Annotated in this window: 41 protein-coding genes and 2 pseudogenes; 27 read left to right on the top strand and 16 right to left on the bottom strand. The window is 56.0% G+C overall.

The annotated features are described in order from the left end of the window. Positions 1-248: 248 nt before the first annotated feature. Both HMPREF1556_RS05720 and HMPREF1556_RS05715 read left to right on the top strand, forming a co-directional pair. Positions 249-1,142, top strand: a complete 894-nt coding sequence (locus tag HMPREF1556_RS05720; RefSeq protein WP_021667396.1) for a GLPGLI family protein — start codon at positions 249-251, stop codon at positions 1,140-1,142. Between the two features lie 38 nt (positions 1,143-1,180). After that, positions 1,181-3,799, top strand: coding sequence for a carboxypeptidase regulatory-like domain-containing protein (locus HMPREF1556_RS05715; protein WP_021667395.1), 2,619 nt, complete (start codon positions 1,181-1,183; stop codon positions 3,797-3,799). 148 nt (positions 3,800-3,947) lie between these two features. On the opposite strand, the gene HMPREF1556_RS05710 is transcribed toward HMPREF1556_RS05715, so the two are convergent. Both HMPREF1556_RS05710 and nhaA read right to left on the bottom strand, forming a co-directional pair. Next, complete coding sequence (locus HMPREF1556_RS05710; RefSeq protein ID WP_021667394.1) at positions 3,948-4,487, bottom strand: hypothetical protein; 540 nt, start codon at positions 4,485-4,487, stop codon at positions 3,948-3,950. Positions 4,488-4,627: 140 nt separating this feature from the next. Continuing rightward, positions 4,628-5,971, bottom strand: coding sequence for a Na+/H+ antiporter NhaA (gene nhaA / locus HMPREF1556_RS05705; RefSeq protein WP_021667393.1), 1,344 nt, complete (start codon positions 5,969-5,971; stop codon positions 4,628-4,630). A gap of 650 nt (positions 5,972-6,621) precedes the next feature. On the opposite strand from nhaA, the gene HMPREF1556_RS05700 reads away from it, so the two are divergent. The 25 genes from HMPREF1556_RS05700 (at position 6,622) to rpsN (ending at position 30,448) form a co-directional block, all read left to right on the top strand. Next, the gene (locus HMPREF1556_RS05700) at positions 6,622-9,693 is read left to right on the top strand and encodes a SusC/RagA family TonB-linked outer membrane protein (protein ID WP_044125295.1); all 3,072 of its coding nucleotides are present in this window, start codon (positions 6,622-6,624) and stop codon (positions 9,691-9,693) included. Positions 9,694-9,715: 22 nt separating this feature from the next. After that, a complete protein-coding gene (locus HMPREF1556_RS05695; protein ID WP_021667391.1) occupies positions 9,716-11,167 on the top strand; it encodes a RagB/SusD family nutrient uptake outer membrane protein in 1,452 nt (483 codons plus the stop codon). Positions 11,168-11,179: 12 nt separating this feature from the next. After that, a complete protein-coding gene (locus HMPREF1556_RS05690) occupies positions 11,180-12,022 on the top strand; it encodes a DUF4843 domain-containing protein (RefSeq protein ID WP_021667390.1) in 843 nt (280 codons plus the stop codon). A gap of 21 nt (positions 12,023-12,043) precedes the next feature. Continuing rightward, positions 12,044-13,537 carry a hypothetical protein gene (locus tag HMPREF1556_RS05685; RefSeq protein WP_157047520.1) on the top strand — a complete coding sequence of 498 codons (1,494 nt, stop codon included), beginning with the start codon at positions 12,044-12,046 and terminating at the stop codon, positions 13,535-13,537. Between the two features lie 260 nt (positions 13,538-13,797). Next, entirely contained in the window at positions 13,798-16,404 is a 2,607-nt protein-coding gene (locus tag HMPREF1556_RS05680; RefSeq protein WP_021667388.1) for a zinc-dependent metalloprotease, read from the top strand. Between the two features lie 14 nt (positions 16,405-16,418). Continuing rightward, positions 16,419-19,109, top strand: coding sequence for a zinc-dependent metalloprotease (locus HMPREF1556_RS05675; protein WP_021667387.1), 2,691 nt, complete (start codon positions 16,419-16,421; stop codon positions 19,107-19,109). 96 nt (positions 19,110-19,205) lie between these two features. Next, positions 19,206-19,889: a hypothetical protein gene (locus HMPREF1556_RS05670; protein WP_021667386.1), complete on the top strand. Its 684-nt coding sequence runs from the start codon at positions 19,206-19,208 to the stop codon at positions 19,887-19,889. Positions 19,890-20,472: 583 nt separating this feature from the next. Next, positions 20,473-20,877: a 30S ribosomal protein S12 gene (rpsL, locus tag HMPREF1556_RS05665; protein ID WP_044125294.1), complete on the top strand. Its 405-nt coding sequence runs from the start codon at positions 20,473-20,475 to the stop codon at positions 20,875-20,877. Positions 20,878-21,110: 233 nt separating this feature from the next. Beyond that, the gene (rpsG, locus tag HMPREF1556_RS05660; RefSeq protein WP_021667383.1) at positions 21,111-21,587 is read left to right on the top strand and encodes a 30S ribosomal protein S7; all 477 of its coding nucleotides are present in this window, start codon (positions 21,111-21,113) and stop codon (positions 21,585-21,587) included. 21 nt (positions 21,588-21,608) lie between these two features. Continuing rightward, the gene (gene fusA, locus HMPREF1556_RS05655; protein WP_021667382.1) at positions 21,609-23,732 is read left to right on the top strand and encodes an elongation factor G; all 2,124 of its coding nucleotides are present in this window, start codon (positions 21,609-21,611) and stop codon (positions 23,730-23,732) included. Positions 23,733-23,752: 20 nt separating this feature from the next. After that, entirely contained in the window at positions 23,753-24,058 is a 306-nt protein-coding gene (gene rpsJ / locus HMPREF1556_RS05650; protein ID WP_005468099.1) for a 30S ribosomal protein S10, read from the top strand. A 21-nt stretch (positions 24,059-24,079) separates the two neighbouring features. After that, entirely contained in the window at positions 24,080-24,700 is a 621-nt protein-coding gene (gene rplC, locus HMPREF1556_RS05645) for a 50S ribosomal protein L3 (protein WP_021667381.1), read from the top strand. Continuing rightward, positions 24,701-25,330, top strand: coding sequence for a 50S ribosomal protein L4 (gene rplD / locus HMPREF1556_RS05640; RefSeq protein ID WP_021667380.1), 630 nt, complete (start codon positions 24,701-24,703; stop codon positions 25,328-25,330). It begins immediately after the preceding gene. Between the two features lie 19 nt (positions 25,331-25,349). Further along, positions 25,350-25,643 carry a 50S ribosomal protein L23 gene (gene rplW / locus HMPREF1556_RS05635; RefSeq protein ID WP_021667379.1) on the top strand — a complete coding sequence of 98 codons (294 nt, stop codon included), beginning with the start codon at positions 25,350-25,352 and terminating at the stop codon, positions 25,641-25,643. An 8-nt stretch (positions 25,644-25,651) separates the two neighbouring features. Next, entirely contained in the window at positions 25,652-26,476 is an 825-nt protein-coding gene (gene rplB / locus HMPREF1556_RS05630; RefSeq protein WP_021667378.1) for a 50S ribosomal protein L2, read from the top strand. Positions 26,477-26,496: 20 nt separating this feature from the next. Further along, a complete protein-coding gene (rpsS, locus tag HMPREF1556_RS05625; protein ID WP_009432244.1) occupies positions 26,497-26,766 on the top strand; it encodes a 30S ribosomal protein S19 in 270 nt (89 codons plus the stop codon). 43 nt (positions 26,767-26,809) lie between these two features. Further along, positions 26,810-27,214 carry a 50S ribosomal protein L22 gene (gene rplV, locus HMPREF1556_RS05620; RefSeq protein WP_021667377.1) on the top strand — a complete coding sequence of 135 codons (405 nt, stop codon included), beginning with the start codon at positions 26,810-26,812 and terminating at the stop codon, positions 27,212-27,214. Between the two features lie 5 nt (positions 27,215-27,219). Further along, positions 27,220-27,969, top strand: a complete 750-nt coding sequence (gene rpsC, locus HMPREF1556_RS05615; protein ID WP_021667376.1) for a 30S ribosomal protein S3 — start codon at positions 27,220-27,222, stop codon at positions 27,967-27,969. Between the two features lie 22 nt (positions 27,970-27,991). Next, complete coding sequence (rplP, locus tag HMPREF1556_RS05610; protein WP_005468109.1) at positions 27,992-28,426, top strand: 50S ribosomal protein L16; 435 nt, start codon at positions 27,992-27,994, stop codon at positions 28,424-28,426. A gap of 8 nt (positions 28,427-28,434) precedes the next feature. Continuing rightward, positions 28,435-28,632: a 50S ribosomal protein L29 gene (gene rpmC, locus HMPREF1556_RS05605; protein WP_021667375.1), complete on the top strand. Its 198-nt coding sequence runs from the start codon at positions 28,435-28,437 to the stop codon at positions 28,630-28,632. Between the two features lie 12 nt (positions 28,633-28,644). Continuing rightward, positions 28,645-28,902 carry a 30S ribosomal protein S17 gene (gene rpsQ, locus HMPREF1556_RS05600; RefSeq protein ID WP_044114910.1) on the top strand — a complete coding sequence of 86 codons (258 nt, stop codon included), beginning with the start codon at positions 28,645-28,647 and terminating at the stop codon, positions 28,900-28,902. A gap of 3 nt (positions 28,903-28,905) precedes the next feature. After that, positions 28,906-29,271: a 50S ribosomal protein L14 gene (gene rplN / locus HMPREF1556_RS05595; RefSeq protein ID WP_005468112.1), complete on the top strand. Its 366-nt coding sequence runs from the start codon at positions 28,906-28,908 to the stop codon at positions 29,269-29,271. Positions 29,272-29,292: 21 nt separating this feature from the next. Beyond that, a complete protein-coding gene (gene rplX / locus HMPREF1556_RS05590) occupies positions 29,293-29,613 on the top strand; it encodes a 50S ribosomal protein L24 (protein WP_021667374.1) in 321 nt (106 codons plus the stop codon). Beyond that, on the top strand, positions 29,613-30,173 hold the full coding sequence (gene rplE / locus HMPREF1556_RS05585) for a 50S ribosomal protein L5 (protein WP_021667373.1): 561 nt from the start codon (positions 29,613-29,615) through the stop codon (positions 30,171-30,173). The genes rplX and rplE overlap by 1 nt, the downstream gene beginning before the upstream one ends. 5 nt (positions 30,174-30,178) lie before the next feature. Continuing rightward, positions 30,179-30,448 (top strand): 30S ribosomal protein S14, encoded by a 270-nt coding sequence (rpsN, locus tag HMPREF1556_RS05580; RefSeq protein WP_021667372.1) that lies wholly within the window; start codon positions 30,179-30,181, stop codon positions 30,446-30,448. Positions 30,449-31,209: 761 nt separating this feature from the next. Here rpsN and dnaA read toward each other — a convergent pair. From dnaA to dapA, 14 genes and pseudogenes are all read right to left on the bottom strand, one after another. Continuing rightward, complete coding sequence (gene dnaA / locus HMPREF1556_RS05575) at positions 31,210-32,577, bottom strand: chromosomal replication initiator protein DnaA (protein WP_044125293.1); 1,368 nt, start codon at positions 32,575-32,577, stop codon at positions 31,210-31,212. Between the two features lie 797 nt (positions 32,578-33,374). Further along, positions 33,375-33,572, bottom strand: coding sequence for a hypothetical protein (locus tag HMPREF1556_RS05570; protein ID WP_021667369.1), 198 nt, complete (start codon positions 33,570-33,572; stop codon positions 33,375-33,377). Further along, the gene (locus HMPREF1556_RS05565) at positions 33,562-34,044 is read right to left on the bottom strand and encodes an N-acetylmuramoyl-L-alanine amidase (RefSeq protein WP_021667368.1); all 483 of its coding nucleotides are present in this window, start codon (positions 34,042-34,044) and stop codon (positions 33,562-33,564) included. The genes HMPREF1556_RS05570 and HMPREF1556_RS05565 overlap by 11 nt, the downstream gene beginning before the upstream one ends. Then, on the bottom strand, positions 34,041-34,529 hold the full coding sequence (locus HMPREF1556_RS05560; protein WP_157047519.1) for a hypothetical protein: 489 nt from the start codon (positions 34,527-34,529) through the stop codon (positions 34,041-34,043). Before HMPREF1556_RS05560 ends, HMPREF1556_RS05565 begins: the two co-directional genes overlap by 4 nt. Positions 34,530-35,015: 486 nt before the next feature. Further along, entirely contained in the window at positions 35,016-36,881 is a 1,866-nt protein-coding gene (locus HMPREF1556_RS05555) for an HMGL-like protein (protein ID WP_021667364.1), read from the bottom strand. A gap of 25 nt (positions 36,882-36,906) precedes the next feature. Beyond that, entirely contained in the window at positions 36,907-37,665 is a 759-nt protein-coding gene (locus tag HMPREF1556_RS05550; RefSeq protein ID WP_021667363.1) for a 16S rRNA (uracil(1498)-N(3))-methyltransferase, read from the bottom strand. Positions 37,666-38,836: 1,171 nt separating this feature from the next. Next, positions 38,837-39,226 (bottom strand): annotated as a pseudogene (locus HMPREF1556_RS08855) (DUF2721 domain-containing protein); the annotation flags it as partial. Between the two features lie 48 nt (positions 39,227-39,274). Next, positions 39,275-40,003, bottom strand: a complete 729-nt coding sequence (lipB, locus tag HMPREF1556_RS08955; RefSeq protein WP_044125311.1) for a lipoyl(octanoyl) transferase LipB — start codon at positions 40,001-40,003, stop codon at positions 39,275-39,277. Between the two features lie 99 nt (positions 40,004-40,102). After that, positions 40,103-40,774: pseudogene (locus HMPREF1556_RS08950) on the bottom strand (MBL fold metallo-hydrolase); the annotation flags it as partial. 388 nt (positions 40,775-41,162) lie between these two features. Then, positions 41,163-42,182 carry a UDP-N-acetylmuramate dehydrogenase gene (murB, locus tag HMPREF1556_RS05535; RefSeq protein WP_021667360.1) on the bottom strand — a complete coding sequence of 340 codons (1,020 nt, stop codon included), beginning with the start codon at positions 42,180-42,182 and terminating at the stop codon, positions 41,163-41,165. A gap of 37 nt (positions 42,183-42,219) precedes the next feature. Next, a complete protein-coding gene (locus HMPREF1556_RS05530; protein ID WP_021667359.1) occupies positions 42,220-42,708 on the bottom strand; it encodes an SPOR domain-containing protein in 489 nt (162 codons plus the stop codon). Between the two features lie 65 nt (positions 42,709-42,773). Continuing rightward, complete coding sequence (locus HMPREF1556_RS05525) at positions 42,774-44,294, bottom strand: lipopolysaccharide biosynthesis protein (protein WP_021667358.1); 1,521 nt, start codon at positions 44,292-44,294, stop codon at positions 42,774-42,776. Continuing rightward, positions 44,284-44,937, bottom strand: a complete 654-nt coding sequence (locus HMPREF1556_RS05520; RefSeq protein ID WP_021667357.1) for a YigZ family protein — start codon at positions 44,935-44,937, stop codon at positions 44,284-44,286. Before HMPREF1556_RS05520 ends, HMPREF1556_RS05525 begins: the two co-directional genes overlap by 11 nt. Positions 44,938-44,948: 11 nt before the next feature. Beyond that, positions 44,949-45,866, bottom strand: coding sequence for a 4-hydroxy-tetrahydrodipicolinate synthase (dapA, locus tag HMPREF1556_RS05515; protein WP_044125289.1), 918 nt, complete (start codon positions 45,864-45,866; stop codon positions 44,949-44,951). Positions 45,867-46,011: the final 145 nt, after the last annotated feature.

Genomic DNA, 46,011 nt, shown 5'->3' with positions numbered 1-46,011 from the left:
TTCGACGACCTACCGTAGGTCGTTTTTTAGGGGTATAAGTAGAGGTGTAGAAAGGGGGATATTCGCTCCGTAGAAACCCCTCCGTTTTCCCCGCCTCGGTTCAAGGGGCCTGTGTACCCGCTTTTTACCCTCGGGAGGAGGGGGCTCTCAGGGGGGCTTCGCTTGGGATTCTCGAGAATCCTTTGTACACTTGCATAGAAGAAGCTAAGGGATCTCCTCTTAGCTCATTACTCCACTTCACCGAACGTATGGATACAGCTATTCGCTTGCGACACTTAGTCCTCCTTCTCTCTGTCTTCTCCTTCGGCATGCTGAGGGTGGAGGCACAGGCTCAGACCTCGAGCACGATCCTCGGGAGCATGATCCAGGCAGCCAAGACCATGAAGACCGACACCATCGCTAAGGCGGTCATCGAGCCCTGCCTCTACCGAGTGTACTACAGCATCGAGTATCATCCCCTAGCCAAGACGCCCAGCCCCTCGCATGAGTGGATACAGCTCCTGCAGGTCGGAGAGACCACGCAGCGCTACCTAGACTATGGGAGCTGGCAGGCGGACTCGATCCTAGACCATGGGGTGAAGGCAGGTCTGCGCCCCGAGGACTTCATCCCTGCCTACTACTCGGCTGGCAAGAGGTCGCTCTCGGGGAATCATCTACTCTTTCGGCAGACGGAGGGGAAGGTGGAAGGCTTCGATCGTATCGTGCTGGATTACTTTACCTACGAGGAGCCTATCCCTCACCAGCAGTGGGAGCTCGTCCCTGGGGATAGTGTCATCGCAGGCTACGTGTGCCACCGAGCTCAGACGCACTACCGTGGGCGTGACTACACAGCTTGGTACACGGAGGAGATCCCCCTGAGCTACGGGCCGTACAAGTTCAGAGGTCTACCTGGACTCATCGCCTGTATATATGACCGAGATCGGGACTATGTCTTCACCTTACAGGGCTTCGAGCGAGCTCCAGCGGGAGAGATGATCTATCGGAAGGAAAAGGAGTACTTCAAGACGACGAGGGAGCGCCTACAGGAGGCGAACCGTCGGTATATGGCTAACCCCGGAGGCTACTCCTCCCCACAGATCGCCGTCCAGGGGAAGAAACCCGTGCGTCCTCCGAAGCCCTACAACCCGATCGAACTAGAGTAGCACCTCCCACCCATCCGCCCCGTACCGCTCTCCCCCGCATGAGAAAGCCCGTCCGTCCTGCCCGACAGCTCTGGTGGCTCCTGCCCCTCCTCTTCCTCCTTCCCCTAGGGTCGGTGGCGTGGGGGCAGACCGAGGGACGTCGTGTGACAGCCCGTATCGTGAGCGCCGAGACGGGTAAGCCCATCGGCGATGTCCTATGCTCCGTCTGGGACGGCGAAGGACGGCGCACGGCCTTCACGCAGAGCGACGCTCGGGGAGAAGCTCGCTTCAGCCTCTCGCCCCGAGACGTACGCCTCACCTTCGCCCTGCTGGGCTATACGAAGCAGGAGCTACGTATCACCGAACTCCCAGGAGACACCTGCACCATCCGCCTCCAGCCCTCGACGACACCCATACGGGAGGTGCGTATCAAGGCCCGCCCGATCAACGTACGGGGCGATACCCTCCTCTACCGTGTCAAGGCCTTTGCTGGCAAGCAGGATCGCTACCTCGAGGATGTGATCAAGAGGCTCCCCGGTATCGAGGTCAAGGAGAACGGGCGTATAGAGTATCAGGGCAAGGCGATCAATAAGTTCTACATCGAGGGACAAGACCCTCTGGGGAGCAACTATACTCAGGCCTCACGCAACATCCCTGTGGAGGCCGTCGACCAGGTAGAGGTCATCGAGCACAATCAGCACAAGCGTATCCTACAGGGACTCGTCGTGAGTGATCAGGCTGCACTCAATATCCGCCTGAGCAAGGGCTCCCGCTTCAGACCCTTCGGAGAACTCATGGCGGGGGCAGGTGTGTGCCCGCCCCTCTGGGAGGGGAAGAGCTTCCTGATGCAGGCGGGACGCACCAATCAACTCATCACGACCCTCAAGGGGAATACTACCGGGGTGGACCTCTCGGGGGACTTCGTCCAGCAGATGGATGCTTCGAGTTCGCTCCCACAGGTCGCCCTGCCCTCTACCGTGCTGGAGACCTCTGCGCCTAAGAGCCCTCCGCTCGATATCCATCGCTATCTCGATGATCGAGGCGTCAACTGGGGCTTCAACGACCTACAGAAGCTCACCCCCTACAGCGACCTTCGGCTCAATGTCTCTGGCTACCATGATCGCCGACGTCTTCACTCGGGGAGCGAGCACCATTACCTCGGTACCACGCCCCTAGACCTCTATGAGACCTCCCAGCTCACCCAGAGGCCGAACTACTACAATGCCTCCCTTCGCTACGAACTCAATGCTCCCAAGCGCTACCTCCTCGGTGAACTGACCTTCGGCGGTAGACGCTCCGATGAGCAGGAGGGGCTGAGCTCCAATAGCCGTCGCTACGCCCTACAGCTCCGCCAAGAGCCCCTCTGGCTACAGGCTTCGCTCCAGACGACCCTGAGCCTCGGCGGGACACTACTGGACTTCGTCTCCTCGACCCGTGGCTACACCGCTGGGGAGACCCTCCGCGGGGAATGGACGGAGGGCACGAAACCTCGCCAGCCGCTTTATGAGGGGAGGCGCCTCACCCAGCTCCATTCGACGCATCGGGCTTCGACGACCTTTCACCTCGGGCGCTCTACATCCCTCAGCACGGGGCTCAGCGCTACGGCAGACCTGAGGAGCTACGACGCTCCCCAAGTCAGCCTATCAAGCACCTCGACCTATCGTGACCTAGCCCTTGGGCTGGATGCTACCTTCACCTACCGCACCGGAGGACTCTACCTCTCGGCGGGCGCACCCATGACCCTAGAGCGGGAGGCACTGCACGTCGGGGCTGTCCATGACGAGGCGACCCGCCTGACGGTATCACCCTTCATCAGCCTGAGGAAGGGTATAGGCCAGCGGGGAGAGCTGTGGCTACGTGGGAGCTATGCACAGCGCCCCGACCTCGACAGCTACTACAGCCCGAGCCCGATACGTAGGGGCTATCGGCTCTACTACCAGAGTCTCGAGCGACTCTACACTCAGGAGCGTCTCTCGGGCTCGCTACGGCTCTCCTACCGAGATCCCTTGGAGCTCTTCTTCGCTTACCTACAGCTGAGCTACCTCCAGACGACCCGTGGCTACTATCGGGACTATACCTTTAGTGCGGATCGGGCGGAGAGTATCCCCATCGACAGCACCCACCACAGGCGCACCTTCTCCGTAGCAGGGGCGGTCGACGGGACGAGATCGTCCCTCGGTCTCAGCCTGCATGCTGAGCTCAAGTACAGCCATACCAGCTACCTCAGCGCACAGGCACGGCGCACCTATCCCATCCAGAGCGACCTCGTCCAGCCGAGCCTCACGATGACGTGCAATAGGTTCGCACCGCTGGAGCTGGCCTACACCTTCGAGCTAAGCAGTATGTGGCTACATCACCCTCTGAGGAGACTTGACCCTGTCCTTTCCCTGCGAGAGAGCGTGGAGGCTGCCCTGCCCCTAGGTGGAGCTTGGCTCCTCAGTATGCAGGTCGTCCACTCGATGAATGAGACCAGCCCACGGTACTACAAGCATAGTTTCTTCGGCGATCTAGATGCCCGATGGACCGTGAGTAAGCGGCTCAAGCTCTCGGCACGGATAGCGAACCTCTGGGGACAGACAGCCTACCGAGTGACCCATCTCTCCGCTACGGAGGTGTCGAGCTTCACCGTGCCTCTTCGTCCCCGAGAGCTAGTCGTCACGGCCTCTTTCCGTATCTAGCTCCGAGCTCTTCCTAGAGTACACTTCTCTCCATCCCCACGGTGGGGGAGGAAGGAAAAAGACAGACGCCGTCGTCTCCGAACGAGGAGACGACGGCGTCCGTCTTATCTAAGAGTAGATGGGTTTACTCTCGTGTGGGCTGAGCTTCTTAGAGCTTGAAGGTAACACCGAGGTTCAGGTTGTAGAAGCCGTAGCCGAGTTCAGCGAAGGCACCGATCTTCTCCGTGAAGAAGTAGCGGCCACCGAGGAAGAGAGTCCAGTTGATGCCGCTGGTAGCAACAGATGCACCTGCATAGTCTAAGTTAGAGGATACCGATGCGATATCGTAAGAGACCATCAGACCAGCGTAGGTGTCGAGCTTGGGGGCAAACTGATAGTGGAAAGCACCACGACCACCGAGGGCGATGTAAGAGAATGAGCTCTTATAGGTGCCATAGGTCTGGCTGCCTCCAGTGTAACCTGCGAAGCCCCCGATAGAGATCGACCCGTTGTTGCCGTTGATCAGGTTGTCTACGATACCGTAGTCAAGGCTTACAGAGAGGGGGGGGATAGAGAGGCCTGAGTAGTAAGAGCCGATACCGACACCTGCGTTGATAGCAGTGGTACCCTTCTGGAATACTTCCTGAGCGTTAGCGATGCTGGCGCTACCTACGATAGCGAGTACAGCAAGGAATACTTTCTTGAGCATGTGAAAAATAATGATATGAGGTGAGATAAATGAGTGTAAGGAGTCAAAGTCCCCCACTCAGTTGCTAACAAAGGTAAAACTTTTCGGTAAGGAGCACAACTAAGTCTTGCTGAGCCCTCCCACCGAAGCTCACGGAGGCGCTATGCCTTGGCGTGGGGGAGGAACTTCCTCAGGAGTAGGTAGCCGACCACCCCAGAGCCGATCGTCCCTGCGAAGATACCGAGCTTAGCTTCGTTAAGGAGCTGTGCGAGCTCGGGGCTATCATAGGATAGGTTGGCTATGAAGAGGGAGACGGTGAAGCCGATACCGCCCAGAGCAGCGAGACTGACTAGGCGGATGAGGTTCATCCCTTCGGGCCAAGGGCAGAGCTTGACACGGATGGCCAGCCAGGTGAAGAGGCTGATGCCGACGGTCTTCCCTGCGAAGAGGCCGAGGAAGATAGCTAGGGGCAGGCCGAGGAGCATGTCTGCTGAGACGCCCCCGAGAGATACGCCAGCATTGACGAAGGCGAAGAGGGGGAGGATGAAGTAATTCACTAGCGGAGCCAGAGCGTGCTCTAGGGTCTGTACGGGGCTGATGGCCTTACCTGCGGTGGAGCGGATCTCGGTGATTCGCTCCAGCTGCTCATGGGAGAGGATGAGCGCACGATCGGCTTCACGAGCGTCGGTAGAGAGGTGGCTCGTCTCGTCGTGGAGCTTCTGTGCGAGTTCGCGGATATGGACCTTCGTCCCTGCAGGGATACAGAGAGCGACCAGGACACCTGCGATCGTGGGGTGGATACCCGACTGGAGGAAGAGCGCCCAGACGGCTATAGCGAGGATGATGTAGGGCTCGAGGGTATGGATGCGCATACGACCCAGCAGGAGGACGACGCCCACCAGTGCTAGACCGATACCCAGTGGCAGGAGGGCGACCTCGGAGCTGTAGAAGAGGGCGATGACGATGATCCCGCCGATGTCATCGGCTACAGCGAGGGTAGCGAGGAAGACACGGAGGCTCTTCGGTACTCGGTCGCCTAGTGAAGCTAGGACGGCCAGTGCAAAGGCGATGTCGGTAGCCATAGGGATAGCAGCGCCGATGCTCTCGGGGTGCTCGGGAGAGACAGTCAGGAAGAAGAGCACGGGGAAGATCATACCCCCCAGAGCGGCGATCACGGGTAGGAGTGCCTTCTTCGGTGAGGCTAGTTCGCCTACCAGCAGTTCCTGCTTGATCTCCAGACCCACTAGGAAGAAGAAGATAGCCATCAGGGCATCATTCACCACCTGACTGATGGTCATGGTGTGGCCGAGGTGGCGGAAGAGTTCGATGCCTCCGACGATGACTTGCACGGGGTACTGTAGGAAGTGCTCGTAGCTCTCCCTCCAGGGGGAGTTGGCGATGCACACGGCGACGATCGTCGCCAGGAAGAGGAGTACCGTGGGGTTGGGGCGCAGGGCGGTGAGGCGCTGCAGTAGAGAAGTCTTTCGCGGAGGGTTAGTGCTCATTGCTAAGTGATGGGGCGTGATATTGGTCGGCTTGGTGCCATGGTGCGTCCTCGCTGTCGCATGCAGAGGCGAGGGGTATCTACGAGTAGATCTCCCTATCCTCCATCTTGGTACAAAGTTAGTGATAATTGTGTGAAAACGTCAGAGGATGGGCGATTCTCTGGGGGAAGTGACCATCGTCGGGGAGGTGGAATTACCCTCCGAAAAAGTGGGGATTCAGAGACCCGCTTGTGGAGCGGGTTTGGAAGGGGTCGTTAGGACCCTACCGTGGGTCGCCCCAGGTAGGTTTTGATGACGACCTACCGTAGGTCCCTTTTTGGGGGGACGAAGGAGGGGCCGGAGAAGGGGTGTGGAGTAGGGGGCCTTCCCTCCCCAGCTTCCCTCAAAGAGGGGCAGTGGAACCTAAACAAAAGGCAAAATGTTAAATAATCGTTATTATCTATCCCAGAATGACTATCTTTGCTACATCCGATAGGTTGCTAGAATTGGTAGCAGGACAAGGTCTTAGCGGTCAGTCACCGCTTGCATCTTCCCCGAGAAGAGTAGATCCGATATGCTCGGCGTAGGTCGTGGTGTGTGTAGCGAGTATGCAGCCCAGGCTAGTACGAGAGCTGGTAGTCTATGGGTCGAACTTAATCCATTGAGGTCGAATGAGAATTATTACAACACTATTAGTGGGGGGCTGTATCCTAGGGTCAACGCTCTCCGCCCAGGCCACTTCTCCCAGCCTGGTCACATCATCGGGAGGTAATACGACACAGCAGAGCGAGCCTCGATCGACGATCCATGTCTACAGTGGCACGGTCTACGATGAGAATGGGGATCCGATGCCCCTGGTGACGGTGCAGGTCCTCGGTCAGACGGGAGGCTTCATCACCGATGGGAAGGGACACTTTGAGTTCCGCTCCAAGAACCCCAGTGAGCGTGTACGCATCACCTTCATCGGCTATAAGTCCAAGGCACTCACCCTGCAGGGGGGCAAGCCTCTACGTATCGACCTCGAGCCCGATAGTCAGTCGATCGAGTCGGTAGTCGTCACGGGCTTCACAAAGAAGGATAAGAAGAGCTACACTGGGTCACAGACGACGATCAAGTCCGAACAGCTCCTATCTGTCGGGACTAAGAATCTCCTACAGGGGCTTGAAGCCTTCGTACCCGGTCTGCAGGTCGTCCACCAGAATGACCTGGGCTCTGACCCTAATGCTCGCCCTGACCTCAACCTGCGTGGTCGTGCGACCTTCTCCGGTGCAGCTAACCTCCCACTCTTCGTCGTCGACGGAGCGATCGTAGATGTCGACTACATCTATGACATGGATATGAATACCATCGAGAGTGTCACGGTGCTCAAGGACGCCTCTGCCTCGGCTCTCTACGGAGCTAAAGCTGCTGCTGGGGTCATCGTCATCACGACGAAGCCCATCAACGAAGGGGCGATCCGAGTGAACTATAGCGGTACGCTCCGCCTCTCGATGCCTGATCTGACGGACTACCACCTCCTGACGCCTCAGCAGAAGCTGCAGTACGAGGATTTGGCTGGTCTGTACAATGCTTATACCCCTGGTCAGACGAGCTCCTTCGACCTGCAGCACTTCAACGATCTTCGCCGTGACCGTGTCGTACGCATGATCCAGAGCGGTACGAATACCGACTGGCTCGCTAAGCCTCTGCGCACCGGTGTCTCGCACTCCCATACGGTCAGCGCCGACGGGGGGGACAAGTATGTACGCTACGGACTCTCGCTCCGCTACGGCAATGAGACGGGCGTCATGATGCAGTCGGCTCGTGAGCGTCTCTCGGGGACCTTCAAGCTCTCCTACAACAAGCAGGGGAAGTTCTTCGCCTCCAATACGCTGACGGTGAACCGCTCTACTTCGCAGGATCCTAGCTACGGGTCGTTCTCTAACTTCTCCAAGCAGAATCCCTACCAGTCGCCCTACGGCCCCGATGGGGAGCTCCTACCTCGTCTGGAGCACAACCTCGACAATCCGCTCTACGAAGCATCGCTCGGTAGCTTCAATCGTGCCGGGAGTATGGACTTCCTCAATACGACGACGGCGCAGTATTGGATCAATCGTAACCTCCGTGTCGATGGGGACTTCTCCTTCACCACGCGCAATAACTATACCCGTAGCTTCAAGTCACCGCTCTCCTACACCTTCCGCAACGAGAGCGACCTGACGAAGAAGGGTTCGATGACCGAGAACCTCGGTCGTGGCTTGAGCTTCCTAGGTAAGCTGATGGTCTCGTACAACCGTACCTTCTTCGAGAAGCTCTACGTCACGTCGATGGCCGGATCGAGCCTCGAATCCACCACGGCAGACAATAGTAGCTACACGAGCCTTGGCTTCTATTCCGATGTCCTTGGACACCCCAATTTCGCCCTAGGCTACGGTGGTAGCGCTCGCCCCTCCGGTACAGAGTCTCTAGCTACGGCAGCAGGCTTCTTCTTCAACGGGAACGCTATCTACGACAACCGCTACTCGGTGGACGTCGTCTACCGCTACGAAGGGTCATCGAAGTTCGGTAAGAACCAGCGCTTCGCCCCCTTCTGGTCGCTCGGTACGGCTTGGAACATCCACAATGAGAAGTTCTTCGAAGGGAATAAGAACATCCAGCTCCTCAAGCTCCGTGCGAGCATCGGGTACCTGGGGAACATCTCCTTCGACCCCTATCAGGCCCTCACGACCTATACCTATAATAATAGGATCAACTACATCGTCGGCGCAGGCTCCGTACCCATGGCTATCGGTAACCCCGAGCTGAAGTGGGAGCGTACGCTGAGCAAGAACATCGGGCTTGACCTCACGCTCTTCAAGAACCGCTGGGACCTCACCGTCGACGCCTACCAGAAGACTACGGACAACCTCCTACTCGACGTCTCCCTAGCTCCCTCGATCGGTGCCGTCACCGCACGACAGAACGTCGGGGAGGTGGAGAACAACGGGATCGAGTTCCAGACCCGTGTCGTCCCCATCCAGACCAAGGATCTGCAGTGGTCACTCTCACTGAACTACTCCTACAATCGTAATAAGGTCAAGAAGGTAAGTAACGCCCTCAAGGCCCTCAACGAGAAGAACCTCAGTGTCGACTCCCTCAACCGTGGTACGACGCCCCTTCCTCTCTACGAAGAGGGCGAATCCCTCACGGCTTTGAAGGTCGTCCCCTCAGCAGGTATCGATCCCGCTACAGGTAAGGAGATCTACATCAAGCGTGATGGCTCCTATACCTTCACCTACGACCCTAATGACCGTCGTGTCTTCGGTGATACCTCGCCTTGGGCCTATGGCTCGCTGACCTCGTACCTGATGTACAAGGGCTTCTCGCTCAATGCCAACTTCGGCTACTCCCTCGGTGCTACGGTCTACAATGCTACGCTGGCCTCTCGTGTAGAGGGGACGAAGCGTGAGCAGAACGCCGACCAGCGTGTCCTCGAGGATCGCTGGAAGCAACCTGGCGACATCGCCCGCTACCGCAATATCGCTTCTACGGATAGCCCCTATCAGACGAGTCGCTTTGTCCAGAAGGAGTACTATCTGACGCTACGTAGTCTCTCCTTCGCTTACGAGACGGAGGCTCCTTGGGTCAAGAAGCTCCACATGCGTCGTGCACGTATCGAGCTCCTGACCAATGACCTCTTCTACCTCTCCACGGTCAAGCGTGAGCGTGGTCTGGATTATCCCTTTGCTCGTAGCGTAGAGATGTCTCTGCGTCTCTCCTTCTAATCCCTAACCAAGAAGTGTGTTTATGAAGAAGACAGCTTTATATATAGCCCTCGGAGCACTGAGCCTAGCAGGCCTGCCCTCGTGCAATAAGTTCCTCGACGTACAGCCCAAGGGGACGCTCCTGCAGGAGATACAGTTCTCTACGCTCCAGGGGTACTATGATGCCTTCTATGGCGTTTACGGGACGATGGCCTCGTCCGACCTGTACGGTCAGCGCCTGACCAATGGCTTCGTCGACGAGCTTGCCCAGATGTTCGGCTCGACTTCGGCTACCTCGACTTCGTCCAAGACCCGTGCGTATAACTATACGGATGTCTCTGTGCAGGCCGAGATCTACAGCCTGTGGTTCGGTCAGTACAGGGTCATCTCCTATGTCAATAATATCCTGGCGAACCTCGAGTCTCCCTCGATAAGCAGTGCACACCTCTCCCAGCTCAAGGGTGAGGCACTTGGCCTGCGTGCCTTCCTGCACTTTGACCTCGTGCGTCTCTTCGCCGAAGACTATGTGCGTGGCAAGGACTCCCGTGGGATCCCGTACTCGTATGAGTACAACCTCAAGAACCGCCGTGTCTATACCGTCGCCGGTACCTATGAGAACATCCTCAAGGACCTCGACGAAGCAGAGCGCCTGCTTGCCCCCATCGATGAGACCGTGAGTCTCGGGGTGACCCAGACGGCGGACTTCTGGTCAGGGCGTGCTGTACACTTCAATAAGTATGCAGTCTACGCTACCAAGGCTCGTGTCTATCAGGCTATGGGCAATTGGTCCAAGGCCGCTGAGTACGCTAAGAAGGTCACCGACCACACGGCGGACTTCAACCTAGCGAACCGTAACTCCTTCGAGAGCGTACGTCGCTTCCCTGCTTCGGGTGAGATGATCTTCGGGCTCTACGCTCCTAGCTTCCTCGATCAGGTAGCTGCTCGCTTCCTCAAGAATACAGGTGCGGGCTCTGACGACCTCAATGAAGCCCACCGCAAGTCCGTGCTCGACCAGCTCTACGCCGTCACAGGGAGCGCTACGGGTGCTATCGACAATCGTCAGGCCGCCTACTACCGTGATGCCGGTACCTACCAGCAGTTCGTACGCTTTGTAGCTAGCTCCGAAGAGGCGACCTCTGCTGCTACTTCTCTGAGGGGGCTGACTCTGATCCGCCTGCCCGAGATGTACTACATCCAGGCTGAGGCCCTCTACTCGACCGATCCTACGGTAGCACTAGCGGCCCTGAACAAGGTGCGTGAGAGCCGTGGTCTGAATGCCCTCACCACGAGCGACCTGCCTACGCAGGTGGACTTCAAGGCCGAGCTTGTGAAGGAGTACATGCGTGAGCTACCAGGGGAAGGCCAGATCTTCTCTGCGTTCAAGCATTTCAATAGCTCCTTCCTTGACCTTCTTGGGGAGCGTACCATCGAGCCCAGCTCTAGCATCTTTGTCCTGCCCTGGCCTCAGGATGAGCTCACCTACGGTAACCAGTAAAAGCCAACGACAATGAACAGAAGATATGCTCTAGCCCTGCTTGCCCTCGGCTCTCTTGGCCTCTTGGGGTCTTGCTCCAAGTCTGAGCTCTACGACGGAGAGTACAGCAAGGATGGCTTCTACAATGAGTCACGTGTCGCCTACTTCTCCAAGGAAGGGGCAGACACCATCACAGTGCAGAACCTCGCCCTCCTAGAGGACGTCAATGGGAAGATCCCCTATACCTTCGAGGTGGACCTACTTGGTCGACTCTCCTCTTCACCGCTCTCCTACAAGGTGCTGGTCGATGAGTCCCGCTCTACGGCTAAGGCTGGTGAGCAGTTCGATGCCTTGGCATCCAGCTATACGATCCCTGCTGACTCCATCCGGGGGCGCTTCACGATCCAGCTCAATCGCTCGAAGATCTCCACCGTCCAGCAGGAGAACGGTAAGTACATCATCATCCGTGATGGTGTACGCACGCTCCTAGATGCTCTCTCGGAGATGCAGCCTGGCGACGAGCCCCTACTCAAGTACGATACCCTCACGCTACACCTAGGCTCTACACCTGACCTGCGTACGGCACTCAACAAGCGCAATACGATAGTCCTCTGTGTGACGAACCAGCTCCAGATCCCCTTCTGGTGGGGCTACCTCCAGGATGTCTACCTCGGGAAGTATAGTGAGGGGAAGTACCGTATGCTCATCAATGCCTACGGTCTCCCTAAGAATGGGGAAGACCCCGTGCAGGAGGCGCTTTATAAGTCTGATGCTAACATTCAGTATCCCCTCCTGCTCCGCCTCGAGAAGTATATGGATGAGCATGGTGAGAAAAAGCCTAAAAAGCTGGTGGAGCTCCTATCTCAGTATCGCTAACCTCACAGAGTACGAATGAAGATGAATAAGATCTATAAGTCACTGGGCCTTCTCCTGGCCCTCTCACTCTTCTCCTCCTGCTACAAGGACCACTCGGTCAATGGCGATCACCCTCTGGCTGTCGTCAAGGTAACAGAGCCCATCGCCTCGGTGCAGACGGCTACCTTCGGTGAGGTCACCGTGATCAAGTCGCCCGCATATACCATCACGACGGGCGCATCTGTGACGCCCTCCTATGAGTGGATCGTCGATGGCGTGGTCGTCTCTACGGAGAAGGATCTCTCCTATAGCCCTACGAGCTATGGTAAGCATGATGCTCGTCTACGTATGTACACGCCTGACGGCTCGTACTTCTTCCGCTTCACGATCGACGTCCCCTTCCGCTACGTGGATGGACTCTACGTCCTAGCGGGGCACGAAGGCAAGACGATCCTCTCTTACCTCCCTGGGGGGGCGAAGACGGAGGACTTCGACCTCGATGCCTTCGGCAGAAGTAATCCCACGATCGATATGACGGGGGATCCTCAGTCCTTCCTCATCTATCGTTATGTACCCGGAGCAGGAGCCTCACGTGGCTTCCTCGGGATCTCTCTCGGTACGCCTACACGCTACTACCGCCTGTCGGCAGACTCCCTGAAGGTGCTCACGCCTCGTATCTCCTTCACTAATCCGGTAGAGGTCAGCCATGCGAGTGGCAACCAGGCTACCGTCAAGGAGTACTTCATCTCCGGGCATAACCTCTGGGAGATGGAGCGCTCGGTGACTGTCCCCTCCAAGCGACAGGACTTTAATATCTCTCGTGTCGCTCCTAACTACTCTCTAGCTAATGCGCTGGTGAACTGGCGAGCGCTCACCGGGAAACGTATCAGTGAAGGGATTGCCTTCTTTGACAATGCAGGAAGCAACCTGCTGTACATGTCCCTCGGCTCAAGAGTCATGGTCAAGAAGGTCCGTACCCTTACGGCAAGCTCCTTCCCTGGAGGAGCTCCCGAGGAGACCAATCCCTTCGAAGGGATGACACTCATCGATATGAAGAGTGGAGGGGAAGGCAACTTCACCTACAACTACACGCTCCTGCTACTCAAGCGCAATTCCGACAGCAAGTACTTCGTCGCTCGCCTGCGTGCTGGGGACTTCGCTGGCACGACTACGCTCGACGGGGCAGCGGTCTCCTTGGTGGAGTTCACCGAAGGTACTCCTACTCACTTGCAACCTACGCTAGCTGGTACGGCTGCACTGGTGGCGACGGCAGACAAGGTGTACTTCTACAACATGGCCAATACGACTGCGACGGATCATCGAGCGTGGATCTCCCTCCCCTCAGGGCAGACGATCGCTTCGATGGCACTGACCACAGACAATCGTCTCTTCATCGGGGCGAATGGCACGGGATCAGGGTTCGTTGGCTCGATCTACAGCTACGATGTCACGGGGATCACTCCTCAGCTCATCAAGGCAGAGACGGGTGTCACGGGCAAGATCAAGCAGATCATCTACCGTCAATTCAGTCGCTAATATACCGCCTCCCTCCCGCTGATCCTCCCGGGGAGGGAGGCCTGCTCCTCCGTCGCCCCAGTAGCCTATCCCATAGAGGAAGGGGCTACGGGGCTTCGGTGTGCTATCCCCCTCAAGCTAGAGGGCTCGGGTAGTGAAGGAGCTATCGGAGGGGTAGAAGGAGCCGTGTGTCGGAGACTTGCCTCAGGGTATCTACTCCTCGGTATCGCCTCCTTTTCGCTCCCCCACAGAACAAAGTAATCACACTATAATCCTCATCCATGCACAAGAGTTGTATCCGATGCCTGCTCGTGGCTACCGCCATCGCAGCAGGATCACTGGGCCTCGCTGCGGCCCCCTCAGCTCTCTCCTCTCGTGCCTTCGGTGACGACACCAAGGACAAGAAAGAGAAGAAAGAAGACAAGTACACGAAGTTCTTCAAGGACAAGAAAGTCGAGACAGCTCGAGGGAAGTTCGTTACCCTCCACAAGATCGACGGTAGCGTCTACCTAGAGCTACCTACGAAGTACCTCGGCAAGGAGCTGATGATGGGCGCTAAGGTCACCTCTACTACCGACCCCGACTACCTAGCTGTCGGCTCGATGAACTCTGCTCCGATTGTCTTCCGCTTCGAGAAGCAGGACAGCGTCATCGTCATGAAGGCTCCCAACTCGATCGTCTACCGCCGTGATGCTTCGCCTGAGCTACAGAAGGCCCTCGAGCTCAACTATCGTGACCAGTCGGTAGAGTCCTTCACACCAGAGGTCTACAAGGCGGATAGCTCCACGGTCGTCCTCAAGATCAACTCGCTGGTGACGGAGTCGAGTCCCTTCTTCGAGATCATCCCTTCACAGCAGGGTCCCTTCAAGATCACCTCTACACGCAATACGAACCTGACCTTCGTCCGAGGGCTGAAGTCCTTCGACTCCAACGCTAGTGTACGTGTCGAGATGAACTTCTCGGTCAATGCTTCGCTCATGGGGGTGCTCACCGTAGCTAAGGATATGCCTCTCACGGCAGAGGTGACCTATACGATCCTCCCCGTGGAGGCTTCTACGGCTATTCCTCGCTTCGCTGATGCCCGTGTCGGCTATCAGACGACGCGCAAGGTCTCCTTCCCCGACTACCTCGACCAGAGCGAGCCTGTATATCTAGCGCACCGCTGGCAGCTCGTCCCCAAGGACAAGAAGGCTTATGCCAAGGGTCAGCTCTCTGAGCCTGAGAAGAAGATCGTCTTCTACCTCGATAGCGCTTTCCCTGCAAGCTGGCACCGCCCGATACGTGAAGGTGTCCTCCGCTGGAACAAGGCCTTCGAAGCTGCTGGCTTCCGTAACGCCATCGAGGTACGCGACTTCCCTAAGGGGGATAAGCAGTTTGACCCAGACAACCTCGAGTACTCCTGCATCCGCTACATCCCCAATAGTCAGGAGACGGTAGCCTCCTCGTGCTGGACGGATCCTCACACGGGTGAGATCTTCAGCGGGAACCTCACTATATATAATAATGTAGAGGCACTTCTGCACAAGCAGCGCTTCCTCGCCACGGCTGCCGTAGATCCTGCTGTCCGCTCGTCTCGCCTACCACAAGCCCTCTTCGATGAGTCGCTCGCTCAGCTCGTCTCGCAGGAGATGGGTAAGGTGCTTGGCCTCCTGCCGAACTATGCCGCTTCTGCTGCCTACACTACGGATCAGCTCCGCTCGGCGAAGTTCACCAAGGAGTCGGGCCTTGCTCCCTCGATCCTCGATGGTGCTCCCTACAATTACCTAGCTCAGCCCTCGGACAAGGGTGTCCGCCTCATCAACGACCAGCTGGGAGCCTATGACCTCTTCGCTATAGACTGGGGTTACCGCTACTTCGATCTCAAGGGAGATCCTGCACTGGAGGCTAAGGAGCTACTCTCCCGTGTCGACAAGCGAGTACGCGAGCCCTATCTCCGCTATGCCCCTGAGCAGCGCTATGCTGTCGACCCTACTGTCCGTACCGAAGACCTAGGGAATGACCCCATCAAGACGGCTGAGCTCACGATGAAGAATCTAGCGCTCATCCAGTCGCATCTCTCTAAGTGGATCACCAACGATCCCGATAGTCGTAAGAAGAAGAGCCTCTATCTAGGAGTCGTCCAGGGCTACTACCTCCAGCTCAAGAATGTCATGAGCCTCGTCGGAGGTGTCGTGTGTCAGGAGAGCCGACTCTCTACGGGTCTGCCCCGCTATCAGGTAGTGCCTAAGGCGAAGCAGCGTGAGGCCTTCCAGTGGCTCCTCCGCCAGGCGAAGGACTTCCAGCAGTACGCTGACCGCAGCCTCGAGCGCAAGGGCTTCCTAGACATCAGCTACTACGACCAGCTCCTCGAGTTCATCGTCAAGGATATCTTCGACCTACGTGCCCGCATCATCATCGCTTCGCAGGTCGACTCCAAGAGCTATAGCCTCGGCGAATACTTCGACGACCTCTATCAGGCGGTCTTTGCCTCGACGATCGCAGGCAAGAGCCCTACGCACATGGAGCGCCTTCTGCAGATCGCCTTCATCGACAAGTCCGTAGCAGCGACGGTCAATCCCCGCAATGCAACCCCTGGTATGCCCTATGGCTTCACGAGTACTCCCACCCTCGTCGATGGTAAGCTCGTCAGCCTAGATGCGACGACCGACTACAGCGAGGCCCTCAAGAGTGGCCGTACCAGCTACGGCGGTGGCAACCCCTCGGCAAGCATCTACCCCATGGCTAATGTCCCTGCTCTCGACACCTCGGAGCAGTATATGTACGCAGCCCTACTGAAGGTGCGCCCTCTGCTCGAGCAGCGTGCTACCTCTACTACTGACCGTGTGCTCAAGGCGCACTACCAGACTCTGGCCTTCAAGGTCCAGAAGCTCCTTGACGCTAAGAAATAGACCCCCATCCGAAGATGATCAATAGAAAGATAGCACTCCTACTGGCCGCGGCTAGCCTGACCCTAGCGCCCGCCACGGCTCACGCAGGTATCTTCGACTTCCTCAAGCGCAAGAAGAAGCCTGCGACGGAGAAGGCACCCGAGAAGAGTGCCTACGAGAAGATCCTCACCGACAAGGCCATTGTCTCGGCTAAGGGTGACTTCCTCACCCTGCACAAGACGGACAATAAGCTCTACATCGAGCTGCCCGTGAAGACCATCGGCAAGGAGGTCCTCGTAGCCCTCACCCTCTCCTCTATCTCCAACCCCCAGCTAGGTATGGTCGGCTTCAAGAATTCCAACCCCGTGCACATGCGCTTTGCCCAGCGTGATAGCGCCATCGTGCTCGAGGCGGTGAACTCCGATCCCTACCTCATGGGCCAGCTGGAGAAGGAGCTTCGTCCGACGTTCGCTCCCAGCTACACGGACCTGCCTCTGTACAAGTTCCCCATCAAGGCTTGGAATAAGGATAAGTCCGCCGTAGTCTTTGATGCCACTTCGCTCTTCACTCAGGATCAGAAGTACTTCCCCCTCATCGGCAAGAGCATGGGCTCCTATCAGGTCCAGTCCTCTCTCCAGCGTGACCTCAGCTATGTGCGTGAGATCAAGGCCTTCGAGGACAACGTATCGATCAAGATCGACCGGAGCTACCGCATCACCCTCACTTCCTCGCGTGGTGGTGCCAGCCCACTGAAGGATTATCCAGTGACTCTTGGGGCTACCTTCACCATCCTTCGCCTGCCTGAGGAGCCGATGACGCCCCGTCTGTCGGATACCCGTATCGGGGTCTTCCACATCTCGAAGAATGCTTATGACCCCGAGACAAAACAGATCGAGACGGTGCGCTTCGCTAAGCGCTGGCGCCTCGAGCCCTCCGATGTCGCTGCCTACAAGGCTGGCCAGCTCGTTCGCCCCAAGAAGCCCATTGTCTTCTACGTCGAGAATAGCTTCCCTCCTGTCTGGAAGGCGGCGATGAAGGAAGGGACGCTTCGCTGGAACAAGGCCTTCGAAGCTATTGGCTTCAAGGACGCTATCGAGGTGCGGGACTTCCCTACGGACGATCCTACCTTCGATCCCGACAACCTGAAGTACAACTGTATCCGCTACGTGCCCATCGCTACCGAGAACGCTATGGGCCCCAGCTGGGCAGACCCTCGCACCGGCGAGATCATCAATGCTTCGGTGCTCGTCTGGAGCGATGTCTCGAAGCTCAACAACAACTGGCGCTTCATCCAGACAGCGCAGGTCGATCCTCTGGTGCGTGCGATGAAGCTCCCCGACAGCCTCATGTCTAAGTCGCTGAAGTATGTGATAGCGCATGAGATCGGGCACACCCTTGGCTTCATGCACAACATGGCGTCTTCGGCAGCCTACACCATCGACTCCCTCCGCTCTCCCTCCTTCACTGCCGTGCACGGGACGACACCGTCGATCATGGACTATGCCCGCTTCAACTACGTCGCCCAGCCCGAGGATCGTGGTGTGAGTCTCGACCCGCCCTCCGTCGGTACCTACGATAAGTATGCTATCGACTGGACGTACCGCTACTTCCCCGACAGCAAGGGCGATCCGATCGTGGAGGCTCGCTATCTCAATGACTTGATCGAGAAGCATGCCACCGACCCCGAGTACCGCTACGGGCTACAGCAGATGGGTGACCGTCGCTACGACCCCTCGTCCATCGAGGAGGATCTGTCCGATGATCCTGTCGCTGCGAGCACGCTTGGGCTGAAGAACCTCAAGTACATCCTGGGGCATCTGGCTGAGTGGTTCCCCCGAGACGAAGAAGCGGAGCATCGGGAGACGCTCTACGATGGCATCTCCAATCAGGCCCTGCGCTACGTCTCCAATGTCTTCCTGAATGTCCCAGGCATCTACCTCTATCAGACCAGTGAAGCCTCCGGGCTTCCCCGCTACAAGGTAGTACCTAAGGCAGCACAGAAGGCCTCGGCGATGTGGCTCCTCGATCAGGCGCTCTCCATCGATAGCCTCCGCAGTGAGGCGCTGGAGCACACGATGAGCGATATGGCAGGCTCTTCGCCCTATGTCGTCCTCGGTGCTATGACGCGTGCGATGGCCATCCGCAATATCAACAACCTCAATCTCAGCTACTATCTCGACTCCACGTCGTACTCGCCGCTGGAGTATGCTGACGATGTCTACGCCCGTGTCTTCGCTAAGACCGAGGCGGGGCGCGAAGACCTGACGCATGCAGAGAAGCAGCTACAGGAGTACTTCGTCCGCTACATCACCTCCTACACCGAGGATCTTGTGAATAAGACCACGGGGCGATCGGGGCTCACGATTGCTGAACTGACGGGCTTCGCCAAGGCGGAAGAACCAGCTCGCACCGAGGGCATGACGGATGAAGACTTCATCGCCCTACTGCCCAAGCTTCGTGGCGAGCACTTCTGTTCGCTTGATCACGCCCATTCGGCCGAGCCCCTCTCGAAGCTGGATGCGGTGGGCTTCCTCAACTTCGGTAATAGTTACGGCGAGCCTGCTGACCTCTTCACCTCAGCGATCAACAATACGGGCGACCTCTACTTGCCCCTCCAGTATCGTGCCGAGGCTCTCCTGAAGAAGGCCCTCTCGGCTACCAAGAGCGAAGCCTTGCGCCTGCACTACCAGACGCTCCTTCGCAAGCTGGAGAAGATCACCAAGTAAGCTCTGAGCCTTCTCCCTCCTGCTACGTCCTCCCCTTATCGCTCTCGAGCGGATGAGGGGAGGACGTGTTTTGTAGACTATGCTAACTTTGCTCCTATGAAACGCCTCCTTCTCTCCCTCCTGGTGTGCCTCATCGTCGCCTGCTCAGCTCTGGCACAGCGCACGCCTGACACCATCTACCTCAAGAATGGGTCGATCCTCTACGGTCAGATCATCGAGGAGCTAGCTGGTGGGCAGGTCAAGATCCGTCTCAGCGACGGCTCCCTGCTCATCTGTCCCTACGCCGACCTAGAGCGGGTCGAATACTCCTCGCACCGAGCCTACCTCTACGAAGAGCCCCGTGTGCCTCGTGCCGACTGGCACTTTGATGCGGGTTACCTCTTCGGTGCTTCCGGTCGCCAGCATGCTGGGCTCTTCGCCAGCTACGGAGCCCGCTTCAATCGAAGTCTCTTCCTCGGCATCGGCTCGGGCTTCATCTATGGCATGGTCGAGACGTTAGATATGGTGATCCCTGTCTATGGGCACCTCCGAGCTTACCTCCCCGTCCGTGGCCCGATCAAGCCGTTTGTAGACCTGCGTCCGGGCTATAGCTTCGCTCCGATGCACGGCATCTCTGGTTTCTACGGCACGGCGCTGGTAGGGTTAGATATCTGGCGCTTCACCTGTGGTGCTGGTATCGGCACGGTGTGCAATGCCTTCGACAAGCTTTCTTTGCCTGACCGAACGGTCACTCCCTTCAGGGCGACGGGACTCACCCTGCATATCGGCATGACCCTCTAGCGAAGGCCCGAAGCGAGCCCGCCCTCCGCCTTCCCCTTTCCCCGAGTGACGCCCTCCGTCGCTCGGGGAAGTTGTTTTTGTCCCATCCCTCTTCTCTTTCCTCTGCCTTGCCTTCCCCTTCTCCATGTGTCACTTGCTCTCTTCGAGGTAAGGGCCTTCTGTGACGGGAATAGTTGTTCAATGGGTGTAGAAAAGAGCCCTCGCAGATTTTGGCCAATAGAAGGTGCTGGCGAGGCTTCGGAGGCGCTACTGCTACCTCTTGGGAAGCGCTACTAGTGCTTCTTGGGTGGCGCTAGTAGTGCCTCTGGGGAAGTAAAAGTCTTCGCTGAGTTTGGGGATAAATGGGGACTTGCTACAGGTGCTCCTTGGGCTTCGATCAAGGCGTAAGGTCTTGGGCGAAGGAGGGGGTAGGGGAGGAGCCTTCTCCAAAACCCCAGAGAAGGAAGGGTGGGATTAAAATAGACGCATCCTATTGTATATTCGTGAATTATGTGTACCTTTGTGCACTTCGTGGAGTATACCTATAGTATGCTCTGTGGCTACTAATCAGTAGATAAGTTATTCAAACATAAGTAGAAACGAAATGCCAACTATTCAACAATTGGTTAGAAAGGGACGTGAGTCACTCGTCGAGAAGGGTAAGAGCCCTGCTCTGGACTCCTGCCCCCAACGCCGAGGTGTCTGTGTGCGTGTGTACACGACGACTCCTAAGAAGCCAAACTCTGCGATGCGTAAGGTCGCTCGTGTCCGCCTGACGAATGGTAAGGAAGTCAATGCCTACATCCCAGGTGAGGGTCACAACCTTCAAGAGCACAGCATCGTGCTGGTACGTGGTGGTCGTGTGAAGGACCTGCCAGGGGTTCGTTACCACATCGTACGTGGATCACTCGATACAGCTGGTGTCAACGGTCGTCTACAGCGCCGCTCTAAGTATGGTGCTAAGCGTCCTAAGCCCGGTCAGGCTGCTCCAGCTAAGGGTAAGAAGTAATACCCTAGCGGCGTAAACGCTAACCCTTCGGAGAGACGAGGAGTCTCGCCGACCCAAGAGCCTCGATAGCTCTGGTCTCGAGAGAGGCTGAGACGTGAGGCAAGCTAAGAATCAATAGAACCAAGTTTCTTGAGTTCGTTGGATAGGCTAGCAAGGTTGAGTAAATGCTCCAGCGGGAGCGTTGAAGAAGATCCAAGCACAACCAATCGACAGAAACGCAATTACATTAAGCAATGAGAAAAGCTAAACCCAAAAAGAGACAGGTACTACCTGATCCCGTATTTGGTGACGTAAAGGTGACGAAGTTCGTTAATCACCTGATGTACGACGGTAAGAAGAATATCGCCTTCGATATCTTCTACACCGCGCTTGAGATCGTAGGCAAGAAGATCCAGCAGGAAGATAAGACTGCTCTTGAGATCTGGAAGGCTGCGCTCGACAACATCACTCCCCAGGTAGAAGTCAAGAGCCGCCGTATCGGTGGTGCTACCTTCCAGGTGCCAACGGAAATCCGCGCCGAGCGTAAGGAATCTATCTCCATGAAGAACCTCATCCTCTTTGCTCGCAAGCGTGGTGGTAAGACCATGGCAGACAAGCTTGCAGCAGAGATTGTGGATGCATTCAATAGCCAAGGTGCTGCCTTCAAGCGCAAGGAAGATATGCACCGTATGGCAGAAGCCAACCGTGCGTTTGCTCACTTCAGATTCTAATTCTAAGACAAGCAAAAGACAATGGCTGACCATAAACACCTCGAACTAACAAGAAATATCGGCATCATGGCTCACATCGATGCCGGTAAGACAACTACGTCTGAACGTATCCTCTTCTACACCGGTCTTACGCACAAGATCGGTGAAGTACATGATGGGGGTGCTACGATGGACTGGATGGAGCAGGAGCAGGAGCGTGGTATCACGATCACCTCTGCTGCTACGACGACTTTCTGGAACTACGCTGGTACGAAGTACAAGATCAACCTCATTGACACCCCAGGACACGTTGACTTCACGGTCGAAGTAGAGCGTTCGCTCCGTATCCTTGATGGTGCTGTGGCTACCTTCTGCGCTGTCGGTGGCGTACAGCCTCAGAGTGAGACGGTATGGCGTCAGGCGGATAAGTACCGCGTACCTCGCGTGTGCTACGTCAACAAGATGGACCGCTCCGGTGCTAACTTCTTCGAAGTAGTACGCCAGGTCAAGGCTGTCCTTGGTGCTACCCCTTGCCCCATCCAGATCCCTGTAGGGCAGGAAGAAACCTTCCGCGGTGTCGTCGACCTCGTCACGATGAAGGCTCTTGTATGGGATGATGAGACGATGGGTGCTCACTACGACATCATCGACATCCCCGCCGAACTGCAGGCTGAAGCCGAAGAATGGCGCGATAAGATGCTCGAAACGCTCGCTGACTGCGACGACGTCCTCATGGAGAAGTACTTCGAAGATCCTTCGACGATCACCGAAGATGAGATCCGCGCTGCTATCCGCAAGGGTACGCTTGCGATGAAGATCAGCCCCATGCTCTGTGGCTCTTCCTTCAAGAACAAGGGCGTACAGACCCTCCTCGATGCTGTCGCAGCTTACCTGCCCAGCCCAATGGATACTCCTGAGGTCATCGGTACGGACCCCAACGACCCCGAAAAGGAAATCGTTCGTAAGGTAGACCCCAGCTCGCCTCTGACGGCTCTGGCGTTCAAGATCGCTACCGACCCCTACGTAGGTCGTCTCTGCTTCTTCCGCGTCTACGCTGGTGAGCTGCAGGCTGGCTCTTATGTCTACAACTCGCGCTCCGAGAAGAAGGAACGTATCTCTCGTCTCTTCCAGATGCACTCCAACAAGCAGAACCCCATGGAAGTCATCGGTTGCGGTGACATCGGTGCTGGTGTAGGCTTCAAGGATATCCGTACGGGTGACACGCTCTGCGCAGAAGATGCTCCTATCATCCTCGAGTCTATCGACTTCCCCGAACCCGTTATCGGTATCGCTGTCGAGCCTAAGACGCAGAAGGATATGGACAAGATGGGTGTCGGTCTTGCTAAGCTTGCTGAAGAAGACCCAACCTTCCGTGTTCAGACCAACGAAGAAACAGGCCAGACCGTCATCAGCGGTATGGGTGAGCTCCACCTCGAGATCATCATCGACCGTCTGAAGCGCGAATTCAAGGTCGAAGCTAACCAGGGTAAGCCTCAGGTTTCTTACAAGGAAGCTATCACCAAGCCCGTCGAACTCCGTGAAGTCTACAAGAAGCAGACTGGGGGTCGTGGTAAGTTCGCTGATATCATCGTACGTGTAGAACCTGCTGACGAAGGCTTCGAAGGCGATCTACAGTTCGTCGATGAAGTCAAGGGTGGTAACGTGCCTAAGGAATTCATCCCCTCTGTACAGAAGGGCTTCCAGAAGGCTATGACCAACGGTGTCCTCGCTGGTTATGCACTCGACAAGCTGAAGGTTACGCTTCTCGACGGTTCGTTCCACCCCGTGGACTCTGACCAGCTCTCCTTCGAGATCTGTGCTATTCAGGCCTTCAAGAATGCTTCTGCTCAGGCAGGTCCTGTCCTCCTCGAGCCTATCATGAGGCTCGAAGTCGATACGCCTGAAGAAAACATGGGTGATGTGATCGGTGACCTCAACAAGCGTCGCGGTCAGGTAGAAGGTATGGACAGCACTCCTTCGGGTGCGCGCCTTGTCAAGGCTAAGGTGCCCCTGGCAGAGATGTTCGGTTACGTGACGAGCCTCCGTACGATCACTTCTGGTCGTGCTACCTCATCGATGACCTTCTCTCACTACGAAGCAGTATCCTCTTCGATCGCTCGTCAGGTCCTTGAGGAAGTAGGTGGTCGTGTAGATCTGATCAAGTAAATAGTATTACAACTAGAGATATGAGCCAAAAGATTAGAATTAAGTTGAAGTCGTACGATCATACGCTGCTCGATAAGTCGGCAGAGAAGATCGTCAAGACCGTCAAGGCCTCTGGTGCTGTGGTTAGTGGTCCAATTCCCCTGCCTACGCACAAGCGTATCTTCACGGTGAACCGCTCGACCTTCGTCAACAAGAAGAGCCGCGAGCAGTTCGAGCTTAGCTCCTACAAGCGACTCATCGATATCTACAACTCTACGGCTGAGACCATCGATGCGCTTATGAAGCTCGAGCTCCCCAGCGGTGTAGAAGTAGAAATCAAGGTGTGATCAACTAAATAAGAAACTGAAATGCCAGGTTTATTAGGAAAGAAAATCGGAATGACATCCGTATTCAGTGCCGAGGGGAAGAACATCCCATGCACTGTTATTGAAGTAGGTCCTTGCGTGGTGACGCAGATCAAGTCTCTTGAGAAGGATGGCTATGAAGCACTTCAGCTTGGGTTCGTAGATGCTAAGGAAAAGCACACGTCCAAGCCTCTTCAGGGTCACTTCCAGAAGGCTGGCGTCGCTCCCAAGAGACACTTGGCCGAGTTCAAGGGGTTCGATTGCAGCCAGTACAATCTCGGTGATGTGATCGACGTGAATTTCTTCGAAGGGACGGTCTTCGTCGATGTAATCGGCACGTCCAAGGGTAAGGGATTCCAGGGTGTAGTCAAGCGTCACGGCTTCGGCGGTGTCGGTCAGTCTACGCACGGTCAGCACAACCGTCTTCGTGCTCCCGGGTCTGTCGGTGCGTGCTCGTACCCAGCTAAGGTCTTCAAGGGAACTCGCATGGCGGGCCAGATGGGTAACGAACGTGTCACCGTTCAGAACCTCGAAGTGATCAAGGTAATGCCCGAGCACAACCTCCTGCTCATCAAGGGGAGCGTGCCCGGTGCTAAAGGTTCAATCGTTGCAATCGAAAAGTAAATGGAACTGAGCATCTATAACATCAAGGGAGAAGATACCGGTCGTAAGATCACGCTCGATGATGCGATCTTCGCTATCCAGCCTAACGACCACGCTATTTACTTGGACGTAAAGCAATATCTGGCCAACCAGCGTCAGGGTACGCACAAGTCTAAGGAGCGTAGTGAGATCTCTGGGAGTACTCGCAAGCTGATCCGTCAGAAGGGCGGTGGCGGCGCTCGCCGTGGGGATATCAACTCTCCTGTCCTCGTAGGTGGTGGTCGTGTCTTCGGTCCTACCCCACGTGACTACAGCTTCAAGCTCAACAAGAAGCTCAAGGCTCTAGCCCGTCGCTCTGCTCTGAGCTACAAGGCTTCCTCCGAGGCGATCATCGTCGTCGAGAACTTCGAGCTAGCTGCTCCTAAGACGAAGGACTTCGTCGCTCTCTCTGAGGCACTCCATGTCGCAGACCAGAAGGCGCTCTTCGTCGTCGAAGCTCTCTCGGACAACCTCGTCCTCTCTTCCCGCAACCTTCCTTCCGCTCGCGTGATGAACGCTTTCCAGCTCAATACCTACTCGGTACTTGACTGCAAGAAGCTCGTCCTGACGGAGGCTGCTGTAGCGGTGATCAACGAACAGTTTAAGGCATAATCAAAGGAGATACTGAATCATGGGAATTATCATCAAGCCCGTTATCACGGAGAAGACAACTGCCCTGACTGAGAAGACTGCCGAGCGCTACGTCTTCCGCGTCTCTCCTGATGCCAACAAGATCGAGATCAAGAAGGCCGTCGAGGCTCTGTACAATGTAAAGGTCGAAAGTGTAAACACCGTGAACTATAGCGGTAAGCGTAAGGCTCGCTATACGAAGAGTGGACTCATCCGTGGCAAGGTCGCTGCGTTTAAGAAGGCTGTCGTTACACTTGAAAAGGGTCAGACCATCGACTTTTACGCTAACATCTAAGTTCAACAATGGCAATACGTAAACTCAAGCCCACTACCCCGGGGCAAAGACATAAGGTTATTGGTGCGTTCGATAACATCACTGCCAGCGCACCAGAGAAGTCCCTTGTCGTAGGTAAGAAGAAGTCCGGTGGTCGTAACAACACCGGTAAGATGACCATGCGCTACATCGGTGGTGGTCACAAGCAGAAGCTGCGTCTTATCGACTTCAAGAGAAACAAGGACGGTATCCCTGCTACGGTCAAGAGCATCGAGTACGACCCCAATCGTACGGCTCGTATCGCTCTGCTGTACTACGCCGACGGTGCGAAGGCTTATATCCTCGCCCCTAACGGCCTGCAGGTAGGTCAGCAAGTGATGTCAGGAGCTGAAGCAGCTCCTGAGGTAGGGAACAGCCTTCCCCTGGCTAACATCCCTGTCGGTACGATCATTCACAATATCGAGCTTCGTCCAGGTCAGGGAGCTAAGATGGTCCGCTCTGCGGGTGTCTTCGCTCAGCTTACTTCTCGCGAAGGTCTCTACGCTGTCATCAAGATGCCTTCGGGAGAGACTCGTCGTATCCTCTCCGCCTGCAAGGCTACCATCGGTGCCGTAGGTAACTCAGACCACGCCCTCGAGCGTTCTGGTAAGGCCGGTCGTAGCCGTTGGCTCGGTCGTCGTCCTCACAACCGAGGTGTCGTCATGAACCCTGTAGATCACCCAATGGGTGGTGGTGAAGGCCGCGCTTCTGGTGGTCACCCACGCTCTCGTACGGGTCTCTACGCTAAGGGTCTCAAGACGCGTGCTCCTAAGAAGCATTCGTCTAAGTACATCATCGAGAGACGTAAGAAGTAACTGATTAATCAAAAAGAATTATGAGTCGTTCATTAAAGAAAGGTCCATATATCAACCTGAAGCTCGAGAAGAAGGTCTTGGCGATGAATGAATCTGGCAAGAAGGTCGTCATCAAGACTTGGGCTCGCGCCTCGATGATCAGCCCTGACTTCGTCGGTCATACGATTGCCGTACACAACGGGAATAAGTTCATCCCCGTGTTCATCACCGAAAACATGGTAGGGCACAAGCTCGGAGAATTCTCTCCTACGCGTACCTTCCGTGGTCATGGCGGTAACAAGAAGAAGTAATTCGGCTGGAAGTAATTCAGACCTTTAAGTAAGAAAAGAAACAATGGGTGCAAGAAAGAAAATATCAGCCGAAGAAAGAAAGCAAGCCCTGAAGTCTACGTACTTCGCTTCGCTCCGCAACGTCCCCACCTCGCCTCGCAAGATGCGCCTGGTGGCTGACCTAGTGCGTGGCATGGAAGTAGGTCGTGCGCTCGGGGTCCTCAAGTTCTCTAACAAGGAAGCCGCTGCTCGCGTGGAGAAGCTCCTCCGCTCTGCTATCGCTAACTGGGAAGAGAAGAACGGACGTAAGGCAGAAGATGGTGAGCTCTATATCTCTCGCATCTTCGTCGACGGTGCTGCTACGCTCAAGCGTATGCGTCCCGCCCCTCAGGGTCGTGGATATCGTATCCGTAAGCGTTCGAACCACGTCACGATCTTTGTCGATTCACTAACCAATAAAGAGAACTAAACCAGATGGGACAAAAGATTAATCCTATTAGCAGTCGTTTGGGATACATCCGTGGATGGGATTCCAACTGGTATGGCGGTCGTAAGTACGGTGACAAGCTTCTTGAAGATAGCCGCCTGCGTCGCTACCTCAGCGTCCGTCTGGCTAAGGCTAGTGTCTCTCGTATCGTCATCGAGCGTGCTCTCAAGAACGTCACTATCACCATCTGCACGGCACGTCCAGGTATCGTGATCGGTAAGGGTGGCCAGGATGTAGACACGCTCAAGGAAGAGCTCAAGAAGATAACCAACAAGGATGTTCAGATCAACATCTTTGAAGTTCGTCGTCCAGATATCGATGCTGCGATTGTCGCTGACAACATCGCTCGTCAGCTCGAAGGGAAGATTGCTTATCGTCGCGCAGTCAAGGGGGCCATTGGTGCTGCTATGCGTGGAGGAGCAGAAGGGATCAAGGTACAGATCTCTGGTCGTCTGAATGGTGCTGAAATCGCTCGCTCCGAGATGTACAAGGAGGGACGTACTCCTCTGCACACGCTCCGTGCCGACATCGACTACGCTCAGGCTGAAGCACTGACCAAGGTCGGTATCCTCGGTATCAAGGTGTGGATCTGCAAGGGTGAAGTCTACGGTAAGCGTGACCTAGCTCCTTCGTTCACCAACCCTCAGCCAGGCCATGGCCCTCGCCGTGAAGGTGGCCGTGATCGTCGTGACAGCCGTCGTGATGGTCGTGGTGGCAGAAGAGGAGGCAATCGCTAACGTATAAGAACAGAAGACAGCAATGTTACAACCTAAGAAAACTAAGTTTAGAAGAGTCCAGAAGGGTCGCGCTAAGGGTAACGCTCAGCGCGGCAACCAGCTCGCCTTCGGTTCTTTCGGGATCAAGTCACTCGGCACTCGCTGGATCACTGGTCGTCAGATCGAAGCAGCTCGTATCGCCGTGACTCGCTATATGCAGCGTCAGGGGCAGGTCTGGGTACGTATCTTCCCTGACAAGCCTATCACCAAGAAGCCTGCCGACGTCCGAATGGGTAAGGGTAAGGGTTCGCCCGAAGGCTTTGTCGCCAACGTGACACCAGGTCGTATGCTCTTCGAGATCGAAGGCGTTTCCTTCGAAGTGGCTAAGGAAGCTCTCCGCCTTGCGGCTCAGAAGCTCCCCGTCACTACCAAGTTCGTCGTCCGTCGTGACTACGATATGTCTAACACTAACCTGTAATTGAAGAGATGAAACTAGCAGAGATTAAGGCGCTCACTACGCCTGAGCTACAGGAGCGTGTGGTAGCCGAAGAGGCAGCTTACGACAAGAAGCGCATTGACCATGCCGTCACTCCAGCAGATTCGCCTGCTGAGCTCCGTCGCATGCGTCGCTCGATCGCTCAGATGAAGACCATTCTTCGCGAGCGCGAACTCAACAACAATTAATGTGTCCCCCCGATGGAACAGAGAAGATTAAGAAAAGAACGTGTAGGCGTCGTTTCTTCCAATAAGATGGACAAGACCATCACGGTCGCTGTCAAGTGGAAGGAAAAGCACCCTATCTATGGTAAGTTCGTCAACAAGACGAAGAAGTACCATGCTCACGACGAGAAGAACGAGTGCAACATCGGTGATACTGTCCGTATCATGGAGACTCGCCCTTTGAGCCGTACCAAGAGATGGAGATTAGTCAATATTATCGAAAGAGCTAAGTAGTATATGATCCAGCAAGAATCAAGACTCGTAGTAGCAGACAATAGCGGAGCAAAGGAAGCCCTTTGTATCCGTGTCCTCGGCGGGACGCGCCGTCGCTATGCCTCTGTCGGTGATATCATCGTCGTTGCTGTCAAGAGCGTCATCCCTTCTTCTGACCTGAAGAAGGGGGTCGTCTCTAAGGCAATCATCGTCCGCACCAAGAAGGAAGTTCGTCGCCCCGACGGATCCTACATCCGCTTCGATGACAACGCTTGTGTCCTGCTCAATGCTGCTGGCGAAATGCGTGGTAGCCGTATCTTCGGCCCTGTGGCTCGTGAGCTACGTGCCGTGAATATGAAGATCGTTTCTCTCGCGCCTGAAGTCCTCTAACCCTTAAAGACGAAAGAAGAAATGAGTAAGTTACATATCAAGAAGGGCGACCAGGTAGTCGTCCTCAGCGGTGTAGACAAGGGTAAGACGGGACGCGTGCTCGAAGTCCTCGTCGACAAGCAGCGTGCGATCGTCGAGGGTGTAGCCATCGTCGCTAAGCATGCTAAGCCCAGCGCTAAGAACCCTCAGGGGGGGATCGAGAAGAAGGAAGCTCCTATCCATATCGCTAAGCTCAACGTCCTAGATCCTGCGACGGGTAAGGCTACGCGTATCGGTCGTCGTCTCAATGACGAAGGGAAGCTTGTACGTTATTCCAAAAAGTCAGGAGAGGAGATCAAGTAATGAGCAACACTGCAAGTCTAAAGAACGAATATAAGGAACGCATCGTTCCTGCCCTGCTTCAGCAGTTCGGATACAAGTCCAGAATGCAGGTGCCCGTCCTCAAGAAGATCGTCATCAACCAGGGTCTCGGTATCGCTACGGCGGACAAGAAGATCATCGATGTCGCTATCGCTGAGCTTTCGGCCATCACCGGTCAGAAGGCTGTAGCTACGGTCTCTAAGAAGGATATCTCTAACTTCAAGCTTCGTAAGAAGATGCCTATCGGTGTCATGGTCACCCTGCGTCGTGAGCAGATGTACGAGTTCCTCGAACGTCTGATCCGTATCGCACTGCCTCGTATCCGTGACTTCAAGGGGATCGAAAGCAAGTTCGATGGTCGTGGGAACTATACCCTCGGTATCAGCGAGCAGATCATCTTCCCTGAGATCAACCTCGACGGCATCACGAAGATCCTTGGGATGAACATCACGTTCGTCACCTCGGCTCAGACGGACGAAGAAGGTTATGCACTCCTCAAGGAGTTCGGTCTACCATTCAAGAACGCTAAGAAAGGCAACTAAATACTATGGCAAAGGAATCAATGAAGGCACGCGAAGTAAAGCGTGCGAAGCTGGTCGCTAAGTATGCTGCCAAGCGTGCTCAGCTCAAGGCCGAAGGTAACTACGAAGCGCTACAGGCTCTGCCTAAGAATGCTTCTCCTGTACGTCTGCACAACCGTTGCAGCATGACCGGTCGTCCTAAGGGCTATATGCGCCAGTTCGGCATCTCTCGTATTCAGTTCCGTGAGATGGCTTCTGCCGGCCTCATCCCTGGGGTCAAGAAGGCTAGCTGGTAAGCTTTAGCTGTCCAAACCTAAAGAAGGAGACGCTCCCACGATCGGGTGGAAGCGTCTCCTTCTTCTTTTTGTTTGAAGTGCTTTTGCAGCTTGTCTGTGCCAGCTTCTTTCGAAGGAAGCCTCGGAAAATGCTGAAGAAGGGCGGGGAAGAAGTTCCTACTCCCAATGGAATCTATATTGCTTCCATTCGAATGTTCTATTAGTTTGCTTGGAATGTTATATTACTTCCGTCCAAATATTATATTACTTCTGGCTGAATGTAATATTACTTTCGGTCGAATGTTATATTACTTCTGATGGGAGGTCTTATTACTTTCATTCGAATGTGGCATTACTTCCATTCGAATCGCTTGGTTCTTCGCCTGAAATCTAATATTACTTCCCCTGGGAGATTCAATCAATTCCACGGCGATCCTAGGTCGCTTTGACTGGATGCTTATAGAGCTTCCTGGACAGAGCGCTTTAACATTCCCCGTGCTCTACTTTGTGTCCGTGATGTGGCTTGCGTAAGGGCGATTGGCTGAAGCTTGGAATACGTTCCCCAGATCCGGTGTGTTTTCTGGCCTTCTCCAACTACTTCTAGGGCTTGCACCGGGTTTCTTGCCTTGCCTTCTAACCCAATCTTCGGGCGAAGATCGCTTAATCAAGCGCCTTCGATCCCGATAGAAGCCAAAACGCCTCGGCCCTTCCGTCACCGAAGTGAGGGAAGGGCCGAGGCGTTTTTTATTTGATTTCGAGGTTCGCTTTAGGCGGGGCGGAGGCTATCCACGTAGCTCTTCTTCGACAAGCGCGATGCGTTCCTTGAGGGCGGGCTCGATGTTGATGCGGCCTTCGATCGCTTTGCAGCCGTGCATGATGGTCGTGTGGTCGCTGCGATTGAGGAGCTGGGCGATGGTGTTGTACGAAGCGCTGGTGTGCTTCTTCACTAGGTACATCGTCACCTGGCGGGGAAGGGCGAGGACAGCCTTGCGTGAAGGCGTGCGAAGTTGGTCCTTCTCGACGCCGAATACCTTGCACACGGTGTCAAGGACAAGCTCGGGCGTCACCTCCTTGCGTTCGATGGAGACGGTGCCACCGACGATGCGACGGGTCATGTCGATGTCTACCGCGCCGAGGTCGGAGAATTTCGAGTGCGTGACGATCGTACGGATGGCGCCTTCGAGCTGACGGACGTTGTCCTGCATATTCTCAGCGATGAACTCGACACATTCTTCTCCGAGTTCGACACCGCTGTCTGCGACACGGCGCTGTAGGATCTTGCGTCGGAGCTCTAGGTCAGGACGGTCGATGCGGAGCATCATCGCACTCTGGATGCGCGTCATGATACGGGCTTCCATGCCTTTGAGATCGACGGGGGGAACGTCACAGGTGACGATGATCTGCTTGCCGAGGAGGTAGAGGTGATTGAAGATGTCGAAGAAGGCTTGTTGCGTCTTGGTCTTCCCGATAAGCCCCTGGATGTCGTCGATGATCAGGATGTCCATCTGCTGGTAGAAGTCGATGAACATGCCTCGCTCTGTCCCACGCATCAGACTGTCACGGATGAACTGCGTCTCAAACTTGGAGCTCGACACGTAGCATACACGCATCGTCGGGTGAAGCTCCATAGCTCGCTGGCCAATGGCTTGGCAGAGGTGCGTCTTCCCCACACCACTGGGACCGTAGATGAAGATGAAGTTCAGGGGAGCTTGCCCAGGACGAGCTGCAGTAGCTTCAGCGATGCGAAGTGCTTCACGATTGCAAGCACTCTCATAGAAGGTCTCGAAGCGAAGGTCTGCACTCAGATGCGACGTATAGTCCTGCGTCCGTGCGATCTTAGCCGGCGAAGGAGCCGGTGCCACTTGTGCCGGAGCCAGGAAGATCTCTAGCCCACGTGGGGTGAGGACTTCCTGCTGGGCTCGGATGAGTAGCGTCTCATGCGTCCGAAGAAGCTCTTCATAGAAGCTCTTCGATGGGACCTCGAGGACAAGTGCTTCGAAGGAGCCTCCCTCATCCTCTCGGGTCTCTACGCCGAGGGGACGGATGGGAGCGAACCAGCGCTGCAGTGTCTGAGGATCGCAGGAGCGAGCGATGATCTGGAGGCAGTGCTTCCAGAGCTGCTCCCCGTCCTGTGGGATGGGGGTATGCATGAGTGTATGCCTCGCGTAATCGTGAGCCAAGAGCATTATAATTTTTATGGAGCCTAGAGGGGTGCAGGTGCTAGGAGAAGCACCCGTGCGTGCCGGGCTACGTTTCTGATGGATCTGAAGAGCTTATCCACAAGCAAGAAGGGGGCTAACTCATTATATTGCAGGAAGCTAGCTGGACCTTGATGGTGTCCTTGGGATCTCTTTTCTGATGCAAAGTTTGCCAATTATTAGGAGAAAAAAAAACGGGAAAAGGCTTGCTTTTCTCGTTCCTTCTGTATGCCATTTGTTATCAGAGGCTTATAGCATCCCCTGATAAAGCGACTGAGGGGTGCTATCCTAATCTCTTAGAAATCAGGGCTTCTATGGAGTATGCACAAGGATACTCACCTACTTATACACAGCCCAGCGTTTCACTAAGTAGTTGATAGATAATCTATATATGCAGGGGAGAGAAAAGATTTCCACAAGGGAGGCATCGGTAGGGAAAGTAGTACGAGTCCCGTACTAATAGTATGAGAGGGAAGTCCAAGCTCTTCAGCTCAGGCTTCCCTCTCTCTTCACTAGTCTACAATTTGAACGGATCGTGCGGTCGGGTAGGGTACTAGGCGATGGAATGCTGGCGATAGCTATGAGGCGATACCTGAGCTGAATAGAGGGGAGATCTATGTCGGTTACGAGAGGGATCCCCGAACGGAGCAGAGGGGAGTTCTGTGCCGGCTACATGGAGTGCTCTACGGAGGTAGCAGGTGATACCCTAGGGCGATGGAGAGGTAAGAGTGGGGAAAGGGCAAGGGCGATTACTTCCGATAGTGGTAGTCGATGCCGAAGAGGGCGCCGGCGAAGGTCATCACCTCGCCGTAGGCTACGAGGACACTGGAGTGAATCTCCCCAGGTGGGGGCGTGAAGAAGGCGACACCGAGGAGGGCGAGTCCGAAGAGGCAGAGGACAGAGGCGATCCAGAGCTGTAGGGTGGCCTTGGGGCTTTTACTTTCCATGGGGAGTGGTTGGTGAGGTGAGATACTTGTATTCGGTGCGTGCGTCGAAGCAGGGACAGAGCTTGATCCATTCGGAGGAGTCAATGTGTCCATCCCCGTTGCGGTCAGGGCTGAGGTCGCGGTGACCTACGATCTCGGCTTGAGGAGCTAGAGCCTTGAGCTGGACTAGGAGCTGGCGAAGGGCTACCTTCTGCGCCTCGGTACGGGTGTCCGTAGCTTTCCCGTTGGGATCAAGGCCACCTTCGTAGCAGACGCCCCAGCTACAGCTGTTGTATCCTCTCACGTGCGCCCCTATCTGGTGGAGGGGACGTAGGGGAATAATCGTGCCTGACTGACGGATGTAGAAGTGGTAGCCTGCCCCGTGGAAGCCCCGAGCACGATGGTCTCGCTTTAGGGCTTCGGGTGAGTAGGGGCGGTCAGATCGAGTGGCGCTACAGTGCAAGACGATGTAGCGGATGGCTTCGGCTCTCATCGCTGTGCCCTCCTGTAGATGTAGCCTACTCCGAGAAGTAGGCTGAGGGAGAGAAGGACCTGGAGGAGGATACGTCTGAATCCACCTCTAGCGCTCGTGGTGGAGCGTCCTACCTGCTCTTGATGCTGGGTTACCTTCGCTTGCTGGTGCTCGTCGGTAGCTTCGTGTCGGCTACCTTGGTGCCGTGCGACCTGCTTGCTGTAGTAGTGGAGGCTCCATCCCTTCTCCCGTGGAAGGAGCGAGCGAAGTGGGGTAGGAGGAAGGCTGTCGCTGGGGAGGGGGACGAAGTGAAGTTCCTCGCTCACCTCCAGCTCGAGGCTATCGTCTCGGTGGGTGAAGTGGGTGTGGGTCGCTACTTGCTGGTGGGTGCTCTCTGCGGTGTGAGTTTGGTGTGTCTGCTGTCGGTAGCTAGGACTACAGCTGAGGCACGGGCTGAGGAGAAGAGCACAAGCGAAGCCCTGAGGGATAAGTTGGCTTGTGGGCATGATCATATAGAGTATATAGGAGTATAAACCCTCGCTCTCATGGGAGGGGTAGCCCCTGCTCTGGGGCTGCAATGCAAAGGTACGTGCGCACGTGCGAGGCGGTGGACTATATAGTCCTTAATTGTCCCTTAACGGCTCTTCGCTGTCGCTATCTTGGGTGCGTTACTTCGGTGAGCTAGGGAAGGTCGTTAAGCGGGTATCTGGGGAAGAACCTCGGCAACCTACAGAAGAGGCCTACCGAGCTCCTAGGAGGCTGTGGGGGCATCCTATTATATAAGGTAGAGGGGAAGGCTATGCAAGGTGTGGGCTCTAGCGTCGCTAAGTCTAGACTCAAGCGGAGGAGAGGAATTAGCTGAAGCTATCGGGGGAGGATTGCGAGGTCTGGTACATATATATGACGAGGGCTACACTGGAGCGAATTGACTCCGAGTGTAGCCCTCGTGGCGTAGAGGTGGGGCGCCTTAGGCGTCCCTTAGTGGTGCGTGCTTACTTGGTAGCGCGACGAGCACGGATGACGTGGCGCACTTCTTCGATGCGCTCTACACGGCGTAGGCGTGCAGGTTCGTCTTCGACGAAGAGCTCTTCCTTCTCTGCTGGGCGGACGTAGGCTAGAGCTTCACCCTTACGGATGTTAGCACCCTGAGCCACGACCTCAGCGAGGCGACCGGTGAAGTTGGAGATCACAGGTTCGAAGTAGCCGGCCGTAGTCTGGATGTAGCAGAGAGGTTCGCCTGTCTTGATGGCGGTACCTACAGCAGGAGCGGTAGAGTAGTCATCGGGGTCGATCTCCCAGATGATCTGACCAGAGGCAGGAGCCTGGATAGGTTCGGTGCCCTGACGCTTTACCTTCTGAGCATCTTCGGCGCTATAGCCCTTCTTGATGAGGGCATCGGTCTTAGCCTTGTCGAGCTCTGCCTGGAAGCGTTCCTTAGCAGCCCCGCTCTTGTAGTCACGGTACTGAGCTTCGTGCATGGCGAATTCGAAGAGTTCTTCGTCGTCTTCACCGAGCTCCCAGCCGTTCTCCTTCATCTCTGCACGGAACTTATCCAGCGCATCGGGGTAGTTGAGCTGTGGGTCTTCGGTGGTGAATTCGAAGCCCTTTTCCTTCGCTAGATCAATGATCTCCTGATCGAGCTTGCCTGGTAGACGACCAGACTTCCCTAGGATCATACCCCAGGTATTGTTGTCGATAGCTTCCCAGCGACCCTTCCCGATGGTGAGGTTGTAGACGTTCATCAGAGCGACGTTCTTCACATACTGGCTGAAGGGGGTGACGAGTGGGGGATAGCCCAGACGTGGCCATACATAAGCCACTTCGTCGAAGAGGCGGACGAGCAGGTCATCTACGCTTAGTTCGGGTTCGCCCTTCTTGCGCAGGTGCATGTTGATCCCTGCGTGTACGCCCTTGAGGTCAGCCATCATCGAGCCCATCATACCACCAGGCAGACCGCAGCCGACGAGTAGGGACGAGGTCAGGAGGTTAGAGGGGTTGATGAAGTAACCGAGGAAGTCATCGATGAACTCCTGCGTGAGGGCACGAGCCTTCATGTAGGCGTCCATGTTGATCTCAGCCACCTTGTAGCCAGCGTCGATGAGCATCTCACGGATGGTGATGACGTCTGGGTGGATCTTACCCCAAGAGAGTGGTTCCATAGCTACGTCGATGACGTCAGCCCCATTGTCACACACCTCGAGCATCGAGGCTACAGAGAAGCCAGGACCTGAGTGACCGTGATACTCGATGATGACTTCGGGGTGCTTGGTCTTGATGGCCTTGACTAGGCGACCGAGGAAGCGAGGGCGACCGATACCTGCCATGTCCTTGAGGCAGATCTCAGGAGCGCCAGCAGCGATGAACTGGTCCGCCAGGTCAGCGTAGTACTCGACCGTATGCACTGGGGAGTGCGTGATACAGAGGGTAGCCTGAGGGATCATCCCAGCTTCCTTAGCGTAGTGGATGGAGGGGATGACGTTGCGGGGGTCATTGAGCCCGTCGAAGATACGTGTGATATCGACGCCCTGTGCCTTCTTGACCTTGTACATCAGGCGACGTACGTCGGCAGGTACGGGGAACATGCGTAGCCCGTTGAGCCCACGGTCGAGCATGTGTGTCTGGATACCGGCTTCGTTGAGGGGCTTGGTGAAGGCACGTACGGCCTTGTTGGGGTTCTCGCCGTAGAGGAGGTTGACCTGCTCGAAGGCGCCACCATTAGTCTCGACACGGGCAAAGCAACCCATCTCGACTAAGACGGGAGCGATACGCTCAAGCTGATCCTTACGGGGCTGGTACTTCCCCGAAGACTGCCACATATCTCGGTAGATAAGGCTTAGTTTGATTTCTCTCTGTTCCATAAGAGTGAGTGATTGAATGAGGGTACTATTTTGTTGGTTGCTTAGCAGAGGGGTGGGCGTGGCCGATCATGTCGAGGGTATGTAGCCACTGCAGACCGATGAGTCCGGCGGTCTCGGTGCGTAGGCGACTCGAGCCGAGGGTGATGGGCTGGCATCCGGAGGCTACGGCGCTCTGGATCTCTTCGACGGAGAAGTCCCCTTCGGGTCCGATCATCAGGAGGATCTTCGACTCCGGACGGAAGACTCGGTCGATGGTCGTGCGCTCGGGGGAGAGCCCCTCACGACAGTGCGCCAAGAGGCGAAGGTCGTAGTCGGAGGTAGCCTCGAGGAGGGAGGAGAAGGATAGGTCGGTGGTGAGGGTAGGCAGGAGCGCCTTGTGTGACTGCTTCATGGCACTCTGGATGATCCGCTCTAGGCGGTCGGCGCTGGTATGCTTGCGCTCGGAGTGCTTGGTCTTGATGAGGAAGATCTCATCGAGACCTACTTCGACCATCTTCTCTAGCATCCATTCGATACGATCCAGACTCTTCGTCGGGGCGATGGCCACGCTCCAAGTGCCTCGCCAGTACTTCTGCCAAGGCTCTTCGTGGAGGATGCTCAGGAGACAATGCCGACGATCTATGCCCGTGACTCGGGTCTCAAAGAGTGTACCCTGCCCGTCGGTGACAAGAAATTCGTCACCCACCTGCGCACGTAGGACGCGTAGGGCATGCTGCGCTTCGCCCTCGGGGAGCTGTAGGTCTTCACGAAGGTGAGGGGCATAGAAGAGGGGTAGGTCTTTCATTCGTGCATCGTTGTTTCCTCGTATCAAAGTTACTCTTTTTACGGTGAAAAACCGAAGAATCAGGGGCGAGCGAACGAATCTCTTCGGATGAGCGTCGGAGAAACCTACGGTAGGTCGCCTCTGCGACCTACTGTGGGTCGTCTCGACGACCTACCGTGGGTCGCTGAGGCGATCCACGGTAGGGTCCTAAGGAGGCCTTCCAAACCCGCTGGTTATGCGGGTCTGGAGAAGGGCTTTCGGACAAACGAAAGCGAGGCCCCTCTGTCCACTGGGGGAGAGGGGCCTCGCTTGAGGTCAAAACCAAAGGGTTTGGCTCGGGGGAAGGGGGCTATTCCTGCCCTTCGTCGCTGTGCGAACGAGCGCTCGAGGGTGCCTGCTGAGTATTCTCCTGAGCTTCACGCTGGCGTGCTACCGCCTCTTCGTAGCTCATGGGTCGGGCAGGACGGCTCTCCGCCATGCTGGCAGGCTGGCTGATCCTGACGGCGGGGAGCTCGGTGCGCTGTGCTGGCTCCGTGGCGGGCTCGGCGGGACGGCTCACGGGAGTCTCGCTGGGCCGGGGAAGAGCTTCCCGCTCGGGGTGCTCTACGCTACGTGCTGGACTCGAAGAAGCTTCGGGGGCACGACGACCTTCGCCACGATCCGTACGCTCGGGACGCTGGCGACGCTCCTGACCCGACTCACCTCGGGGGGCACGCTGCTGGGCTGGAGCTTCTACTGCGGACTCTTCGCCCGTGCTGGGGCTGGCTTCTTCGCTACGCTCGGGGCGCTGACGGCGGGGATTATTGCGAGCACCTTGCTCACGACCTTCCTGAGAGCGCTGTTCTTGAGCTGGACGTTCACCCCGAGGTTGGCGGTCGGTACGCTCGTCACGCTGGGCGGGGCGCTCACCTCGACCCTGCTGACGTGGCTGACGATCGGAGCGCTCTTCACGCTTGTCGGCAGAGCCTTCTGCAGGTTGATTGTTGCGCTGACGACCCTGTCCTTGGCCCTGGTTCTGTCCCTGATTCTGGCGGGGTTGCTGGGGCTGTGCTGGGGCGGGAGCGACTACCTGATCAGAGGCTTCCTTATCCTTGTCTTTGTCCTTCTTCTTCTTTTTCTTGCCCTTGGACTTCTCCCTCAGTAGGGTCTCTTCGTCAGGGCGCTGACGGAGCGAGACGCCATACTCCCGGCGGAGCGAATGAAGGTTGAGGTTGAGCGCCTTGACCGAGATCTGGATCTCCCAGATGCACACGCAGAGCGAGAGGGCAAGTAGGATCATCCCGAAGCCGAAGACGATGCCGGCTAGGACATCCCACACGATGTAGAAGAGGAACATCGCCCCGAGGCATGCTAGTAGACTCCCTGCCCCGAGGATCTGCATCGCACGGATGAGCTTGAGGCGGAGGTAGAGGTTCTCGATCTGCTTGAGCGAGGTACCCTCGGCATCGGGGTTATTCTCGTAGCGCTCCTGGAGGTTGCGTACGATCGAGGCGTAGGAGAGGAAGCGGTTGGTGTAGGCGAGCAGGATCAACGAGATCGCCGAGAAGAGTAGTGACGGCGTCGTCAGATTAAGCTCAGTCATTACGGTCATAGGATATGATCAATAAGTGAGGTCAAATGATAGGGGAAATTAAAAGCGGGGAGGTAGGAGCTCCGCAAGACGGCGGTGGAGGATCGAGGCCAGCATGTGCTTGGCGACGGTCATATCCACTTCCTTGCCTAGCTCCTCAGCGATCGAGGTCACCTTGCCATCCTTGAAGCCACAGGGGTTGATCAGGTGGAAGGGCGCTAGATCGGTATTGACATTGAGTGCAAAGCCATGCATCGTCACGTAGCGACTGCTCTTGACTCCGATGGCGCAGATCTTGCGCTCCTTCACGGGGTCACCCACGTCGAGCCAGACACCCGTAGCACCAGCCTTGAGCGTCGAGTCGATGCGGTAGAAGCGCAGGAGCTCGATGACGGACTGCTCCAGCAGGTCAATGTACGCCTTGAGCCCGAGGCCGAACTGCTCCAGATCGAGGATCGGGTAGCCAGTGATCTGCCCAGGACCGTGGTAGGTGACGTCACCCCCTCGCTCGACGGAGAAGAAATCATAGCCGTGCTCACGGAGGAAGTCTTCGCTCATCAGCATGTTCGCCTCATCTGCGTGCTTGCCCATAGTGAAGACAGGATTGTGCTCGCAGAAGAGGAGGAAGCTCTCCGTCGCCCGCCCTTCGTGCTTGGCGTCGAGCTGTGCTTCGAAGAGCTCCTTCTGCAGGGCCCAAGCCTCAGCATAGGCGATACGTCCGAGATCCCGATAGGTGTAGGGCTCTCGGTAAGCAGGGAGCGGGAGGACACGTACCCCCGCCTCGTCCACCTCGATATATTCGAAGTCATAGGCGGGCTGGAGATCTGTAGGCAGGAGGGCCGAGATCTGTGCGTGCGAAGGAGCGTGATGGGAGAGATGCGTCAGGAGGGTCAGCTCAGGACGCTCAGAGAGACGGGGCAGGAGACGCTCGACGTCTTGGATCGACTGGTGGCTCGGGTGCGGACGCTGGTAGCGGAGAGCATTGATGACCAGGAGCTGGGAGCCACTGACCTTAGCCCACTCCTCCAGCTCGATGGTCTTCATGTCCGTGATGTAGCTCAGCGGTCCGATCCGATAGCCGACGATGGGCAGAGCCCCATGTGCGAGCGAAATCGGAGTCACCCGTTCTCCGAAGAGTTCGAAGGAGGCGTCTACACCTTCCTCGATAGGGTGGAGCTTGAAGCGAGGGGTCCCTGGATAAGGATTGGGACTGAAGACGTAGTGCATGCGAGCCTTCACAGAGTCAAGGACTCGCTGTTGCCCGTAGATGGGGATGTCTTCCCTCCAAGCGATGGTACGGACATCATCGAGCCCAAACGTGTGATCGTAGTGCTCATGAGTCAGCAGGATCGCATCGATTCGATCGATCCCCAGCCGTGTCGCTTGGTAGTGGAAGTCAGGACCGCAGTCGATGAGGATCCTATGCCCCGAGTCAGTGATGACCAGAGCAGAGGTGCGTAGACGACGGTCACGAGGATCAGCACTATGGCATACAGGACAGCCACAGCCAACTTCGGGGATGCCCGTGCTGGTGCCCGTGCCGAGAAGAATAACCTTCATAAGTGATGTGGGGAGCTCTTCCCAGTGAGCTTAGCGTCTCTCGATGCTGAAGCCTAGGGAGGAGAGAGGATAATGAGGGAGAATAGGCGTCAAGGAGAAGGGATGAAAAGCCTAGAGCGAGCGACTTGATTCAATAAGCCGGAGGGCGAGGTGCATCCTATGCGGTACGAGGGAGGATGACTGATGTGCTCGGGGGGAGTGCTTGCTAGTAGAGCGTCATCTCTCCTCCTCGCTCTCCGATTGACCTCCTTGCGGAGTTTCCTAGGGCTTCCCGAAGAATTCAGCCTTGAAAGCTCTAGGAAAGTCCACTAGAGACCTCTTGAGCTACCTGCCTAAAGGTTCGGAAGGGATGTGCCAGAAGGTGCTTAGGGGATGTGTCGGAGAGAGCTTAGGAGATGTACCGGACTTCAGGCTCGATGCGTATCCCGAAGCGCTGCTGTACTTCTCCCTGGATATACTCTGCTAGACGAGCGATGTCTTGGCCTGTGGCTTCACCATCGGCATTGACTAGGACAAGAGCCTGCTTCTCGTAGACTCCTGCATGCCCGAGGCGATAGCCCTTGAGACCACAGCGGTCGATGAGCCAGCCCGCAGGGACTTTGACTCGACCATCCTCGAGGAGATAGTGGGGCGCATTGGGGTGTGCCTTCAGTAGCTCGGCAAAGGCTTCGGAGGAGATGATGGGGTTCATGAAGAAGCTCCCTGCATTACCTAGGGTCTTAGGGTCAGGTAGCTTCTCTTGGCGAATGCGGATGACCTCTCTGCGTACTTCGCTAGCTGTCGGCTCGGCGGTGTGCGCTGTGACCCGCTCACGAAGATCCGCATAGTCGAGGTGAAGCGTAGGCTTCTTCGAGAGGCGTAGTACGACGTGTGTGACGATGTAGTCTGCCCACTCGGGCTCCTTGAAGATGCTGTGCCGGTAGCTGTAGTTACACTCCTGGTTTGAGAAGTGACGTACCTCACCCGAGCGACGATTCACCGTGTGCACCTCTTGGATGACCTGGCTTACTTCTGCTCCGTAGGCACCGATATTCTGGATGGCAGCAGCACCTACTTGCCCGGGGATGAGGGAGAGATTCTCCACGCCGTACAGAGCTAGGTCGACCAGCTCTGCCACTAGGTCATCCCAGTGGACACCCGACCCTACGAGCATGTCTACCGTCTCCTCTGTCTCGGCGACGACTTGCCTACCGAGGATCTTGGAGTGCAGGACTATCCCATGAAAATTGGCGAGGAAGAGCAGATTGCTCCCCTCGCCAATGGTGATACAGCGACACTCTTGGAAGTACTCATCACGGCTCAGGAGCTGTAGGTCTTCGATGCTGGTGAAGGGGATGAACCAGTCTGCCTGGGCATCGATGCCGAAGGTGTTGAGCGTGCGTAGCGAGTAGTTCTGTAGTATCTCCATATGTGGATATGGTGTAGCCCGTATGGGGCTCCTTGTCTTAGTTGTCGTTCTCTAGGAGCCAAGCATCCTTGAAGTCAGGAGCGAAGCGAGCCTTGATAGCTTCACGGCTTGCTACAGCTTCTGCTCTGGAGTCGAAGCTCGATACGATGACGCGTAGCATACCAGCGTCGTTGGTAGCGAGGACAGCGTTGTAGCCAGCCTGTACCATGCGATCCTTGAGGTTGCGAGCGTTGGTAGGATTCTGGAAGCTCCCGACGACTACGCTGAAGCGCTTGAGACGGGTAGCATCTTCGCCCTGATAGGTGGTGACACGCTCCTTGCGCACAGTCACAGGGACGGCAGGTCTCTCTGGAGCAGTGGTGGCGGGAGCTTCATACTGTACCGTAGACTTAGAGTCTTGGGTGGCGATCTCACGCTGCTTGGCCTGCTCGTAGGCCTTGCGATAAGCACTCTTCTTCTTCGATCCGCAAGAGCTCAGTGATACGGCTGCGATCAGGGCAAAAGAGGCCAAGATAATCTTCTTCATAATTCTCTTTCTGTGATTATGGACGTCGTCCAATGTAGACTATTATCTACAAAGGTAACAAATAATTAGGACTGATGGGCGGGACGGCGCAGGACATGATGGAGGATGAGTCTCCACACATAGAGCAGATCTTCACGAGTGAAGAGGTAGGCCAAGAGTAGATATACTACTCCCATCACCACGCTCCCCAAGGATAAACGCCAAAAGTCAGCCAAACTAGATAGTAGCATGTTATCCAGAGCCCAAACTATGGCTCCTGCAGCTGCTGCCATCAGAGCAAATGGGATGAGCTCGGCTAGCTGTTGCCTCAGTGGGTAGTTGATGATTCGTCCAGAGTAGTAAGTGTTGATGTAGAGATAGATGACCTGGATGATTACGGAGCTCCATAAGAGGCCGTATACCCCAAAGAGTAGACCAGTGAAGATTGCTATAACTCCAATGATGCGACGTGCCACCTCAAGACGGAGATGTAAGTCACTACGACCAGTTACCTCAAGAATGTTCGAGTTATATGAGTTGATTGGATAGAGGACACCACAGATACAGAGGATCTGGAAGAAGGGAGCGGCCTCCATCCACTTGTCTCCATAGAGGAAGTGATATAGAGGGGTGGAGAGGGCGATAAGCATGATCATCACAGGGCAGGAGAGCTGGAAGAGTAGGCGGATCATGCGACGATACCCGGCTCTGAGTCTCTCAGGGTCCTTCTGCATCTTCACTAGGACGGGGTAGGTCACCTTGTAGATCGGGTCTGCCATGGTTGCCACAGGGACGACATAGAGCGAGTTCGCATTATTATACAGTCCTAGGGTTCGCGTAGAGAAGTTACGACCAATCACCGCTAAGGTCAGATTGTCATAGGCTGCGACAATGATCTTGGAGATGGCCATCCTAGAGCCAAATGCAAAATGATGTTTGAGGCGCTCCTTGCTAAAGATGAGCTTGGGATACCAGCCAGAGAAGTAGAAGAGTAGTGCTACTCGTACGGTTGCATTTACGATGGCTAAAGCTACAAGAGACCAGTAGCGGAAGCCACACAGAGCCATGATGATCCCCACGCCTCCGCTGATTAGGCCTTGTAGGATCTGTATATAGACCTCTTGGCGAAATTTCATCTTGCGCCAGATCAGGATGCCTGGGACATTCCCTGGTGCATAGATGACGAAGCTTAGAGCCAAGACTCTCAGGACATCCGTTAGGAGTGGGTTGTGGAAGTAGTCTGCGATCCAAGGGGCTGTGACAAAGAATATCCCATAGAGTATGAGCCCCATGGTAGCTGTAAAGTAGAATACCGTAGAGGTGTCTTCTTCATCCAGATGCTCGGTGCGTGCTAATGAGGAAGCAAAGCCGGCATCGGCTAGAGCCATAGATATTGCGATGAAGATGTTGAGCACCGCTACGACACCGAAGTCCTCGGGGACGAGGAGGCGGGCTAGGACGAGGTTGACGGAGAAGGTCGTCAGACGTCCTAGGAGTTGCTGGACGGTAGCCCAACCGAAGCCCGAGACGGACTTCCCTTTGAGTGTCGCTATATCCTCGGGGATCTCACCTAGGTGCTCCTGAGGTTTCTGGTCGTTATCTTCCATTCGTTGCTGTTTCTGATTTTAGTTCGACGCCGTAGATGCGCTCCAGGCGGGTGTATAGTTCGTCGAGGCGACCTGCTCGTATCTCGAGCTCGAGGAGGCAGGACTCTCTGAAGTCTTGGAGGAGGACTCTTGCCTCGGTCTCCTTGACTTGGCGCATCACGGGGCCCATTAGTTCGTAGGGGAAGGAGACGCTGAGGCGCTCCTGAAGGATACATTCTTTGCGAGGGGCGTCTTCGAGGGCTGCCAGAGCGGCTTCACGGTAGGCTTCGATGAGTCCGCTCGTCCCGAGCTTGACTCCTCCGAAGTAGCGCACTACCAGGATGATGACTTCGGTCAGTCCTTGGGAGACAAGTATACCATGTATGGGTTTGCCTGCTGTGCCCGAAGGCTCTCCGTCATCATTGGCTCGGTAGGGCTCACCTGTAGGTCCAAGGCGATAAGCCCAGCAGACGTGCCGGGCATCGTAGTACTTCGCTCGAAGCTCCGCCACACGAGCTAGTGCCTCCTCCTCCGTAGTGACGGGGTAGGCAAAGGCGAGGAACTTACTTCGCTTCTCCGAGTACTCAGCTTCGGAGGGCTCAGCAAGAGTCCAATAGCTGTCAGACTGCGCTTCTTCGGCTTCGCTAGGTCTCGTCGTGCTCAAGACTTCAGTGGCTAAGAGAAGAGCTGAGCAGAGTAGGCATCCAGAGCCTTACGTGTCGCATCGAGACGCTCCATTAGTTCGGGGCTAGCGGAGACGAGGGGGAGGCGAAGCTGATTGCTATCGATCAGACGCATCAGGTAGAGCAGTGCCTTGATCCCGACGGGGTTGCCCTCTTGGAAGAGCTGCGTATTGATCTGTCGCATCTCGGTCTGGATCATGTCGGCCTCGTTGAGGCGTCCCTCCATAGCCAGATGAGTCAGATGGGAGAAGAGGCGGGGATAAGCATTGCCCACGACGGAGATCACTCCCTGAGCACCGTTCTGGATGAAGGGGACGGTGAGGGCATCATCGCCCGAGAGGACGACGAAGTCCTCTGGGAGTTCGCACGAAGTGATCTGCTCTGCCTGCTGGGGGAAGCCTGAAGCCTCCTTGATCCCGATGATGTTGTCGAAGTCACGGGCTAGGCGTACGGCAGTGCTAGGAGCCATGTTGACGCCCACACGCCCAGGGACATTATATAGGACGATCGGTAGCGGGCTACGCTCGGCCAGGTGGGCGAAGTGGCGGTACATGCCTTCCTGCGAGGGCTTGTTGTAGTAGGGCACTACGGAGAGGATACCGGAGAGTCCTGTTGGGTCGAGTTCGCTGATACGTTCGCCGATCTCTCGGGTATTGTTCCCTCCGAGACCGACCATCAGAGGACAGCGCCCTGCTACCTGCCGGATGACGTGCTTGATCACCTCGTCCCGCTCCTGACGAGTCAGACAAGGGGATTCGCCTGTAGTGCCGTGGATGACGATGAAGTCTGTGACTTGGTCACGCAGGAGATGCTCAAGGAGCCGCTCAAGGCTCTTGTAGTCTACCTCTTCTTGTTCGGTGAAGGGGGTGACCAGTGCCACGCCCATGCCACGAAAGGGATGCTTACTCATAGCTTACTCTTCTACAACCATAAATAGGGGGATGTCCCGAGGGCAAAGTTAGTGATTTTATGCACGTTGTCCGCAGGGCTCCAGCGTCGTCTCCCGATCGACTCCTCAGGAGGCGAAAAAGGACCCTACGGTAGGTCGTCAAAAA

It is taken from the genome of Porphyromonas sp. oral taxon 278 str. W7784, from assembly GCF_000467855.2.
In the GTDB taxonomy this organism is placed as follows: Bacteria; Bacteroidota; Bacteroidia; order Bacteroidales; family Porphyromonadaceae; genus Porphyromonas.
This window is presented reverse-complemented; position numbering and strand designations above follow the sequence as displayed.

Bases quoted from the DNA above. Each gene is read 5' to 3' on its own strand.
- HMPREF1556_RS05720 (WP_021667396.1), top strand. From the start codon at position 249: ATGGATACAGCTATTCGCTTGCGACACTTAGTCCTCCTTCTCTCTGTC.
- HMPREF1556_RS05715 (WP_021667395.1), top strand. From the start codon at position 1,181: ATGAGAAAGCCCGTCCGTCCTGCCCGACAGCTCTGGTGGCTCCTGCCC.
- HMPREF1556_RS05710 (WP_021667394.1), bottom strand. From the start codon at position 4,487: ATGCTCAAGAAAGTATTCCTTGCTGTACTCGCTATCGTAGGTAGCGCC.
- nhaA (WP_021667393.1), bottom strand. From the start codon at position 5,971: ATGAGCACTAACCCTCCGCGAAAGACTTCTCTACTGCAGCGCCTCACC.
- HMPREF1556_RS05700 (WP_044125295.1), top strand. From the start codon at position 6,622: ATGAGAATTATTACAACACTATTAGTGGGGGGCTGTATCCTAGGGTCA.
- HMPREF1556_RS05695 (WP_021667391.1), top strand. From the start codon at position 9,716: ATGAAGAAGACAGCTTTATATATAGCCCTCGGAGCACTGAGCCTAGCA.
- HMPREF1556_RS05690 (WP_021667390.1), top strand. From the start codon at position 11,180: ATGAACAGAAGATATGCTCTAGCCCTGCTTGCCCTCGGCTCTCTTGGC.
- HMPREF1556_RS05685 (WP_157047520.1), top strand. From the start codon at position 12,044: ATGAATAAGATCTATAAGTCACTGGGCCTTCTCCTGGCCCTCTCACTC.
- HMPREF1556_RS05680 (WP_021667388.1), top strand. From the start codon at position 13,798: ATGCACAAGAGTTGTATCCGATGCCTGCTCGTGGCTACCGCCATCGCA.
- HMPREF1556_RS05675 (WP_021667387.1), top strand. From the start codon at position 16,419: ATGATCAATAGAAAGATAGCACTCCTACTGGCCGCGGCTAGCCTGACC.
- HMPREF1556_RS05670 (WP_021667386.1), top strand. From the start codon at position 19,206: ATGAAACGCCTCCTTCTCTCCCTCCTGGTGTGCCTCATCGTCGCCTGC.
- rpsL (WP_044125294.1), top strand. From the start codon at position 20,473: ATGCCAACTATTCAACAATTGGTTAGAAAGGGACGTGAGTCACTCGTC.
- rpsG (WP_021667383.1), top strand. From the start codon at position 21,111: ATGAGAAAAGCTAAACCCAAAAAGAGACAGGTACTACCTGATCCCGTA.
- fusA (WP_021667382.1), top strand. From the start codon at position 21,609: ATGGCTGACCATAAACACCTCGAACTAACAAGAAATATCGGCATCATG.
- rpsJ (WP_005468099.1), top strand. From the start codon at position 23,753: ATGAGCCAAAAGATTAGAATTAAGTTGAAGTCGTACGATCATACGCTG.
- rplC (WP_021667381.1), top strand. From the start codon at position 24,080: ATGCCAGGTTTATTAGGAAAGAAAATCGGAATGACATCCGTATTCAGT.
- rplD (WP_021667380.1), top strand. From the start codon at position 24,701: ATGGAACTGAGCATCTATAACATCAAGGGAGAAGATACCGGTCGTAAG.
- rplW (WP_021667379.1), top strand. From the start codon at position 25,350: ATGGGAATTATCATCAAGCCCGTTATCACGGAGAAGACAACTGCCCTG.
- rplB (WP_021667378.1), top strand. From the start codon at position 25,652: ATGGCAATACGTAAACTCAAGCCCACTACCCCGGGGCAAAGACATAAG.
- rpsS (WP_009432244.1), top strand. From the start codon at position 26,497: ATGAGTCGTTCATTAAAGAAAGGTCCATATATCAACCTGAAGCTCGAG.
- rplV (WP_021667377.1), top strand. From the start codon at position 26,810: ATGGGTGCAAGAAAGAAAATATCAGCCGAAGAAAGAAAGCAAGCCCTG.
- rpsC (WP_021667376.1), top strand. From the start codon at position 27,220: ATGGGACAAAAGATTAATCCTATTAGCAGTCGTTTGGGATACATCCGT.
- rplP (WP_005468109.1), top strand. From the start codon at position 27,992: ATGTTACAACCTAAGAAAACTAAGTTTAGAAGAGTCCAGAAGGGTCGC.
- rpmC (WP_021667375.1), top strand. From the start codon at position 28,435: ATGAAACTAGCAGAGATTAAGGCGCTCACTACGCCTGAGCTACAGGAG.
- rpsQ (WP_044114910.1), top strand. From the start codon at position 28,645: ATGGAACAGAGAAGATTAAGAAAAGAACGTGTAGGCGTCGTTTCTTCC.
- rplN (WP_005468112.1), top strand. From the start codon at position 28,906: ATGATCCAGCAAGAATCAAGACTCGTAGTAGCAGACAATAGCGGAGCA.
- rplX (WP_021667374.1), top strand. From the start codon at position 29,293: ATGAGTAAGTTACATATCAAGAAGGGCGACCAGGTAGTCGTCCTCAGC.
- rplE (WP_021667373.1), top strand. From the start codon at position 29,613: ATGAGCAACACTGCAAGTCTAAAGAACGAATATAAGGAACGCATCGTT.
- rpsN (WP_021667372.1), top strand. From the start codon at position 30,179: ATGGCAAAGGAATCAATGAAGGCACGCGAAGTAAAGCGTGCGAAGCTG.
- dnaA (WP_044125293.1), bottom strand. From the start codon at position 32,577: ATGCATACCCCCATCCCACAGGACGGGGAGCAGCTCTGGAAGCACTGC.
- HMPREF1556_RS05570 (WP_021667369.1), bottom strand. From the start codon at position 33,572: ATGGAAAGTAAAAGCCCCAAGGCCACCCTACAGCTCTGGATCGCCTCT.
- HMPREF1556_RS05565 (WP_021667368.1), bottom strand. From the start codon at position 34,044: ATGAGAGCCGAAGCCATCCGCTACATCGTCTTGCACTGTAGCGCCACT.
- HMPREF1556_RS05560 (WP_157047519.1), bottom strand. From the start codon at position 34,529: ATGCCCACAAGCCAACTTATCCCTCAGGGCTTCGCTTGTGCTCTTCTC.
- HMPREF1556_RS05555 (WP_021667364.1), bottom strand. From the start codon at position 36,881: ATGGAACAGAGAGAAATCAAACTAAGCCTTATCTACCGAGATATGTGG.
- HMPREF1556_RS05550 (WP_021667363.1), bottom strand. From the start codon at position 37,665: ATGAAAGACCTACCCCTCTTCTATGCCCCTCACCTTCGTGAAGACCTA.
- murB (WP_021667360.1), bottom strand. From the start codon at position 42,182: ATGGAGATACTACAGAACTACTCGCTACGCACGCTCAACACCTTCGGC.
- HMPREF1556_RS05530 (WP_021667359.1), bottom strand. From the start codon at position 42,708: ATGAAGAAGATTATCTTGGCCTCTTTTGCCCTGATCGCAGCCGTATCA.
- HMPREF1556_RS05525 (WP_021667358.1), bottom strand. From the start codon at position 44,294: ATGGAAGATAACGACCAGAAACCTCAGGAGCACCTAGGTGAGATCCCC.
- dapA (WP_044125289.1), bottom strand. From the start codon at position 45,866: ATGAGTAAGCATCCCTTTCGTGGCATGGGCGTGGCACTGGTCACCCCC.